At 29.7% G+C, this 57,177-nt stretch carries 61 protein-coding genes, 1 tRNA gene, 1 other RNA gene and 1 pseudogene (2 of these 64 running past the window's edge); 45 read left to right on the top strand and 19 right to left on the bottom strand.

Annotation, left to right across the window (positions count from 1 at the left end):
* The 10 genes from pglF to L8U41_RS02280 all read left to right on the top strand — a co-directional run.
* A protein-coding gene (pglF, locus tag L8U41_RS02325) for a UDP-N-acetylglucosamine 4,6-dehydratase (configuration-retaining) (protein WP_214100189.1) crosses the window boundary here: on the top strand, nt 1-1,500 show its 3' portion. Its footprint begins 264 nt before the window's first position; only the last 1,500 of its 1,764 coding nucleotides appear in the window; its start codon lies beyond the left edge, outside the window; its stop codon occupies nt 1,498-1,500.
* 113 nt (nt 1,501-1,613) lie between these two features.
* On the top strand, nt 1,614-1,991 hold the full coding sequence (locus tag L8U41_RS02320) for a chemotaxis response regulator CheY (RefSeq protein WP_039619063.1): 378 nt from the start codon (nt 1,614-1,616) through the stop codon (nt 1,989-1,991).
* Between the two features lie 12 nt (nt 1,992-2,003).
* The gene (locus L8U41_RS02315) at nt 2,004-2,840 is read left to right on the top strand and encodes a 50S ribosomal protein L11 methyltransferase (protein WP_263706830.1); all 837 of its coding nucleotides are present in this window, start codon (nt 2,004-2,006) and stop codon (nt 2,838-2,840) included.
* Nucleotides 2,840-4,762, top strand: coding sequence for an ATP-dependent zinc metalloprotease FtsH (gene ftsH, locus L8U41_RS02310; RefSeq protein ID WP_263727696.1), 1,923 nt, complete (start codon nt 2,840-2,842; stop codon nt 4,760-4,762). Before L8U41_RS02315 ends, ftsH begins: the two co-directional genes overlap by 1 nt.
* Nucleotides 4,762-5,379 (top strand): phosphatidylserine decarboxylase, encoded by a 618-nt coding sequence (locus L8U41_RS02305; protein WP_263702245.1) that lies wholly within the window; start codon nt 4,762-4,764, stop codon nt 5,377-5,379. Before ftsH ends, L8U41_RS02305 begins: the two co-directional genes overlap by 1 nt.
* On the top strand, nt 5,376-6,086 hold the full coding sequence (gene pssA, locus L8U41_RS02300; RefSeq protein ID WP_257399294.1) for a CDP-diacylglycerol--serine O-phosphatidyltransferase: 711 nt from the start codon (nt 5,376-5,378) through the stop codon (nt 6,084-6,086). Before L8U41_RS02305 ends, pssA begins: the two co-directional genes overlap by 4 nt.
* A gap of 63 nt (nt 6,087-6,149) precedes the next feature.
* On the top strand, nt 6,150-6,704 hold the full coding sequence (locus L8U41_RS02295) for a PepSY-associated TM helix domain-containing protein (protein ID WP_263682382.1): 555 nt from the start codon (nt 6,150-6,152) through the stop codon (nt 6,702-6,704).
* 49 nt (nt 6,705-6,753) lie between these two features.
* Nucleotides 6,754-6,843, top strand: a tRNA-Ser gene (locus L8U41_RS02290).
* 85 nt (nt 6,844-6,928) lie between these two features.
* The gene (locus L8U41_RS02285) at nt 6,929-8,398 is read left to right on the top strand and encodes a DNA methylase (RefSeq protein ID WP_263727695.1); all 1,470 of its coding nucleotides are present in this window, start codon (nt 6,929-6,931) and stop codon (nt 8,396-8,398) included.
* On the top strand, nt 8,391-8,585 hold the full coding sequence (locus L8U41_RS02280) for a hypothetical protein (RefSeq protein WP_263663422.1): 195 nt from the start codon (nt 8,391-8,393) through the stop codon (nt 8,583-8,585). Before L8U41_RS02285 ends, L8U41_RS02280 begins: the two co-directional genes overlap by 8 nt.
* A gap of 19 nt (nt 8,586-8,604) precedes the next feature.
* On the opposite strand, the gene ciaB is transcribed toward L8U41_RS02280, so the two are convergent.
* Nucleotides 8,605-10,440 carry an invasion protein CiaB gene (gene ciaB, locus L8U41_RS02275; protein ID WP_263727694.1) on the bottom strand — a complete coding sequence of 612 codons (1,836 nt, stop codon included), beginning with the start codon at nt 10,438-10,440 and terminating at the stop codon, nt 8,605-8,607.
* A 64-nt stretch (nt 10,441-10,504) separates the two neighbouring features.
* Between ciaB and L8U41_RS02270 the strand changes: the two genes are divergently transcribed.
* The 3 genes from L8U41_RS02270 (at nt 10,505) to L8U41_RS02260 (ending at nt 12,245) form a co-directional block, all read left to right on the top strand.
* Nucleotides 10,505-10,909, top strand: coding sequence for an acyl-CoA thioesterase (locus L8U41_RS02270; RefSeq protein ID WP_039619080.1), 405 nt, complete (start codon nt 10,505-10,507; stop codon nt 10,907-10,909).
* Between the two features lie 64 nt (nt 10,910-10,973).
* The gene (locus tag L8U41_RS02265; RefSeq protein ID WP_139470980.1) at nt 10,974-11,903 is read left to right on the top strand and encodes a ribose-phosphate pyrophosphokinase; all 930 of its coding nucleotides are present in this window, start codon (nt 10,974-10,976) and stop codon (nt 11,901-11,903) included.
* A 120-nt stretch (nt 11,904-12,023) separates the two neighbouring features.
* Nucleotides 12,024-12,245, top strand: coding sequence for a hypothetical protein (locus L8U41_RS02260; RefSeq protein ID WP_214135152.1), 222 nt, complete (start codon nt 12,024-12,026; stop codon nt 12,243-12,245).
* A 4-nt stretch (nt 12,246-12,249) separates the two neighbouring features.
* Here L8U41_RS02260 and ssrA read toward each other — a convergent pair.
* Both ssrA and L8U41_RS02250 read right to left on the bottom strand, forming a co-directional pair.
* Nucleotides 12,250-12,608, bottom strand: a transfer-messenger RNA (tmRNA) gene (ssrA, locus tag L8U41_RS02255).
* 1 nt (nt 12,609) lies between these two features.
* The gene (locus tag L8U41_RS02250; RefSeq protein WP_257399298.1) at nt 12,610-13,020 is read right to left on the bottom strand and encodes a histidine phosphotransferase; all 411 of its coding nucleotides are present in this window, start codon (nt 13,018-13,020) and stop codon (nt 12,610-12,612) included.
* An 87-nt stretch (nt 13,021-13,107) separates the two neighbouring features.
* Between L8U41_RS02250 and ruvB the strand changes: the two genes are divergently transcribed.
* Nucleotides 13,108-14,118, top strand: coding sequence for a Holliday junction branch migration DNA helicase RuvB (gene ruvB, locus L8U41_RS02245; protein ID WP_039619088.1), 1,011 nt, complete (start codon nt 13,108-13,110; stop codon nt 14,116-14,118).
* A complete protein-coding gene (locus L8U41_RS02240) occupies nt 14,108-15,151 on the top strand; it encodes an AI-2E family transporter (RefSeq protein ID WP_263702250.1) in 1,044 nt (347 codons plus the stop codon). Before ruvB ends, L8U41_RS02240 begins: the two co-directional genes overlap by 11 nt.
* A gap of 6 nt (nt 15,152-15,157) precedes the next feature.
* Here the strand turns inward: L8U41_RS02240 and L8U41_RS02235 are convergent, their stop codons facing one another.
* A complete protein-coding gene (locus L8U41_RS02235; RefSeq protein WP_263702251.1) occupies nt 15,158-16,459 on the bottom strand; it encodes an MFS transporter in 1,302 nt (433 codons plus the stop codon).
* A 76-nt stretch (nt 16,460-16,535) separates the two neighbouring features.
* Here L8U41_RS02235 and rdgB point away from each other — a divergent pair, with 76 nt between their 5' ends.
* Nucleotides 16,536-17,153 carry an RdgB/HAM1 family non-canonical purine NTP pyrophosphatase gene (gene rdgB, locus L8U41_RS02230; RefSeq protein ID WP_263727693.1) on the top strand — a complete coding sequence of 206 codons (618 nt, stop codon included), beginning with the start codon at nt 16,536-16,538 and terminating at the stop codon, nt 17,151-17,153.
* Nucleotides 17,154-17,177: 24 nt separating this feature from the next.
* On the opposite strand, the gene L8U41_RS02225 is transcribed toward rdgB, so the two are convergent.
* Genes L8U41_RS02225 through L8U41_RS02215 form a run of 3 tightly spaced genes read right to left on the bottom strand, consistent with a single transcriptional unit; the run spans nt 17,178 to nt 20,908 of the window.
* Complete coding sequence (locus L8U41_RS02225) at nt 17,178-19,643, bottom strand: efflux RND transporter permease subunit (RefSeq protein WP_263727692.1); 2,466 nt, start codon at nt 19,641-19,643, stop codon at nt 17,178-17,180.
* Nucleotides 19,643-20,212: an ABC transporter substrate-binding protein gene (locus L8U41_RS02220; RefSeq protein ID WP_263663417.1), complete on the bottom strand. Its 570-nt coding sequence runs from the start codon at nt 20,210-20,212 to the stop codon at nt 19,643-19,645. The genes L8U41_RS02225 and L8U41_RS02220 overlap by 1 nt, the downstream gene beginning before the upstream one ends.
* A 9-nt stretch (nt 20,213-20,221) precedes the next feature.
* Nucleotides 20,222-20,908, bottom strand: coding sequence for a VacJ family lipoprotein (locus L8U41_RS02215; protein WP_263663416.1), 687 nt, complete (start codon nt 20,906-20,908; stop codon nt 20,222-20,224).
* A gap of 219 nt (nt 20,909-21,127) precedes the next feature.
* On the opposite strand from L8U41_RS02215, the gene modA reads away from it, so the two are divergent.
* The 4 genes from modA to L8U41_RS02195 all read left to right on the top strand — a co-directional run bounded on the left by modA (nt 21,128) and on the right by L8U41_RS02195 (nt 23,614).
* Nucleotides 21,128-21,874, top strand: coding sequence for a molybdate ABC transporter substrate-binding protein (modA, locus tag L8U41_RS02210; protein WP_263727691.1), 747 nt, complete (start codon nt 21,128-21,130; stop codon nt 21,872-21,874).
* Nucleotides 21,871-22,260 carry a hypothetical protein gene (locus tag L8U41_RS02205; protein WP_263727690.1) on the top strand — a complete coding sequence of 130 codons (390 nt, stop codon included), beginning with the start codon at nt 21,871-21,873 and terminating at the stop codon, nt 22,258-22,260. Before modA ends, L8U41_RS02205 begins: the two co-directional genes overlap by 4 nt.
* Entirely contained in the window at nt 22,254-23,108 is an 855-nt protein-coding gene (locus tag L8U41_RS02200; protein ID WP_263727689.1) for an ABC transporter ATP-binding protein, read from the top strand. The genes L8U41_RS02205 and L8U41_RS02200 overlap by 7 nt, the downstream gene beginning before the upstream one ends.
* Nucleotides 23,109-23,299: 191 nt before the next feature.
* Complete coding sequence (locus L8U41_RS02195) at nt 23,300-23,614, top strand: DMT family transporter (RefSeq protein WP_147574684.1); 315 nt, start codon at nt 23,300-23,302, stop codon at nt 23,612-23,614.
* 10 nt (nt 23,615-23,624) lie between these two features.
* Here L8U41_RS02195 and L8U41_RS02190 read toward each other — a convergent pair whose 3' ends face one another.
* Nucleotides 23,625-25,277, bottom strand: coding sequence for a 4Fe-4S dicluster domain-containing protein (locus L8U41_RS02190; RefSeq protein WP_263727688.1), 1,653 nt, complete (start codon nt 25,275-25,277; stop codon nt 23,625-23,627).
* Between the two features lie 88 nt (nt 25,278-25,365).
* Here L8U41_RS02190 and selA point away from each other — a divergent pair, with 88 nt between their 5' ends.
* From selA to L8U41_RS02170, 4 genes are read left to right on the top strand one after another with little or no spacing between them, the layout of a single operon-like run.
* On the top strand, nt 25,366-26,697 hold the full coding sequence (gene selA / locus L8U41_RS02185; RefSeq protein ID WP_263727687.1) for an L-seryl-tRNA(Sec) selenium transferase: 1,332 nt from the start codon (nt 25,366-25,368) through the stop codon (nt 26,695-26,697).
* Nucleotides 26,690-28,495: a selenocysteine-specific translation elongation factor gene (gene selB, locus L8U41_RS02180; protein WP_263727686.1), complete on the top strand. Its 1,806-nt coding sequence runs from the start codon at nt 26,690-26,692 to the stop codon at nt 28,493-28,495. The genes selA and selB overlap by 8 nt, the downstream gene beginning before the upstream one ends.
* A 51-nt stretch (nt 28,496-28,546) precedes the next feature.
* The gene (locus L8U41_RS02175) at nt 28,547-29,260 is read left to right on the top strand and encodes a thioredoxin fold domain-containing protein (protein WP_263727685.1); all 714 of its coding nucleotides are present in this window, start codon (nt 28,547-28,549) and stop codon (nt 29,258-29,260) included.
* Complete coding sequence (locus L8U41_RS02170) at nt 29,247-29,774, top strand: hypothetical protein (protein ID WP_263727684.1); 528 nt, start codon at nt 29,247-29,249, stop codon at nt 29,772-29,774. Before L8U41_RS02175 ends, L8U41_RS02170 begins: the two co-directional genes overlap by 14 nt.
* Nucleotides 29,775-29,796: 22 nt before the next feature.
* Here L8U41_RS02170 and gdhA read toward each other — a convergent pair whose 3' ends face one another.
* The 4 genes from gdhA to gltX all read right to left on the bottom strand — a co-directional run bounded on the left by gdhA (nt 29,797) and on the right by gltX (nt 34,717).
* On the bottom strand, nt 29,797-31,164 hold the full coding sequence (gdhA, locus tag L8U41_RS02165; RefSeq protein WP_263727683.1) for an NADP-specific glutamate dehydrogenase: 1,368 nt from the start codon (nt 31,162-31,164) through the stop codon (nt 29,797-29,799).
* 12 nt (nt 31,165-31,176) lie between these two features.
* Nucleotides 31,177-31,842, bottom strand: a complete 666-nt coding sequence (locus tag L8U41_RS02160) for an MqnA/MqnD/SBP family protein (RefSeq protein ID WP_263679072.1) — start codon at nt 31,840-31,842, stop codon at nt 31,177-31,179.
* 248 nt (nt 31,843-32,090) lie between these two features.
* Complete coding sequence (locus L8U41_RS02155) at nt 32,091-33,326, bottom strand: malic enzyme-like NAD(P)-binding protein (protein WP_263727682.1); 1,236 nt, start codon at nt 33,324-33,326, stop codon at nt 32,091-32,093.
* A complete protein-coding gene (gltX, locus tag L8U41_RS02150; RefSeq protein ID WP_263727681.1) occupies nt 33,326-34,717 on the bottom strand; it encodes a glutamate--tRNA ligase in 1,392 nt (463 codons plus the stop codon). The genes L8U41_RS02155 and gltX overlap by 1 nt, the downstream gene beginning before the upstream one ends.
* 64 nt (nt 34,718-34,781) lie before the next feature.
* Between gltX and L8U41_RS02145 the strand changes: the two genes are divergently transcribed.
* Complete coding sequence (locus tag L8U41_RS02145) at nt 34,782-35,609, top strand: peptidylprolyl isomerase (RefSeq protein ID WP_263682399.1); 828 nt, start codon at nt 34,782-34,784, stop codon at nt 35,607-35,609.
* A gap of 17 nt (nt 35,610-35,626) precedes the next feature.
* Here the strand turns inward: L8U41_RS02145 and L8U41_RS02140 are convergent, their stop codons facing one another.
* A complete protein-coding gene (locus L8U41_RS02140; protein ID WP_087685488.1) occupies nt 35,627-36,958 on the bottom strand; it encodes an acetyl-CoA carboxylase biotin carboxylase subunit in 1,332 nt (443 codons plus the stop codon).
* A gap of 1 nt (nt 36,959) precedes the next feature.
* Nucleotides 36,960-37,409, bottom strand: a complete 450-nt coding sequence (gene accB, locus L8U41_RS02135) for an acetyl-CoA carboxylase biotin carboxyl carrier protein (RefSeq protein ID WP_173787016.1) — start codon at nt 37,407-37,409, stop codon at nt 36,960-36,962.
* Nucleotides 37,410-37,540: 131 nt separating this feature from the next.
* On the opposite strand from accB, the gene dcd reads away from it, so the two are divergent.
* Genes dcd through L8U41_RS02080 form a run of 11 tightly spaced genes read left to right on the top strand, consistent with a single transcriptional unit; the run spans nt 37,541 to nt 46,639 of the window.
* Complete coding sequence (dcd, locus tag L8U41_RS02130) at nt 37,541-38,101, top strand: dCTP deaminase (protein WP_012661997.1); 561 nt, start codon at nt 37,541-37,543, stop codon at nt 38,099-38,101.
* Nucleotides 38,102-38,151: 50 nt separating this feature from the next.
* On the top strand, nt 38,152-39,159 hold the full coding sequence (gene pseB / locus L8U41_RS02125; protein WP_263727680.1) for a UDP-N-acetylglucosamine 4,6-dehydratase (inverting): 1,008 nt from the start codon (nt 38,152-38,154) through the stop codon (nt 39,157-39,159).
* On the top strand, nt 39,156-40,286 hold the full coding sequence (gene pseC / locus L8U41_RS02120) for a UDP-4-amino-4,6-dideoxy-N-acetyl-beta-L-altrosamine transaminase (protein WP_263727679.1): 1,131 nt from the start codon (nt 39,156-39,158) through the stop codon (nt 40,284-40,286). The genes pseB and pseC overlap by 4 nt, the downstream gene beginning before the upstream one ends.
* A 4-nt stretch (nt 40,287-40,290) precedes the next feature.
* Complete coding sequence (locus L8U41_RS02115; protein WP_263727752.1) at nt 40,291-41,553, top strand: DUF4910 domain-containing protein; 1,263 nt, start codon at nt 40,291-40,293, stop codon at nt 41,551-41,553.
* Nucleotides 41,550-42,332, top strand: a complete 783-nt coding sequence (locus L8U41_RS02110; protein ID WP_263727678.1) for an AAC(3) family N-acetyltransferase — start codon at nt 41,550-41,552, stop codon at nt 42,330-42,332. Before L8U41_RS02115 ends, L8U41_RS02110 begins: the two co-directional genes overlap by 4 nt.
* Nucleotides 42,333-42,336: 4 nt before the next feature.
* On the top strand, nt 42,337-42,573 hold the full coding sequence (locus L8U41_RS02105; RefSeq protein WP_258108848.1) for an acyl carrier protein: 237 nt from the start codon (nt 42,337-42,339) through the stop codon (nt 42,571-42,573).
* On the top strand, nt 42,560-43,450 hold the full coding sequence (locus L8U41_RS02100) for a class I SAM-dependent methyltransferase (RefSeq protein WP_263727677.1): 891 nt from the start codon (nt 42,560-42,562) through the stop codon (nt 43,448-43,450). Before L8U41_RS02105 ends, L8U41_RS02100 begins: the two co-directional genes overlap by 14 nt.
* The gene (locus tag L8U41_RS02095; RefSeq protein WP_263682405.1) at nt 43,447-43,851 is read left to right on the top strand and encodes a VOC family protein; all 405 of its coding nucleotides are present in this window, start codon (nt 43,447-43,449) and stop codon (nt 43,849-43,851) included. The genes L8U41_RS02100 and L8U41_RS02095 overlap by 4 nt, the downstream gene beginning before the upstream one ends.
* Nucleotides 43,848-45,371, top strand: a complete 1,524-nt coding sequence (locus L8U41_RS02090) for an HAD-IIIC family phosphatase (protein ID WP_263727676.1) — start codon at nt 43,848-43,850, stop codon at nt 45,369-45,371. The genes L8U41_RS02095 and L8U41_RS02090 overlap by 4 nt, the downstream gene beginning before the upstream one ends.
* A complete protein-coding gene (locus L8U41_RS02085) occupies nt 45,361-46,428 on the top strand; it encodes a beta-ketoacyl-ACP synthase III (RefSeq protein WP_263727675.1) in 1,068 nt (355 codons plus the stop codon). The genes L8U41_RS02090 and L8U41_RS02085 overlap by 11 nt, the downstream gene beginning before the upstream one ends.
* Nucleotides 46,421-46,639 (top strand): acyl carrier protein, encoded by a 219-nt coding sequence (locus tag L8U41_RS02080; protein ID WP_214100219.1) that lies wholly within the window; start codon nt 46,421-46,423, stop codon nt 46,637-46,639. The genes L8U41_RS02085 and L8U41_RS02080 overlap by 8 nt, the downstream gene beginning before the upstream one ends.
* Nucleotides 46,640-46,651: 12 nt before the next feature.
* Here the strand turns inward: L8U41_RS02080 and L8U41_RS02075 are convergent.
* Nucleotides 46,652-47,889: pseudogene (locus tag L8U41_RS02075) on the bottom strand (DUF2920 family protein).
* Nucleotides 47,890-47,950: 61 nt separating this feature from the next.
* Between L8U41_RS02075 and pseF the strand changes: the two are divergent.
* From pseF to pseH, 8 genes are read left to right on the top strand one after another with little or no spacing between them, the layout of a single operon-like run.
* Nucleotides 47,951-48,652, top strand: a complete 702-nt coding sequence (gene pseF, locus L8U41_RS02070) for a pseudaminic acid cytidylyltransferase (protein ID WP_173787025.1) — start codon at nt 47,951-47,953, stop codon at nt 48,650-48,652.
* Nucleotides 48,643-49,329: a class I SAM-dependent methyltransferase gene (locus L8U41_RS02065; protein WP_263727674.1), complete on the top strand. Its 687-nt coding sequence runs from the start codon at nt 48,643-48,645 to the stop codon at nt 49,327-49,329. Before pseF ends, L8U41_RS02065 begins: the two co-directional genes overlap by 10 nt.
* A 2-nt stretch (nt 49,330-49,331) precedes the next feature.
* The gene (locus L8U41_RS02060; protein WP_173787026.1) at nt 49,332-50,006 is read left to right on the top strand and encodes a class I SAM-dependent methyltransferase; all 675 of its coding nucleotides are present in this window, start codon (nt 49,332-49,334) and stop codon (nt 50,004-50,006) included.
* On the top strand, nt 50,003-50,728 hold the full coding sequence (locus tag L8U41_RS02055; RefSeq protein ID WP_263727673.1) for a WbqC family protein: 726 nt from the start codon (nt 50,003-50,005) through the stop codon (nt 50,726-50,728). The genes L8U41_RS02060 and L8U41_RS02055 overlap by 4 nt, the downstream gene beginning before the upstream one ends.
* Nucleotides 50,712-51,536: a UDP-2,4-diacetamido-2,4,6-trideoxy-beta-L-altropyranose hydrolase gene (gene pseG / locus L8U41_RS02050; RefSeq protein WP_263727672.1), complete on the top strand. Its 825-nt coding sequence runs from the start codon at nt 50,712-50,714 to the stop codon at nt 51,534-51,536. Before L8U41_RS02055 ends, pseG begins: the two co-directional genes overlap by 17 nt.
* Nucleotides 51,533-52,219 (top strand): methionyl-tRNA formyltransferase, encoded by a 687-nt coding sequence (locus L8U41_RS02045; RefSeq protein ID WP_173787029.1) that lies wholly within the window; start codon nt 51,533-51,535, stop codon nt 52,217-52,219. Before pseG ends, L8U41_RS02045 begins: the two co-directional genes overlap by 4 nt.
* The gene (locus tag L8U41_RS02040; protein WP_173787030.1) at nt 52,209-52,877 is read left to right on the top strand and encodes a PIG-L deacetylase family protein; all 669 of its coding nucleotides are present in this window, start codon (nt 52,209-52,211) and stop codon (nt 52,875-52,877) included. The genes L8U41_RS02045 and L8U41_RS02040 overlap by 11 nt, the downstream gene beginning before the upstream one ends.
* Nucleotides 52,874-53,338, top strand: a complete 465-nt coding sequence (gene pseH, locus L8U41_RS02035; RefSeq protein WP_173787031.1) for a UDP-4-amino-4,6-dideoxy-N-acetyl-beta-L-altrosamine N-acetyltransferase — start codon at nt 52,874-52,876, stop codon at nt 53,336-53,338. The genes L8U41_RS02040 and pseH overlap by 4 nt, the downstream gene beginning before the upstream one ends.
* Here the strand turns inward: pseH and L8U41_RS02030 are convergent.
* From L8U41_RS02030 to L8U41_RS02020, 3 genes are read right to left on the bottom strand one after another with little or no spacing between them, the layout of a single operon-like run.
* Nucleotides 53,306-54,043: a HisA/HisF-related TIM barrel protein gene (locus tag L8U41_RS02030; RefSeq protein ID WP_263727671.1), complete on the bottom strand. Its 738-nt coding sequence runs from the start codon at nt 54,041-54,043 to the stop codon at nt 53,306-53,308. The two genes, pseH and L8U41_RS02030, sit on opposite strands and share 33 nt — an antisense overlap.
* Nucleotide 54,044: 1 nt before the next feature.
* Nucleotides 54,045-54,656, bottom strand: a complete 612-nt coding sequence (gene hisH, locus L8U41_RS02025) for an imidazole glycerol phosphate synthase subunit HisH (RefSeq protein WP_263727670.1) — start codon at nt 54,654-54,656, stop codon at nt 54,045-54,047.
* Complete coding sequence (locus L8U41_RS02020) at nt 54,653-55,789, bottom strand: N-acetyl sugar amidotransferase (protein WP_263727669.1); 1,137 nt, start codon at nt 55,787-55,789, stop codon at nt 54,653-54,655. Before L8U41_RS02020 ends, hisH begins: the two co-directional genes overlap by 4 nt.
* A 111-nt stretch (nt 55,790-55,900) precedes the next feature.
* Here L8U41_RS02020 and L8U41_RS02015 point away from each other — a divergent pair, with 111 nt between their 5' ends.
* Nucleotides 55,901-56,680, top strand: coding sequence for a sulfite exporter TauE/SafE family protein (locus tag L8U41_RS02015; RefSeq protein ID WP_263727668.1), 780 nt, complete (start codon nt 55,901-55,903; stop codon nt 56,678-56,680).
* Here the strand turns inward: L8U41_RS02015 and flhB are convergent.
* Nucleotides 56,672-57,177 carry the final stretch of a flagellar biosynthesis protein FlhB gene (flhB, locus tag L8U41_RS02010; RefSeq protein ID WP_263727667.1) on the bottom strand. It continues 571 nt past the right edge of the window, so only the last 506 of its 1,077 coding nucleotides appear in the window; the start codon falls outside the window, past its right edge; its stop codon occupies nt 56,672-56,674. The two genes, L8U41_RS02015 and flhB, sit on opposite strands and share 9 nt — an antisense overlap.

Below are 57,177 nucleotides of genomic sequence, written 5' to 3'. Positions count from 1 at the left end.
GTATTTTTAGCAATTTATTATTTTTATGATGATTTTTTTAACCCTTTTCCAAGAAGCGTTATAGGGATAGACTTTGTTTTATCCTGTATGTTAATTGGAAGTTTGCGTATAAGCAAAAGAATGATAGTTGATTTTAGAAAGCCAAAATACAATGAAGAACATCCTTGTATAGTAGTTGGTGCCACTTCAAAAGCTTTGCATTTATTAAAAGGAGCTAAAGAAGGAAGCTTAGGGCTTTTTCCTGTAGCTGTGGTAGATGAGCGTAAAAATTTAATAGGTACTTATTGTGATAAATTTATAGTTGAAGAAAAAGAAGCAATTAGAAAATATACCGCTGAAGGTATTCATACTGCTATCATTGCTTTAAAACTTGAGCAAGAAGAACTCAAAAAGCTTTTTGATGAGCTTATTGCTTATGGGATTAATGATATAAAGCTTTTTTCTTTTACACAAAATGAAGCAAGAGATATAAGCATCGAAGATTTATTAGCGCGTAAGCCAAAAGATTTAGATAATGCTTGCGTGATTGATTTTATCAAAGATAAGGTAGTTTTAGTTAGTGGGGCTGGTGGGACTATAGGAAGCGAGCTTTGTAAACAATGCATTAAATTTGGCGCAAAACACTTAATCATGCTTGATCATAGCGAGTATAATTTATATAAAATCAATGAAGAATTAAGCTTACATAAAGAAAAAATTGAACCTATTATGATGAGTATACTAGACAAAGAAGCGTTAGAAAAACTTTTACAAGAAAAAAATATAGATTTGATTTTACATGCAGCAGCTTATAAACACGTGCCTTTGTGTGAGCAAAATCCACATTCAGCTATTTTAAATAATATCATAGGTACTAAAAATTTAATCGATCTTGCAAAAACTTACAAGGTTGCTAAATTTGTTATGATAAGCACTGATAAAGCTGTAAGACCAACTAATATCATGGGTTGTACAAAAAGAATTTGTGAACTTTATGCGCTAAGTTCAAGTTGTGAAAATTTTGAAGTAGCTTGTGTGCGTTTTGGTAATGTTTTAGGCTCAAGTGGAAGTGTCATACCTAAATTTAAAGCTCAAATTGCAGCTAATGAACCACTTACTCTTACTCATCCTGATATAGTGCGATATTTTATGCTTGTGGATGAAGCTGTGCAACTTGTTTTACAAGCTGCGGCTATTGCCAAAGGTGGGGAGTTATTTGTACTTGATATGGGTGAGCCTGTTAAAATCATGGATTTAGCTAAAAAAATGCTTTTACTTTCTAATAAAAAGTTAGAAATCAAAATCACTGGACTTAGAAAAGGTGAAAAACTTTACGAAGAGCTTTTAATCCATGAAGATGATTTGAAAACTCAATATGAAAGTATATTTGTTACCACTAGTGAAATTAAAGATTTAAAAATTTTAAATCAAGAAATAGAAAGATTACTCCAAAGCACAGATCCTGCAAAAGTTTTAAAGGAAATTGTGCCTGAGTTTAATCATAACAAAAATGGAGAGTAATTAAATTCTAATTTTATTTTTAAATGGTATAATATAAACTTTTAATTGATTAATAAAAATAAAAACGATACAATTACACTTTTATGTAATTACATCAAGACAAAGGAAAAAAAGTGAAGTTATTAGTAGTTGATGATAGTTCTACCATGAGAAGAATAATCAAAAACACTCTTGTAAGATTAGGTCACAAAGATGTTTTAGAAGCTGAACATGGAGTTGAAGCTTGGGATTTGCTTTCACAAAATGATGATATTAAAATTTTAATTACTGACTGGAATATGCCTGAAATGAACGGCTTAGAACTAGTAAAAAAAGTAAGAGCAGAAGAAAAATATGCTGATATGCCTATTATCATGGTAACTACAGAAGGTGGTAAGGCAGAAGTTATCACAGCTTTAAAAGCAGGTGTAAATAACTATATTGTAAAACCTTTTACACCTCAAGTATTAAAAGAAAAACTTGAAGATGTTTTAGGAACAAACGAAGGCTGATTATAAGTTTTTATGCAAACACATTATTACGAACTTTTTTTTCAAACAGACAAGGAATATTTAGATTTATTCCTTGATCTTGTTTTTTCTCTAGATATAGATGCCATAGAAGAAAAGAATGATGGCGTTTATATACGATCAGAAGAAGATATAAAACTCATTCAAATAGCCTTGCAAAGCTTTCATCAAAAATTATGTGAAAAATTTAACACTAAGATTTATTTTCATTCTACTTTAGAAAAAAAAGAAAATAAAAACTGGATAGAAGAGTATAAAAAAGGCATACAAGCTTTAACCATTGACAATATCCACATTCATACCACTTGGCAAGAAGCTATACAAGATAAAATCAATATCATTATAGACCCTGCCCTAGCTTTTGGCTCAGGACATCATGAAAGCACTTACACTTGTATAGAATTTTTACAAAAATACACAGATGATTCTAAATTTTGCTTAGATGTAGGCTGTGGAAGTGGGATTTTAAGTATCATCATGGCAAAGCTTGGAGCTAAAGTTCAAGCTTGTGATACAGACGAGCTAGCCGTCGTTGCAAGCAAGGAAAATGCAAAATTAAATCAAGTTAGCTTTGATGATATTTGGGTAGGTTCTATTAATAAAAGCTTACATAAATATGATATAGTTGTGGCAAATATCATTGCTGATATTTTAATCATACTAGAAAAAGATCTTAAAGAAAAAACCAAAGAAGGTGGAATTTTAATCTTATCTGGTATTTTAAACAAATATGAAGAAAGAATTAAAGATAAATTCAAAGATTTGACTTTGTTAGAATGTAAACACAAAGGAGAGTGGTTGAGTTTAGCTTACAAAAAGGAAACAAAATAATGAATAAAAAACCAAACGAACCAAAAGATAATCCAAACAATAATAGCTTTTTTAATAAAAACCCTATTTTTATTTTCGCTATTTTTGCCATTGTGATGATTTTTTTATTTAAAGGATTTTCAGATGATGGTAGTATGGGTATTATGGGCGGAGAAAATACCAAAAAAGTTACTTATTCTGAATTAAAAACTTTAATCGAAAATAATCAAATTGCCCAAGTTAACATAGGTCAAACTACCATAAAAGCAGTATCTAAAGCAGGAAATATGGTATATATTACTAAAAAAGTTCCAAATGATGCTACTTTTGTGCCTTTGCTTGATTCAAAAGGCGTTTCTTATGGAGCTTTTAACGAGAGTAATTGGTTTATAGATATCTTACTTTCTTGGGTTTTACCGGTGTTTATTTTCTTTGGTATATGGATGTTTTTAGCTTCTCGTATGCAAAAAAATATGGGCGGATCTATACTTGGTATAGGAAGCTCTAAAAAGCTTGTAAATTCAGAAAAACCAAAAGTTAAATTCAATGATGTTGCAGGTGTTGAGGAAGCAAAAGAAGAAGTTAAAGAAATAGTTGATTTTCTAAAATATCCTGAAAGATATATCAATCTTGGAGCAAAAATTCCAAAAGGACTTTTGCTTGTAGGCCCTCCAGGTACAGGTAAAACTTTACTTGCAAAAGCAGTGGCAGGCGAAGCTGATGTACCATTTTTTAGCGTCTCAGGTTCATCTTTCATAGAAATGTTTGTGGGTGTTGGAGCTAGTAGGGTTAGAGATTTATTTGAAAATGCTAAAAAAGAAGCTCCAGCTATTGTATTTATAGATGAAATTGATGCTATAGGTAAATCACGTGCTGCAAGTGGCATGATGGGTGGAAACGATGAAAGAGAGCAGACTTTAAATCAACTTCTAGCAGAAATGGATGGCTTTGGTACTGAAAGCTCGCCAGTAATCGTACTAGCAGCGACAAACCGTCCTGAAGTCTTAGATGCAGCATTACTTAGACCGGGACGTTTTGATAGACAAGTTTTAGTAGATAAGCCTGATTTTAAAGGCAGATGTGATATTTTAAAAGTTCATATGAAAGATGTTAAAATTTCACCTGAAGTAAAAGTAGAAGATATCGCAAGATTAACAGCAGGTCTTGCGGGTGCTGATTTAGCAAATATCATTAACGAAGCAGCTTTACTTGCAGGTAGGGATTCTAAAAAACATGTAGAACAAAAAGACTTAGTTGAAGCAGTAGAAAGAGCTATAGCAGGACTTGAGAAAAAATCACGTAGAATTAATGATAAAGAGAAAAAAATCGTAACTTATCATGAATGTGGCCATGCTTTAATCGCTGAAACCACAAAAGGTGCTAAAAAAGTAAGTAAAGTTTCTGTTATACCGCGTGGTTTAGCAGCTTTAGGATATACGCTCAATACTCCTGAAGAAAATAAATTTTTAATGCAAAAACATGAGCTTTTGGCTGAAGTTGATGTACTTTTAGGTGGACGTGCAGCTGAAGAAATTTTCATTAAAGAAATTTCAACTGGTGCAAGCAATGACCTTGAACGTGCAACTGACATCATAAAAGCTATGATTTCTATGTATGGTATGAGTGAAATTGCAGGTTTAATGGTGCTTGAAAAACAAAGAAATACTTTCTTAAGTGGTGGACAAACTATCAAAGATTATTCTGATAAAATGGCTCAAGATTTAGATGAGTATGTGAAGAAAACCTTAGATGAACGCTATGCGGGTGTAAAAGAAATTTTAAAAACTTATAGCGGTGCTATAGAAGTAATGGTACAAGCACTTTATGAAGAAGAAACTATTGATGGTGCTAAAGTAAGAGAGATTATTAAAAACTATGAAGAAGAAAACAATCTTCCAACGCGCTTAGAAGAAAAAGAGCAAGAAGTTACTAAGGATAACTAATGAAAACAAATTTTATTGCAAAGGCTGGCTGGAATTTACTTATAATTCTAGCTATAGTTTTTGCAATAGCTCAATTTATATGGGGATTTTCTTGGCTTTTATGGTGTATTTTTATACTTTTTGCTTGCCTTTTTAGAGCTAGTAAAATCGATTATATAGCAGATCCAAATACTATCATAGCTCCCATAGAAGGAAAAATAAAATGCATTAAAACAAGCTCATATAAAGAGCTTGGCGAATGCATAGAAGTGCAAATTATAAACAATATCATCCATCAAGGCAGCATCATAGCTCCACTTAATATGGATATAGAAGAAACTAGACCAAGACACGGACTTTTTTTATGTCCATTTATGAAAAATACAAATTTAATGGGCGAAAGAATGCTATTTTTAGCACGCTCTAAAGGCAAACAATGGGCATTACGCATCATTTTTGGCGCCTTAAATAGAAAAGTTCATATTGATGATTTTGGTCATCATTTAAACCATGGACAAAATATAGGTTTTATGTTTGATGGCAGTGTGAGTTTATTGCTTCCAAAAGATACTAGAATTTGCGTAAATGAAAACGATAAAGTACGCATTGGTGCATTGATAGGGTATTTAAATCCATGAATTTTAAACTAATTTATATTTTACCTAATCTTTTTACAGCTGCTTCCATATTTTTAGGCATTATTTCAGTGATTGCTTCTATTAATCAAAATTTTGATAAAGCATTAATTTATATCATTTTATCATTAATTTGTGATGGCTTGGATGGACGCGTTGCAAGAGCTACTAATTCTACTTCTAAATTTGGAGTTGAGTTTGACTCACTAGCAGATTTAATAGCCTTTGGTGTTGCACCTGCTATGCTTTTTTATATGAGTATAGGTTATGAATATGATCGTTTTGGCTCCTTAATAGCTGGTTTATTTGTAGTTTTTGGCGCTATACGCTTAGCAAGATTTAATGTCACCACAGGCACTTATGAACCTTCAGTTTTTATAGGACTTCCTATACCAACAGCTGCAGTTGTAAGTGCTTTATGGGTAAGCGCTTATTTATATTATGATTTTTTACGTGATTTTTCTTTGATGATAGTATGTATTCAAATGCTTTTAGCTTTTTTAATGGTAAGCAATATAAGATATCCAAGTTTTAAAAAAATTGATTTAAAACGGGCAAATGTTTTAAAAGTATTAATCCTTTTAGTAATCTTATTTTCCATGCTTTATTTGTATTTTTTAGAAAGTGCGTTAATCGTCGCAAGCTTATATGTACTTTATGGAATCATTCGAAGCTTTTTTACTCTAGCTCGTAAATTTAAAAAAGATTAAAATTTTATTTTCACTTCACTTTTTAATAATATACTTTTCATTATTTTTCAAAAAGGAGTAAAAATGAATAAAAACAAATTATTCAGACAAATTCACATTTACATTAGCTTATTTTTCTTACCACTAGCATTTTTATATGCTGTTACTGGTTTTGCTTATATAGCTGGTTTTGATGGGGAAAGTGGAGCTAAAATTCAAACTCAAAAAGTTCAAGCTATTATCCAAGAAGGCGCTGAAGCTGAATTTTTAATTGATTTTTTAAAGAAAAATAACTTAAAACTTCCTTCATCTTTGGAACCAAAACTTAACAAAAAAGGCGATGGCATAGAGCTTGGCACTATAAACTATACTGCAAGTATTGTCAAAATAGATGAAAATAATTATGAAATTATCACAAAAGAAAGAAGTTTACTTGGAAATATGATTTTACTTCACAAAGATAAAGGTATGTGGTATTTTTCTGTTCTTGGGCTAGCTTTTGCACTTGCTATGATAATCCTTTATATTTCAGGACTTTTAATCACTATCATAGCTATACGCAAAGACAGAGGCAAACAAATCGCAGTTTTAGGTGCCGGTTTTGTTATAACTTTAATTATAGCTTATCTTAGTGTATAAATTTAAGGTATATCTTATAATCAATAAGATATACTTTCCCTTTTAATACGGACAGATGGGTGAGTGGCTGAAACCACACCCCTGCTAAGGGTGCAGATCTTAACGGGTCTCGAGGGTTCAAATCCCTCTCTGTCCGCCACCTTATAAAATTCATTTCCTTTCATCTATTTTAATAATTTTTACTGTTATAATTATAATAAATTTAAAGGCAAGCTTCACATACTATGCAAATTTATGCTTCTATTGATTTGAAATCTTTTTACGCTTCAGCTGAATGTGTTTTAAGAAATTTAGATCCTTTAACAACTAATCTCATTGTAGCAGATGAATCAAGAACAGACAAAACTATCATACTGGCAGTTTCACATGCACTAAAAACTTACAATATACCTGGTAGATTAAGACTTTTTGAGTTTAAACAAAAAATCCACTCAATCAACCAAGAAAGATTAAAACAAACTCAAAAACACTGCTTTAAAGCTAAAAGTTTTGATACATTAGAACTTAAAAATGATTTAAATTTAGAACTAGATTACATCATCGCCAAGCCCAGAATGGCTACTTATATAGAATTTAGCACAAAAATATACAGCATTTATTTGAAGTATTTTGATGCTAAAGATATTCATATATACTCTATTGATGAAGTTTTTATTGATCTTAGTTCTTATCTTGAAAAATACAAACTATCAGCTTATGAGTTACTTACTAAGGTTTTACTTGATATTTTACATACAAGTAAAATCACCGCAACAGCAGGTATAGGCACAAATTTATACTTAGCTAAAATTGCTATGGATATACTTGCTAAAAGACAACAAGTAGATGAAAATGGCTTGCTTATAGCCTTTTTAGATGAAAAATTATACAGATATAAATTATGGCAGCATAAACCTTTAAAAGATTTTTGGCGTATAGGTAAAGGCATTGCCTTAAAACTTGCGAATTTAAACATTCATACTATGGGAGATCTTGCAAGATTTTCTTTAAAACACGAAGCTTTGCTTTATAAACACTTTGGTGTTAATGCTGAATTATTAATCGATCATGCATGGGGCGTTGAAACTTGCACAATGAAAGATATTAAAAATTACAAATCACAAAATCACTCTAAAGTCATGGCTAAGGTTTTACCTTTTGCATATGATAATAATCAAACAATAAAAGTTTTAAAAGAACTTGTAGATCATTTAGTACTTGAACTTATACAAAATAACCTTAAAACAAACCATATTACGCTAGATATACAATATGATAAAAGCAATTTAGAAAATTCAAGCTTTTTGGGTTCTTACAAAGGAGCTATTGCTAAAGATAATTATGGAAGAACTATACCTAAAAATGCTCATGGAAGTATAAATCTAGAAAATTTTACCCATTCTTTAAAAATCATCAATAAAAAAGCCTTGGAACTTTTTTGCAAAATCAGCGATAAAAACTTAAGTATTAGAAAAATCAGCCTAAGTTTAAATAATATCACAGATAAAGCTCAAGAAAATTTCCAAGAATTAAATTTATTTAGTGATTTTAATGCAATTTCACAAGAGAAAAATCAACTTGAAAAAGAAGAAAAGCTCCAAAAAGCAAGACTTCAAATCATGCAAAAATTTGGTAAAAAAGCTATTTTAAAAGCTTCAAGCTTGGATGATGAGACTAAAGAAATTACTTCTTTAATAGGAGGTCATAATGCATGATGATTATAAAGATATAATAAATATAAAATATCAAAAATCAAAACATTTTCCACCAATGCCAAGAGAAAAAAGAGCGGCGCAATTTGCTCCATTTTCAGTGCTAAATGGTTTTAGCAAAGCGATTTTAAAAACACAAAAAGATATGGAAAAAGCATTAGAAAATAGCAAATATCAAGAAGAAAGCTAAGTTCTTCTTGATAAAAATTTTATTTTGCGTTAGAGTATTTTTCAAACTCTCCACTTTCATCGATTTCATTACCATAAAGTTTGTGTAATTCATAGTAGTATCTTACAAATTCCTTACACTCTTCATCAAGTGGTAAAAACACCTCATCTTCTAAAACACAAAACTCATCTAAATAATTTTTAGCATCTTCTTTTAACATATAATGTCTTGCTAATTTATAGTAATTTTGCATAAACACAGCCTTAAAACTCTCGTAAGCTTCTTCATCAAATTTAATGTTTAATTTCTCATTTGCAAAAGATAACACCCCTGATTTAAACAACAATGATAAATGAATCAAACCTTCAGTATAATAAGGCTTAACCTCCTCTACTCTTTGCCAAGCAATCAATCCTATAGCCCTTTTAATAAGCTCATAAAACACTGGAAGCTTTAAATCATCTTCTTCATGTAAAAAGAAATTCACAAGCCCGCCCGCAGTAGCTTTAAACTCTTCTATATTTTTAAATACACCACTTTCATTCATTTTCTTTTCGCTATCATTTGCCACAAAGAAAATATGTCCAAACTCATGACCTATGGTAGAAACTTCATAAATTCTTTTCCATAATTTTTCATTATAAAATAAAATTTCTCTCCCATAATCTAAAAATTCTTTTTCAAATACCATAGATGAAAGCTTCATAAAAGGCTTGGTTTTAGCATTTTCATAAACATAATTTAAAAAAGCAAAAATCTTTTTGCCTGCTATATTGCTTACATACTCATCGTTTGGCACTACTTGAGCAGAAAAAAGTCCCTTAAGCTCTGCCCCATAAAAGATCATAGGCATACAAATATAAAGCTGAGTTTTTTCAAGATTAAAATTCACTTCATCAAACAAAGCTTCATCTTCTTCATCTAAATTTGCATACACCATTGCAAAACTTTCTTTGATTTTATCTTTAAACTCACTCCCATTAAAATCACTCACATCTTCTAAGCGTATATCCCACTCAAGTGCTACTGCATGTGTGTAAGAGTCTTCATAGTATTCTAAAGGATGGCCAATTTGTAATGGACATTTTACTTCCATCCACGCAAGCTCTGCTTCTTGCCATTTTTTAACCACTTCATTATTATCTTTTTCACAAAATGCAAATTTTAATTTTTCTATATAGTCAATATAAGCATTTTTTTCATCATCTAACGCACAATTTCTTAGTTTTTCTAAAAGTTTATCAAACTCATATTCAAGCTTTAAAACCTCATTTTCAAAAGCCTTTGCATAAGGTAAAAATCTCCAAAGTGTTCCTATTTTAACTAAAGCTCCATAACTTCTTTCACAAATTTCGCCATCTTGAGTAAGCTGATAAAGCTCATTTTGTTTTAAAAACTCCAAAGCATCACTTAAATTTGGAAATTGTTCTTTTAAGATTTTATTATTTGTATCTAGAATTTGCTTGCTCCAAACAAGCTCAAAAGAATTCATAACTACACCTATATTATGCACACCTTGAACTAAAGCCAAATAAAACTCATCAAGTAAATTTTTACTCTTAATCTCATCGATTAAATCTTGATGTTCTACTTCATAAAAGGCTCTTACTAAAGAAAAAACTTTATATTTTATTTGAGAAATTTCTTCTTCATTTAAACCTTTTTTCTCAAGTTCTTGGACTAAATTTTCCTCTTTTAAATCCACCAAACGACGCAACATTGCCAAAACATTGCTTTTTTCATTTTCAAGATTAGCTAGTTCTAAGGCTCTATCTATCAAAGGATGACTTTGATTCGTTTGAAGTATATTATAAAGACTATTGATATTTTGTTTCCTATTTTTCACAATTTTTGCTATTTGCTTAAAATCATTCATTTTTTACCTTTCTTTATTTTTAAAACTTAATTATAATGTTTTTTTTAAAACACAAGGAGAATGTATGAAAGATATGGGAGAACCTAAGCTAAGAGTTATAGCTATGCCAAGCAATACAAACCCCGCTGGTAATATCTTTGGTGGTTGGATCATGTCACAAATTGATCTAGCCGGAGCCATTGCTGCAAGAGAACTTTCCCCACAAAGAGTTGTCACAGTTGCGGTAGATAAAATCATTTTTAAAGAGCCAATTTTCGTAGGTGATTTAGTATCTTGCTATGCAAAAATCATCAAAGCAGGTAATACATCCATCACCGTAGAAGTAGAAGTAGTTACTCAAAGAGCTAATGAATATGGCCGTGTGTATTGTATGCATGTAACTTCAGCTGTAGTAACTTATGTGAGCGTAGATAAAGATGGAAATAAATTTCCTATTGATGCGGATTTAAAAAGATTACACGGCTTTTAATATGTTTTATTGTATTTTTAAAAAACTTTTTATATCATCACAAAAAATTTTCTAAGGCTTATATATGCGTGGATATAAAATATTTTCTGGTTCAGCAAATGAAGAATTTGCTAAAAAAATCTCAAAATACCTTTCATTGCCTCTAAGCAATGCAGGTGTGAAGCGTTTTAGCGATGGTGAAATTAGCATTCAAATAGATGAAAGCGTGCGTGGTAAAGATGTATTTATCATTCAAAGCACTTGCGCTCCAACAAATGATAATCTAATGGAACTTTTAATCATGACAGATGCATTGCGTCGCTCAAGTGCAAGCTCTATCACAGCTATCATCCCTTATTTTGGTTACGCTAGACAAGATAGAAAAGCAAGCCCTAGAGTGCCTATTACTGCAAAATTAGTAGCAAATCTTATAGAATCAGCAGGAGTAGATAGAGTAGCTACCATAGATTTACATGCTGGACAAATTCAAGGCTTTTTTGATATACCTGTGGATAATCTTTATGGAAGTATTATTTTTAATGATTATATTAAAAATAAAAACTATAAAAACCCTATCATTGCAAGTCCTGATATAGGCGGTATAGCAAGAGCTAGAAGCGTAGCAAAAGCTTTAGGACTTGATATAGTTATAGTAGATAAAAGACGCGAAAAAGCTAATGAAAGCGAAGTGATGAATGTCATCGGCGATGTAAAAGATAAAGAAGTGATTTTAGTAGATGATATTATCGATACAGCAGGAACCATAGTAAAAGCTGCTGAAGTATTTAAAAACAAAGGTGCAAAGTCAGTTATAGCTTGCTGTACCCACCCTGTACTTAGCGGCGTAGCTTATGAAAGAATAGCCAAAGATGCGCTTGATGAGCTAGTAGTAACTGACACTATACCTTTAAAACAACAAATGGATAAAATCAAAGTCCTAAGCGTAGCACCTATTTTTGGCGAGGTAATACGCAGAGTTTATCACAATGAAAGTGTGAATTCTTTATTTGTATAAATTCTTTGCAAGGACCATCCTTGCAAAGAAAATCTAAACTTCAAATAATTCTACAATTTTATATTAATTAAAACTATATTTTGCTATAATTAATAAATTATTATTAATTAAGGAGTTATTATGATTAAAAATTTAATCTTAAATTTTGGTAGAACTATACTTGATATAGCGGCTGCATTAAGCTTTATTATAGCGATTATTTATTCTATTGCGCTGATGTTTACTCTAGGATTTATAGTAGGTCTAGTAACACTTATTGGATCTTTGGTTGCGATATTTTTAAGCTTTTTTGTAATTTATCTTGTCATAGATATAAGAGATGCACTAGTTAATAAAAACTAATTACTGGTGGAGACGAGGGGAATTGAACCCCTGTCCAAAAATAAAACAACCACGGCATCTACATGCTTAGCAAAGGTGAAAATTTCATCTAGCCAAACTCACCTTCCAAAATTTCAAGCTAGACTAAGACTTTAACTTCAATCAAAACTTGTCAAATTTCAATCTACACTATCAAAAATGACCAAATTCTAAGCTAGATAGTATCACTTAAAATTCAGGCTCAACTGAACTTACGCAGCTTTAGCGTAAGCAGGAGCAAATTTAACGTTGTTTGCGTTTAATTTTAATTTGAGCTTTATACGCTTTGCTCAAAGCGACATGCCACCAAGGCCACTCTACTCCTGTCGAAGCCAAGTCGTCCCCATTATTTAGAAATTTTATCTGGAACATTTGCAATTTGAGGGTTAAATACGCTTAAAAAAGAAGCATTTTTTTCATAATCACTGCAATATCTATCAAGCTGCTCACCCACTAAAAACATCCAATCCACAAATTCATCGCTAGCAGGCCCATCAAATTTAGCTGCTTCTTGCATAATTTCCTCACAAAATGTGCAAAAATTTGCAATCTCATCTAAATTTAATCTTTTAGCAGCCCAAACCACGTTGTGGATATTTTGCTCTAAGTCTTTTAAAGCTTCTTTGTATTTTAAGCTATCACTGCTTAGCTTTACTATCAAAGGCTCTAAAACATCGCAAAGACTTCTAAAAAAATACAAAAAACGCTCGATTTCTTCAAGCTCGTAATCTAACTCTAATTGCTCTAAAATTCCCATAAAAACTTCTATAATCTAAGTTTAAATGTTTATTTTAGCAAATTTTAGATAAAATTAAAATTTCTTACAAAATAAAATGGAAAAAATATGGATAGAATCGTAGAGATTGAAAAATTCTCCCCTGATGAAACTTATGAAACGAGCCTTAGACCTTCAAATTTTGATGGCTACATAGGACAAGAAAACATTAAAAAAAATTTAGAAATTTTCATCAAAGCTGCTAAAAAAAGAAATGAATGTCTAGATCATATCCTTTTTAGTGGGCCTGCAGGACTTGGTAAGACAACTTTAGCAAACATTATCTCATATGAAATGAATGCAAATATTAAAACTACCGCTGCACCCATGATAGAAAAAAGCGGGGATTTAGCTGCGATTTTAACTAACCTTAGTGAAGGAGATATTTTATTTATCGATGAAATTCATCGCTTAAGCCCTGCCATAGAAGAAGTGCTTTACCCTGCTATGGAAGATTTTCGTCTTGATATTATCATCGGTAGTGGCCCTGCTGCGCAAACAATCAAAATCGATTTACCTAAATTTACTTTAATAGGTGCTACTACAAGAGCAGGTATGCTAAGCAATCCTTTGCGCGATCGCTTTGGCATGCAATTTCGCTTGGAATTTTATAAAAATGAAGAACTTGCTATCATTTTAGAAAAAGCAGCTCTAAAGCTTAATAAAACTTGTGAAAAAAAAGCTTCTTTAGAAATAGCCAAACGCAGTCGCTCAACCCCAAGGATTGCTTTAAGATTGCTTAAGCGTGTAAGAGACTTTGCTGATGTAAATGATGAGGAAATCATTAGCGAAAAAAGAGCTAAAGAAGCGCTTGATTCTTTAGGGGTAAATGAGCTTGGTTTTGACGCGATGGATTTGCGGTATTTAGAGCTTTTAACTGAAGCTAAAAGAAAACCTATAGGACTTTCTAGTATAGCTGCAGCATTAAGTGAAGACGAAAATACCATAGAAGATGTGATAGAGCCATATTTACTAGCAAATGGTTATATAGAAAGAACAGCCAAAGGTCGTATTGCAAGCTTAAAAAGTTTTGATGTTTTAAAATTAAAATACAACAAGGGTTTATTTGATGAAAAGTAGTAATTTTTTCTTAATTAGTTTTATTTTATTTATTTTATTTTGGGTGCTTTTTTTATTTAAACCTTTTTTGATGAATATAGCCATAGCAAGTTTAATGGCTGTTTCTACTTCTAATGTTAATGTTAAATTCTTAAATATATTCAAAGGTAAAAAAGTCATAGCAGCAGCAGCTACCACTGCTTTTATGTTAGCTTTATTTTTTATACCTTTTGTATATGCTATTATAGAACTTGCAAAAGCAGCTAGCGGTTTTAATATAAGTTATATTCATAATACCATAGAATATTTTAAAAATTATTCTTTGCATCTACCTGAATCTTTAAACTTTATAGAGCCAAAAATCAAAGAGGCATTAGCAAGTATTGATTTAAATTCCATCTCTAAAGATGTTTTAACCTATCTTTCAAGCGCAACTAAATTTGGGACTAAATTTCTAACTGATATGGTGTTAATTTGTGTGTTTTATTTCTTTGCTAATCTTTATGGAGCCCAACTCATTGGCTATATAAAAAGCATAGTACCTATGAAAAAAGAAGAAACTCAAGGCATTTTAAGTGAAGTGAGCAATGTAATGTCTGTTGTGTTTTATTCTATGGTGCTAAATGCCATTTTGCAAGGAGTGCTTTTTGCTATCATTACTAAATTTTATGGTTATGATGCGATTTTAATGGGAATATTATTTTGCTTTAGCTCTTTAATCCCTGTTGTAGGCGGGGCATTAGTTTATGTGCCTGTTTCTTTATATGAATTTGCAAACAACAATCTAAGCGGTGCTTTAGTGATTTTCATTTATAGTGTGGTAATGATATCTTTTATCGCAGATACTTTAGTAAAACCTTATATCATTAAATGGATCAATGAAAAACTTGTTCAAATTCCAACGCAAATTAACGAACTTTTAATTTTCTTTGCGATGATAGCAGGAATTTCAAGTTTTGGCTTTTGGGGTATTATCCTTGGACCTGCTATTTTGACTTTCTTTATTTCTACTTTAAAATTATATGTGATTTTAAAAGAAAAACATTTTGTATAAAGGCGATTATTTTTCAATAATCGCTAAAATTTCTTCTTCGCTTGTGAATTTTTTATTATATTTTATCACTAAAAATTTAGAGTTTTTATATACATCTAAAACTCCATTTATGCCTTTAATTATATTTAAATCATGTTTTGTTTCTAAAGACAAATAGACATTTTTAAAATCTGCTGGACTTTGTAAAAACAAAAGCAACACAAACCAAATTACAGACAAAGCTATCAAAATAAAAGCAAGAGAAACTAAACTAAAATGGTGTAAAAAATACCCTCCAACAACACCACCTAAAAAGCTTCCAAGATAGCCAAAAGCATTAAACACACCCAAAGCTGCACCTTTTTCATTTACCTTGGCAAATTTACTCGCACAACTTTGCATAATAGGCTCATGTAAATTAAATCCTATAAAAAACACTACAACACCCACCATAAACACTAAAGCATTATGCGAAAAAGCAAATATAACATAAGCGATGATGAAAAATGCCACACCTAAAAGCAATATCTCTTTACTTAAGCCTCTTTTTTCTCCCAAAGATCCTGATAAACCCATAGCCAAAAACCCAAGCACCATAGAGCTAACATAAACATGCCATAAATTCTCACTTGGGTAATTAAACTCATGTACTAAAACCAAAGGAATACTTAAAAACGCAATACTCATAAGCATTTTTTGCATACAATTAGTAAGATTCATCAAAGCTAAGTTTTTTTCTTTTAAAAGTTTTTTTAATGGAGTTTTAGTATTTTCATGCACTATTGTATGCTCTTTTGGCACAACGCTAAATAAAAGCACGATACAAATTAAACTCAAAATAGCACTTAAATCAAACAAACTTGAAAGTCCAAATTTAGCACTCATTAAAGGAGAAAGCACCAAAGAAGCTGCAAAAGAAAGTCCTATAAATGAACCCATAATAGCCATAGCCTTACCACGATTTTCTTCATTGATAAAATCACTTATCATAGCAGTAGCTACTGCTCCTATGGCTCCTGCTCCTTGTAAAAGCCTTCCAAACATCATCGTATAAATATCATCAGCATATGAACATACCAAAGAACCTATGATAAACACCACAAGTCCTATTAGCATAGTTTTTTTACGCCCTATTTTATCTGAAATGATTCCAAAAGGAACTTGCAATGCCATTTGAGTTAGAGCATACACACCTACTAAAAGCCCTACTAAAAACTCATTGGCTCCTTTTAAATTTAAAGCATATAAACTTAAAACCGGCAAAACTATAAACAATCCAAAAAATCTAGTTCCTACAATAAAAGACAAAGGTAAAACAGTTTTTAACATCTTTTCTCCTTATAAAGGATAATTTTACTATGATTTTGATAAACTTTTTTTAAAGTCAAAACAAAAAGAGTAATTTATGAAGAAAAAATTAAAAATCATTTTAGCAACTTCTAACGCACACAAAGTAGAAGAAATCAAAAAATTTTTAACTACTTATGAAATTTATGCCTTAAATGAAATCATCACCCCTTTTGAAATCATCGAAGATGGCACGAGCTTTAAAGAAAATGCTTTGATAAAATCTAAAGCCATTTTTAATGCTTTAGGCAAAAAACAAGACGAATTTATCACCTTAAGTGATGATAGCGGTATAAGCGTAGAGGCTTTAGACAATGCACCAGGGATTTTTTCTGCAAGATACTCTCAAGAAGGCACTGATGAGGCCAATAGAAACAAACTCATCCAAGCCTTACATGAAAAAAACTTACATCAAAGCAAAGCTTTTTACACTGCAGCCATAGCTATAAGTTCAAAATATGGACATTTTAGTACGCATGGATATATGCATGGCCTTGCTATTGATACTCCAAGGGGTAATAATGGCTTTGGATATGATCCTTTATTTATCCCAAAAGGTTTTGATAAAACCTTAGGTGAATTAGATGAGCAAGTAAAATTAAAAATTTCACACCGCTCGCAAGCACTAATGTTTGCTACTTATATCTTAAGAGCATTAGAAAAAATGGAGCATTAATGAAACAATTTATAAAATATATGCTTATTGCTTTTGGGCTTTATGTGATTTGGATGTTGCTTTATTATAATTTTGCTTAAGATAATGATAGCTTAAAATAAAACTTGGTAATAAAAAAAGTGAACCAAACAAAAGCAAACTCATAGCTAAAACTGTAAGCAAGCCAAAATAAATCGTCGGGATAAAATTACTACTAATCATTACTAAAAAGCCTAAGATAATCGTAACACTAGTATAATAAATCGCACTTCCTATACCCATATGCGAAGCTTTTATAGCCTCTTCTAAGCTTTTATGTTTTAATTCTTCTTTAAAACGATGAATATAATGAATCATATCATCAACCCCTATTCCTATACAAATAGCAGCTATGGTAATGCTCATAATATCAAGTGGTATATTGAAAACACCCATTAAGCCAAATACTAAAGCCAAAGGTATGAGATTGGCCAAAATTGCCACAAAAGCATAAACAAAACTTCTAAAAATCACCACAAACAAAGCAAAAATCACAAGCACCACAAAGGCTAAAGTGTCAAATTGTGATGAAAAAAGACTTTGAAGCATATTATTATACAAAGGCATAATACCACTGATTTTAACCTCTACATTATCTTTTTGTAAAAGTTCTTTTAAATCTTTTTCAAGCTGTTTTAAAAAAGCATCGCGTCTTAAATTTGGATCACTATCTAGCATACGCACGCTAAATCGCAACTCATTATTTTCTACACTTACAAAAGGGGTTAAAACTTGCTTTTTAAAATTCTCATCTAAATTTTCATATAAAAACGCTAAGGCAAAATCATCTAAAGCCTTACCATCATTAATGCTTTTTCCAAGCTCTAGCAAACTTTGCAAGCTAAGCACAGAACCTACATATTTTTGCTTACTTAAAAACTCATGAATCTTAGCAGCTATTCTTGTTTTTTCACTACTAAAAAAATATCTATCATCTTTAGCTAAATCATCAAATTCTTGCTCAAACTCATCTAAGCTTTCATTTTGTTTTGGATCTTGCTTGAACTTGACAATCACATCTAAAGGCATAGTTCCGCCTAGCTCTTTATCTATAATCAACAAACCTTGTTTAATCCTAGAACTATCTTTAAAATAACTCACAAAGCTATTTTCTACTTTAATTTGTAAAATTCCATACAAAGCAAAAGCCACACAAAATAAACTTATGCCATAGATCACTTTTCTATGTTTTAAACTTACATTTGCACAAAAACTTAAAAATTTCAATGAATTTTGATTAAGCTCTTTAAAATTTAAACGTGGCATTAGTACCAAAATACTTGCAAAATAAATATAAGCTAAAACCAAACTCACACTAATACCAAGACTCATCATAATACCAAGTTTGATAATAGGCTCAATATCTGAAAAGACAAAACTTAAAAACCCAACAACTGTGGTTAAAATAGCAAAAAAACTAGGACTTGCTTTATCAAGTAAGGTTGAGAGCAAAAGCTTATAAACACTAGCTTTTGGGTGTTTGTGCAAATTTTCTATAAAATGTACGATTAAGTGTATCACAACAGAAACGGTGATAATAAGCACTAAAGCTACATAGTTTGAAGACACCACAGTAATATCAAAGCCCAAAAGTGCGAAAATCCCACTTGAAGTAAAAAGCGAAATCACACAAATTCCCAAAGCCAAAAACACCAAACGCAAAGAGCCAAAAAACCACCAAAGCGCTATAAATAAAAGTCCTACTAAGCTAAAACCATAAATTTTTAAATCACTTTTTACATAATTAATCATATCATTAGCGATCATTTCTACACCGCCAAGGTGCAAAAAGTCTCCATTTTGACTATACTTAGATACTATTTTAGTAATTTCCTCTAATCTTTTTGCGCTAAATTCTCTTGAGTTTTCTTGGTGTTCTTTAATCAAAGTTCTAAAATGCTCTTTTTCATTTTCACTTTTTGCATTATCCCTTGAATTAATCAAGTTATTATAAACAAGATCAGGCGCTAGATAAATCAAAATTCCTGTTGTTTTTCCATCTTTTGAGATGATATTATTTTTATAAAAGGGTTGGTTTAAAATTTCATTTTTAGCTAGATTAATATCCACATCTTGACTAAAAATATTAGGTATATTTTGGATAAGTTCTTTTAACTCTTTACCTTTAGAACTTGTAAGTAAAGGTGCATTAGCGATAGAAAATACCTTTTGCACGCCATTGATTTTTTCTAAATCAAGAGTTAAATTTTTTATAGTTTCTAAATTTTCTTTAGTAAAAATATCTTTATCTTTAGGAGCAAAAGCAAGCATTAAAAAATTATCATTACCATAACGTGCTGAAACTTCTCTATATAGTTTCAAACCCTCATCATGCTCTAAAAGCAAGCTTTCAGCACTTGCATCAACACTTAAATTTTTAGCAAAAAAACTAAAAAATATACAAAAGATTAAAGCAATCCCCAAAGTTAGCTTTGGGAAATTAAGAAAGATTTTTAAAATTTTACTTAGCATTATTTAGAAAAATCAACACTAGAAAGCTTTTCAAGCAAGGTTTTAAAATCGCCATTTTGCAAGACATCTTTAAATTGTGAGCGATAAGTTTGTATGATACTTATACCAAAAATATCCACATCATAAATTTGCCAATCATTATTTTTATCATAAAATTTAAAGATTACAAAATTTTCTTTGCCATCTACTATCATAGAAGTTTTCAAAAAAGCTCTTTTATTTTTTTCTTCTAAATTAATCACTTTTAATTTTTGAGAATCATACAAAGCAAGCTTATCTGTGAAACTTTTTTTAAGATTTTTTTCAAAGGCTTTATTAAATTCATTTTTTTCATTTTCACTTAATTTTTCATATCTTGTAGAAAGACTAAGTTTAGCCATAAGCTCATAATCAAAAACACCATCAAATAAAACAAAGATTTTTTCCGCCGCTTTAGCTTTATCATTTTTATTTTGATCTAGAATTTTTAAGCTCTCATCAATTTTTTCTTGCATAGTTTTAGAAATATCTTGCAAATTTAAAGCAAAAGCAAATGCTACACTAAAAAACAAAACTATGATTTTTTTCATTTATTCTCCTTATTTGATGAGTTCTTGGCGTCTTTGTTCATACGCATCGCGTATAAAAGTATAATAATCTACACTATTTTGGTAAATATCATCTATTTTTTCATACTCAAAACTTAATTCATTTAATTTTAATGCAGCATTTACGCCTGCTCCAACCCAAAGATTCTCAATATATCCCTCAGGCACCATAAACCAATTTACAGGTAAAGCTAAAGCATCTCTTACATTATAAGGACCTAAAAGTGGAAGCACTAAGTGTGGTCCACTACTTACTCCCCATTTGCCCAAAGTCGTTCCAAAATCAGCCTCATAACTTTTTAAAGGAGTTTTGCTCGCACTATCTAACAAACCAAATCCAAAAATCACATTCACACAAAATCTTCCAAATTCCTCGCCAGCTTTTCTAAATTCTAAACTTAAAAGGTGATTGATAAATCTAAAAGGCGATCTTGTGGTATCAAAAGCATTTTTTACCCCTGTTCTTATAAAACTTGGAGTAATACTTTTATAAGAAAGTGCAGCCGGTCTTAAAAAATAAGTATAAAGATCATAATTAAATTTACTCATAGCTTTATTATAGCTATAAAAGCTATCTTTGACTTCTTTTTTTTGATATTCTTGTTCAAAATCTTCAAAGTCATTTGCCAAAATCAAAGTATTAAAAAATAAACACAAACTTAGTATGTATTTTAACAAGTTTTTCCTTTTAAAATTTCACAAATTGAAACCTTAAATTATACAAAAATTAAAATAAATTTTTACATTAAAATACTTTTAAAATATTCTTTAAAAAGATTAAAAATTTTTATTTACCTATAAAATAAGTCTTAGAAAATATGCAAAAAATACAAATTTATTTTTGCTTTTAAAAATAAGCTATAATTTTTTCAAAATTTACTACTAAAAGGACAAAAAATGAAAAAAATTTTCACCCTGCTTTTTTTGTGTATTTTCGGCTATGGTGCTGATGTAAATATCGCTGCAGCTGCAAATGTAGCTTATGCTTTTAAAGCCTTGCAAAAAGAATTTCAAAAAGAAAACCCTGATATTAGTATCAATGTAAGCTTAGGCGCTAGTGGAAATTTAGTTTCACAAATCAAAAATGGAGCGCCATTTGATATATTTATGGCTGCAAATATGAAATTTGCACAAAGCTTGTATGATGATAATTTTGCTAGTACAAAACCTGTTATTTATGCTCAAGGAGCTTTAGCTTTACTCAGTGTTAGAATGGATTTAAACAAAGGATTACAAACGCTTAAAGAAGAAAAAGTAAAAATCATTACCATAGCTAATCCCAAAGCTGCTCCTTATGGTCAAGCTAGTATAGAAACTTTACAAAATGCTAAAATTTATGAGCAAACAAAAGCTAAAATCATCGAAGCAAAATCCATAGGAGAAGCACTTACTCAAACATTAAAAGCAGCCGATGTGGGTTTTATAGCAGCAAGTGCTTTATATGAAGATACGCTAAAATCTTATAAACTCCAAGAAGGAAAAAATTATATTTTAATCGATCCAAAGCTTTATGAGCCAATCAATCAAGGCATTGTTATCACTTCTTATGGTAAAGATAATGCCAAAGCTAAGAAATTTTATGATTTTATTTTAAGCAAAAAGGCTAAGGAAATTTTCAAAGCTTATGGCTATAATATCCCATGATTAAAGCTAAAATAAATACTATAAAAAATCATGAAAATATAAACTGGGTAGAATTTCTTATAAAAAAACATAAATTATATATGCTTGCTTTAGAACTTGATGAAAAAGCAAGCATTGATCAAGAAGTTTTACTTGCTTTTAAAAGTAGCGAATGCTTACTTAGTAAAAAAAATTTAGAAAACTCATTTTTAAATACCTTTTATGCAAAAATCATTGATATTTTTCAAGGACAAATCATCACTATCGTAAGATTAGAAAATGAAATTTGCACTTTCGAAGCTCAAATTAGCACTCATGAGTTTTTAGAGCAAGACTATCAAAAAAATGATTTTGTATTTGCTTATGTACATCCTAGCGCTTTATTTATCAAAGAGTATTTATGCTAAAACTTGATTTTGAAAAAATCTTTAAAAATAAAGAAAAAGAATTTAAACTTAAGGTTAAATTTGAAGTTAAAGAAGGAGAATTTTGTGCTATTTTTGGAAAAAGCGGTAGTGGTAAAACTACGCTTTTAAGAATTTTAGCAGGTTTTGAAAAAGCGCAAGGAATTTGCATTTTTAATAATACGATATTTTTTGATGATAAAAACTTTCTAAGCCCACAAAAAAGAAAACTTGGCTTTGTTTTTCAAGATTATGCTTTATTTGAAAATATGAATGTAGAGCAAAACTTACTTTTTGCCAAAAAAGATCTAAAATTTGCTAATGAACTTTTAGAACTTTTAGATTTAAGCAAACACAAAAAAAGTCATATTTTAGAACTAAGTGGAGGACAAAAACAACGCGTAGCTTTAGCAAGAGCCATTATGCAAAAACCCAAACTTTTACTTTTAGATGAACCATTTAGTGCCCTAGATAATGAGATAAAACTACACTTACATGATTATCTTTTAAATATACATAAAATTTATAAAATCACTACTATTTTAATCAGTCACGATGTAAGTGAAGTTTATAAACTAGCCAATAAAGTCATCATTTTAGAAAATGGAGCCATCATCAAAGAAGGTTCACCTAATGAAGTTTTTTTAAAAACACAAGGCTCACAAAAATTTGCTATAAAAGCACGCATTTTAAAACTACAAAAGCAAGATAGCATATTTATAGCCATACTTGCCATAGGTAATCAAATCAGCCAAGTAGCACTAAGCCCTTTAGAAGCTAAAGATTTTAAAGAAAATGATGAAGTGCTTTTGAGCCAAAAAGCTTTTGCGCTAAATTTAACTAAGATATAAAAAACAATGTTAAAATAAGATAAATTATTACAAGGTTATAAATGACTTATGGATTTTTTATCTTAAAATTTTATACAAGCTTATGGACAAAATGGAAGATAAGATTATCTTGTGGTTATTTTATAGCCCCTACTGCACCACCTTTTATCCTTTTGTAGTTTCATTTTTAAATTAATTTAAAAGGATATAAAATGCATTGGTTAGTATTAGCAATTAGTATAATTTTTGAAGTAATTGCAACAAGCTCGATGAAGTATGCAAGCATAAGTAAAAATAATCTTTATTTAATCGTTTTTGCGGTGTTTTTTTCATTTTCTTTAGCAGGTTTATTTTATGCTTTGAAAAAAATTGATTTAAGTATAGCTTATGCAACTTGGGCAGGTTGTGGTTTGGCACTTGTTAGCGTGGTGGGATTTTTAATCTTTAAAGAAGCAATAACCATTAATAAAATCATTTTTATTATTTTAATCATCACTGGAGTAGTGGGATTAAAACTTAGTGCTTAAGCCTTTTGGCTTAAAGCACATTCATACTTTGTATCATTACTTTTGCTTTACATTCAGCACAGCAATATAGTGTTTTTATCTTAGCTTCATCACCCATAAATCTTGGCTTCATAATGCTAGCGATTTTTTCAATGGCCTTTTTAGTAGCAAATTCTTTCCCACATTCTACACAGGCAAAAAGTTCATCTTGAGCTAAAACCATAAAAGAAAAATACTCTTTTTCTAAATCTATCCCGCTTCTTTGAAGCATTAAAGTATCTTTTTCAGCACAACTTGCCTCACAATATCCACAGGTAGTACATAAGCTTGCATTAAATTTCAAAGAATTATCCTTAGCATCAGCTACCAAAGCTCCTACATTACAAGCTCCCACACAAGAAAGACATAAGGTACAGGTATCTGTATTGATAGTGATTTTTCCATAGCGTATCCATTCTTTACTTGGGATATTGCCTAAATTTTCTTCCTTTATAAGCTCTCTTAATCTTATAGCAAAATCTTCTCTTTTTAAAAGCGCAGGATTATAAGAAATAAATTTGAGATTTTCTATAAAATGTGCTTGATTTATAGCCTCCAAAAGTTCTTTTTCATCTTTAGCTAGAAAAATTGCATTTTGTTTAAATTTTCTTTGAAAAATTTCATTCATCAAAGCTATCACTTCTAAAGCACCTTGCGATAAGCCATCGCTATAAAAAACCACACTCGCACCAGTTGTTTGAAGCATAGCTAAAAAATGTGCTTGATCAAGATAGTTTTCACCTTTAATCATAAAAGGCATTACATCTTCTTTTAAAGTGATATTTAAATTTTCTATAGACATTTTTTCAGGGATGATTAAAATGATTTTATCTTCATAAAATTTTAAAATTTCATAAAAGCTATTGCGTGGCATAGGTGCATAATCAAGTGCCCCACTAGGACAAATTCCTACACAATCACCACAGCTTAAACAATCCACATGAGAAAATTCTAATTTTCTTTGCTCATCATCTTTTAAAATAGCCACACTAGGACAAATTTCAGCACATTTTCCACAATGAATACTTCTTCTTTCATGGTATTGACAAATGCTATCATCATAACTAATATAATTTCTAAATTTATATTTTGGAAAATTAGAATTTAAAAGTTTTATAATTTCTTCTTGACTTAAAGTAGTTAAATCATAGCAACCACTTTGTTGATCAAAACTTTCTTTTTTTACATCATATAAGAAAAAATCACAATCAATTTCTACTTGCTCATTGTCTTTTAAGGCTATCACACAAAGCTCGCCCACGCAACCTAAAACACCCAAACATTGCTCATTGTTTAGTTTTAAAACCTTGTATTCTTGTTTTTTTAAACTTTCTATAAGCTCATTTTGATCCTCATTGCTTACAATAATTACATTTTTACCCACTTCTTTGGTGTATTCTAAATCAAGTCCCAAATCATAAACTTTAGATCTAATCTTATATAAGGACTCAATAGTTTTGGCTTTTTTAAGCACATCATCTTGTGAATTTTTAAGATAAAAATTAATCTCAGGCGCATAAACTTCAGGGTTTAAAAGCTTTGAATTTCCTATAAAAACTTCCTCATTACAGGCTTTTTGAACTATGCTAATATTATCACTTAGGGGAATTAAATCTTCATTTTCTAAAAATACAAAATCTTTCATAACGCTCTCTTTTAAATTTTTTAATCTTATTATATAAATTTCATTATAAAAAAGTTATAATTTTACTAATTTATTCTTAAGGTTTAAGATGAACAAATTTAGAAATTTTCCTCCCATAAACGCACTTATAAACGATGAAAACTTGGCTAATTACCCTTTATATTTAAGATCTCATTTTGCAAAAATAGTTGTTTCAAATTGTAAAAAAGAACTAAGTAAAGATGAAAATTTAAATTTTAGCTTGCAAGATTTGCTAAGTAAAATTGCTCAAAGTATTGATAAGTTTTTAAATATGCAAAGTCAAAGTTTGATCAATGCTACTGGAGTTATCATACATACTAATCTTGGTCGTAGCATTATTGATGAGAGTATTTTTGAAAGAACTAAAGAAATCATCTGCTCTTATTCAAATTTAGAGTTTAACATGCAAAGTGGCAAAAGAGGTTCAAGGTATGACGCACTTAGTGCGAATTTAAAAATATTATTTGATTGTGAAGATTGCTTGGTTGTTAATAATAATGCTTCAGCTGTATTTTTGATCTTAAACACCTTAGCAAAAAATGAAGAAGTTATTACTTCAAGAAGTGAGCTGGTTGAGATTGGAGGAAATTTTAGAATTCCTGAAGTTATGCTAGCAGCTGGTGTTAAGCTAAAAGAAATAGGCACGACTAATAAAACTCATCTGTACGATTATGAAAAAGCTATCAATGAAAATACTAAGATGATTTTAAAAACTCATCGTTCTAATTTTGCTTTTAAAGGATTTTTCGAAGAGGTAAGCTTAAGTGAAATTCACGCTTTAACAAAAAAGAAAAAACTCATATCTTATTATGATTTAGGTGCTGGCTGGTGTGAAAAGATTAATAAGCAACTTAGTAAAAACGAGCCAAGCGTGAAAGAGCTTTTAAAACATTGTGATATTTTAAGTTTTAGCGGTGATAAGCTTTTTGGCTCTACTCAAGCAGGCATCATACTTGGAAAGAAAAAATACATTCAACAATTAAAGAAAAATCAACTTCTAAGAATGTTAAGGGTTGATAAAATCACTCTAGCTTTTTTAAATGAAACTACCAAAGCTTACTTGGAAAAAGAATATGAAAAAATTCCTACACTAAAACTTTTAAATGATGATTTAAAAACCATAGAAAAAAAGGCTCTTTTTGTCAAAGAAAAAATTCCTACAAAATGTGAGTTAAAAACTTCTAAAAGTTTAGTAGGCGGTGGCTCTATGCCTGATAAAAGCTTAGATACTTTTGTGCTAAGTTTTGATGAAAAAGCTTTGCTTTTACAAGAAAAATTTAGAAAAAAAGGTGTGATTGGCCGTGTTGAAAATGGGCATTTTGTGCTAGATTTTAGAAGTATTTTAGAAAAAGATTTAAATAAAATAATAAGCATTATCAAAGAGGTATTTCATGCATAGTATCATCATAGGCACTGCTGGGCATATTGACCATGGTAAAACCTCACTTATTAAAGCTTTAAATGGTTTTGAAGGTGATAATTTAAAAGAAGAGCAAGAAAAAGGCATTACGATTAATCTTAGCTTTTCAAATTTAAAAAGTGAAAATTTAAATATTGCTTTTATCGATGTGCCTGGACATGAAAGTTTGATTAAAACTATGATAAGTGGTGCTTTTGGCTTTAGAGTATGTATGTTTGTCATAGATATAAACGAGGGTTTAAAGGCTCAAAGTATAGAGCATTTAAGGGTTTTGGAATTTTTAGGCGTAAAAGATGTAGTGCTTATTTTGAGTAAGGTTGATTTATGCAAGGATTTGTCGCAAAAGCAAGCAGAGCTTTTAAAAGAATTAAAAGCCTTTAAAATCAATATCTTAAAAGTTTTTCCAACAAGCATTTATGATGAGCAAAGTATATTAAATTTAAAAAACTATCTGCTTAGTTTAAAGCCTAAAGAAAATGAAGAAAATTTGATTTTTAGATACTACATTGATAGGGTTTTTTCTTTAAAAGGTATAGGAACGGTAGTAACAGGAAGCTTAAATGAAGGAAAAATCAGCAAAAATGAAAAAATCTTTTGCCTTGAAAATCAAAAAGATATCATTGTAAAAAATATACAAATTCATGAAGAAAATGTTTTAGAAGCAAAAGCTTATAATAGAGTTGCTTTGAGTTTAAATTGTGATTATCATGAATTAAAAAAAGGCTATGTATTAAGCAAAAAAGGTGTCTTTAAAAGCTTTAAAAGTATCGATGGGGTTGTTTTTAATACAGAGATTAAACACGGAAGCATTTTAGAATTTTGCAGTGGCTCAAAAAAGCTTAATGCAAAAATTAGTGTAATCAAAGAATTTGAAGATAAAACTTATATTAGTTTAGAGTTTGATAAAAGCTTACCTTTGTGTTTTGATGATAAATTTATCTTGCTTGAAAATGGGCGTATTAAAAGTGGTGGCGTGGTATTAAATGCAGTGAGTGAGCCTTTAAAAAAAGATATAAAAGCCAAGTATTTAGCACTTTTAGAACAAAAAGATTTTAAAAAAGTATTTGAGTTTTTAAAACAAACTCACAAACTTGGCTTTGGCTTACTTTCAAGCTATCAACGCTTTAAACTCACTCATGAACAAGCTTTAAACTTAGCAAAAAGTTTAGATCATGTTTTTGTCGATGAGCAAGCTTTAAATGTATATGATTTAAATGCTATGCAAACTTTGAAAGAATTTATTGATTTTATTTTCTCTAAAAATCCTTATGCTTTAATCTCACCTCATTCTATCGCCTTAAGGCTTAGCTGGGCGAGTGAGAGTTTTTGTGCTTATGTACTCAAGCAAATGCAAGAAAAATTAGATTTTAAAGATGGTATATGGTTTTTAAAAGGACAAAATTTTGAAAAATTGCAAGAAAAGGCTCATTGTGAGCTTTATGAAATTTTAAAAAAAGAAGGTATAAAACCTACCGCACCTTACAATCTTTATGAATATTTAGAGCTTGATAGGAAAAATGGAGATCTTATCTTAAAAAAACTTACCAAAGAAAACAAAGTCAAAAGATTAGCGCATAATCTTTTTATAGAAAAAAATGCCCTTGAAAATCTCATGCAAGAGTTTTTAAAGCTTTTACAAAATCATCATTTAGATGTCGCTTTTGTAAAAAATCATTTTCAAATTTCAAGAAAATACACCATAGCTTATTTAGAATACCTTGATAAAAACTATCCTCAAGTGATAAAAATCGAGGAAAAAAGAATGCTAAAAGTCTAAGTGTTAAAATTTACATTTTATAATGATAAAAATTTAAATTAAAGGAAAAAAATGAAAAAATCTCTAGCTCTTTTAACTCTTGCTAGCTCTTTATTTGCTGCAAGTAATGAAGAAATTATTAATTTTTTTAAGAAAAATCCAAATTTATCAAATGCAAATATTAGTGTTTCTAGTAGAGAAAAAATTCCTGATACTAACTTTGAAGCCGTGATAGTTAATTTTGAAATTAGTGGTAAAAATTTCCAAGAAATCGTTTTCACTCAAGATAATATCATCACAACCGAAGTAATTGATGTAAAAAAAGGTGAATTTTATTCTCAAGTTTATCAAGCAAAACTCATGGAAAAACAACAAGCTGAATTTTCAAAAAAAGCTCTAGTGGAACTTAAAAAAGAAAAAATGTTTATTTCTTTAGGCGATAAAAACAAACCTTTGCTTTATGTTTTTAGCGATCCTGAATGTCCATACTGTAGAATGCATTTAGATAAAATAGAAGAAACACTAAAAACTCATCAAGTTAAATTTATCTTAACCCCTATCCATGATACAAGCGCATTTGAAAAATCTGCATTAATCTATAAAGAAAGCAAAAATGCTAAAGATGATGCACAAAAAATTGCTATCATGAAAAAATACTATGATAAAGATATAAAAGATTATAAAAAACCTAGTGAAGCTGAAGTTAAAGCAGTAAGAGAAACTTTTGCAAAATACTCTAAACTTGGTCTTCGCGCCGTACCAACCATAATCGATGCTCAAAAATAATCTTTTCTTGCTTGTGCTTGCACTATTTTTAAGTGCTTGCACAGGCCCTATGCAAACTTTTATCCAAACAAATAATGAGGGTATTTTCCTGCATGCTAACAAAAATCAAAGTTTTTCTTTATACATCAATAATCCTTCAAAATTAAACACAAATTTAGAAGCCAAACTCACTCAAAAATTACAAAATTTGGGATTAGTTTTAGATAATACTCAAAGTGATTATAAAATTTATATCAATATAGTAGATTTTAAGAAATTTTCTTATGCACAAAGACTAATTGCTTCTAATGCAAGATTTTTTTATAATGACTTTGATAAAATAGATAATGTTTTTGAAATGGAAGTAGAAAATTACTATCTTTTGCAAGTTAATTTACAAATTAGTTCCAAAAACTCCACTCAAAGCACCTCACTTTTAGCAAGAACTGCTTATCTTAGCAGTATAGATAGAGCCAAAGAATCTTTAGAAGAAAAAATTGCTAATCAAATAACAAGCTTTTTTTATATGCATTAAAGATGGCATTTAAGCCATCTTTTTAAATATAACCATGATCAATCATCGCATCAGCTACTTTTTTAAAGCCTGCTATGTTTGAACCTACTACTAAATTTCCTTCATGATTATAAGCTTTTGCACACTCGTATGAATTTTCAAAAATATTTTTCATAATCTTATGCAATTTTGCGTCAACTTCATCAAAACTCCATTGACACATACTTGCATTTTGTTGCATTTCAAGTTGAGAAGTCGCTACACCACCTGCATTTGCAGCCTTAGCTGGAGCAAATAAAAAGTCTTTTTGATTTAACATAAAATCAATCGCTTCAAGTGTGCTTGGCATATTAGCTCCCTCTGCTACCATACGACAACCATTATGATATAAGGTTTTAATATCTTCTAAATTTAACTCATTTTGCGTAGCACTTGGAAAAGCTATATCACAAGGTATACTCCATACTCCATTACAACCTTGTTTATATGCACTTTTTGGAGTAAAAATAGCACCTTTTTTAAGCGCTGCATAATCACTCACCCTAGCTCTTTTTACTTCTTTAATTTCTTTTAATAAATCTAAATCTATTCCATCTTTATCATAAACAAATCCATCGCTATCACTTATTGTGATTGCTTTTGCACCAAGTTGGTGTAATTTTTCTATGGTATAAATTGCCACATTTCCACTACCTGAGACTGCACATTCTTTTCCTTCTAATGCATTGCTATATTTTGCTAGCATTTCTTGAGTAAAATACACGCAGCCATATCCTGTTGCTTCTGTTCTTGCTAAACTTCCACCCCATGGAATTTTCTTTCCCGTTAAGGTTCCATCAAAATTAGAGCTAATTTTCTTATAAGCTCCAAACATATATCCAATTTCCCTAGCACCAACCCCTATATCACCAGCTGGAACATCAGTGCTTGCACCTATGATTTTTGAAAGTTCAGCCATAAAAGCTTGACAAAAACGCATAATTTCTGCTTCACTTTTACCCTTAGGGTCAAAATTTGCTCCACCTTTAGCACCGCCTATCATCAACCCTGTTAAAGAATTTTTAAAAATTTGCTCAAAACCTAAAAATTTTAAAATATCCAAATTTACACTAGGATGAAATCTAAGTCCACCTTTATAAGGACCTAAACTAGAATTAAACTGCACTCTATAGCCAAAATGTGTTTGAGCTTTACCTGCATCATTGATATATACAACTCTAAATATAGTTGTTTTTTCAGGCATTACAATACGCTCTAATATTGCATGATCTTGATAAGTTTTGTTAGATTCAAGTAAAGGTTCTAAAGAATTTAATACCTCAGTTGCTGCTTGAAAAAAGATAGGTTGTCTTGGGGAAATTGTTTGAATTTTTTCTAAAGTTTCGTTGATATATTGTTTAGCCGTACTCATAAATTGTCCTTTTTATAGTATCTTGCTGTTTGTTTTAGCTAAAAATTTTTTTAGCGCCATTTGCTCCTTTGTTCCTATTTTGTAATAAATTAGCTTTAAGTATGCGCTAATTTCCTTTTGAGAAAGATTTCTTGATTTAGAATAATCTAGCAAAATATATTGTGGAATGAAAATTTTACTTTTTGTGAAATTTTTCATCATTCTTTTATAAATAGAAAAATTTTTAACACAAGAAAAGCGCGCAAAAACAAAAGGTAGTTTTGTCTTTTCATACCATAATTCACACAAATCAATATAATCTTTTGGATTTTGCAAATAAAGTTTTAAAGCCTTATCACCGATGATAACCTCCCCTTTTTGCTTTAAAACTTTTGCAAGAGCATTAGAAGTTGCAGAACTTGCATCTTCTTTGCTTTGAGAATGTTTTTTTACTAAAACGCTTTTTACCTTTTTGCTTGCGCAAATTCCCACATTTAAGGTTTTGTATTTTTTTCTACGACTTTCAATGCTTGAAATAATCGCTGCATCAATACGTCTAAAATACAAATGGCGATTTAGCTTACTAGGAACCCCTTTTTTGTATTCTGTAGTTTGCTTAACATAGCTAGGAAAAGCTGCTTTTTTAAGATAGATATGCAAAGGGAGTAAATTAAGATAATCTATCTTTCCAAAAACCATCTTAGCCTTTCTATGATTAAGTATTAGTATCCTATAAAAAAATATCTTAAATATAAATTAATTTAATTAAAAATATAATCAATACTAAAATTTATATCAAAATTTAACATTTATTGTAAAAAATTATTTTGTAATCTTAGATTATTAAGTAAAAAATTAAAATAATAGAAAAGTCAAATTGAAAGATTGAAAATAAAAATTAAGTTTTATTCAAAAAAATATTTTAAATAAAACTTAATCTATAAAAACTATTGTAAGCTTGCTAGATATTTTTGATAGTCAAATTCTTTTACCAAAGCCACTCCATCTTCAACTGCAGCTTTTGCCACAGCAGCACTAACTACAGCTTTTACCCTGCTATCAAATGGTTTTGGTATAACATAGTCTCTACCAAAGCTAAGCTCTTCTACTCCATAAGCTTGTTTTACCTCATCAGTTACTTCAAGCTTAGCTAAATCAGCCAAAGCTTTAGCAGCAGCTACTTTCATATTTTCAGTGATTTTAGTCGCTTTTACATCTAAGGCTCCTCTAAAAATAAAAGGAAAACCTAAAACATTGTTAATTTGATTTGGATAATCACTTCTACCTGTTCCAACTATAGCATCATTTCTAACCCTTTTAACATCTTCAGGCATTACTTCAGGCACAGGATTAGCTAGTGCAAAAATCACAGGATCCTTAGCCATACTTAAAATCATCTCATCATCTAAAATCTTAGGTGCACTTAAACCCAAAAACACATCAGCACCTTTTAAAGCCTCTCTTAAAGTACTATCTTTGGTATCGCTCACAAATTCTAGTTTGTATTTATTTAAATCATCTCTTTGAGTATTAATCACACCCTTACTATCTACTAAAACGATATTTTTAACCCCTAAATTTCTATACATTCTAGCGCTTGCAATACCCGCTGCACCCGCACCACTTACTACTACTTTAATATCTTCAAATTTTTTACCACTAATTTCCATAGCATTCATTAATCCTGCTGTAGAAATGATCGCTGTACCGTGTTGATCATCATGCATTACTGGAATTCCAAGATCTTGCAAAGCAGCTTCTATTTCAAAGCATTTTGGTGCTGAAATATCTTCTAAATTAATTCCTCCAAAGGTAGGTGCTATAGCTTTACAAAAGGTAACAATCTCATCTACACTATGAGTATTAATTTCTAAATCATAGGCATTAACATTAGCAAATTTTTTAAATAAACAAGCCTTTCCTTCCATCACGGGCTTACTTGCGCTTGCTCCTATATTGCCAAGCCCCAAAACCGCACTACCATCACTTACTATGGCAACTAAATTAGCTTTATTAGTGTATTTATAAGCCAAAGTTTCATCTTTTGCTATCTCAACACAAGGTTCAGCAACCCCCGGAGAATAAGCTAAAGATAAATCATGCGCACTATCCATAGGCTTTCTAGCAACAATATCTACTTTACCCCCTAAGTGGTATTCTAAAGCCTCTTCTTTTAAATTCATTATTTCCCCTTCATGTAAGTTAGTAAATTTTCTATTCTAAGCTTAGCTTTTTGCACTCCTAAAAATTCTAATACTTCAAATATACTAGGACTTACCGAGCTTCCAGTGAGTGCAATGCGTATGGCTTGAGCTAGATCTTTTAACTTAAGATTATTTTCTTCTAAGAATCGATTAGTTAATTCTTCAAATTCACAAGCATTTTTTTGCTCATTTAAAACCATAGCGTATTTTTCCAAATAAGTTAAATTTGTTACATTAAGAAATTTATCTACAGCCTTTTGATCGTATTCTTTTGGGTCATTTAGTAACACTTTAGCCCCGCTAATAACATCATGCAAGGTTTTAGCTCTCTCTCTTAACATATCTAGTAAAAATCCTGCTTTTTCATACTGACTTAAATCAAAACCTAAATCTTTTAATTGTCTATTGATTTCTTCAAAAGGTAAAGTTTTAATATAATGAGCATTAAGCCATTCTAGCTTTTTAAAATTATAGCAAGAAGCACTTTTATTAATATGATTTGGATCAAAAAGCTCTTGCATACTTTCTAAAGAAAAAATTTCATCATCACCATGACTCCAACCAAGACGCACTAAAAAATTTAACAAGGCTTGAGGTAGAATTCCCATATTTTTATATTCCATCACATCAGTTGCCCCATGACGCTTAGAAAGTTTTTTACCATCTTCACCATGTATCATAGCCACATGATAAAATTTAGGAATTTTAAAACCTAGTGCCTCATAAAGAACGATTTGTTTTGGGGTATTTGATAAATGATCATCCCCTCTTATAACATCACTCACACCCATTAGCGCATCATCAATTACAACAGTTAGATTATAAATTGGGCTACCATCGCTTCTTGCAATTACAAAATCATCTAAAATATCTTCAGCCTTAAAACTAACCTCGCCTTTAATACCATCTATAAATTTAATCTCTCCACTTTGTGGTGCTTTTATACGCACCACAGGCTCAATACCACTTGGGGGAGTTCCTTTAAAATCTCTATATCTACCATCGTATTTTGGGCGCTCTTTGGCTGCTTCTTGCTTAGCTCTTAACTCATCAAGCTCTTCTTTGCTCATATAACAATAATAAGCCTTACCCTCATCTAATAATTTTTGAATGTATTTTTTATAAATTTCAAATCTTTGAGATTGATACTCAATCGTCCCATCATAATCAAGCCCACACCATTTAAATGCTTCTATAATAGCTTGTGTAGCTTCTTGTGAATTTCTTTTTAAATCCGTATCTTCAATACGCAATAAAAATTTACCCTTATTTTTTCTTGCATAAAGATAATTATATAAAGCCGTTCTAAGCCCTCCTATGTGCAAATATCCTGTTGGAGAAGGAGCAAAACGCGTTGTGATTTCTTGCATATTTTTACCTTTTTTAAATTTTTATTGTTATAATGCTATATTTACACTTAAATAAAGGTTTTATATGAGAAAATTTTTAATATCTTGTTGTTTTGCTGCAAATATTTTATATGCTCAAACCCTTGGTGGCGTAGCAATGGTAGTAGAAAATCAACCTATTACTCTTTATGACATAGAACAAACCATGAAAGAATTAAAAACTAATGATAAACAAAAGGCTATAGCATTTTTAGTAGATGATAAAGTTCAACAAAGTGAAGCTAAAAAGTTGGGAATTTATGTTAGTACTTTTGAACTTAATGAAAAATTAGCCCAAATAGCAAAAGGCAATAAAACCGACATTAATGGTTTGCAATCAAAGATAGAAAAAGATGGTTTAAGTTTTGAAGTTTTTAAAAATAAGGTTAGAAAAGATCTTGAAAGAGAAAAGCTTTATAGAAGCATAATGCAAAATGCAAAAATCAATATCGATGATGAAACACTAAAACATTTTTACGAAAGCAATCTTGATAAATTTAGCACTTTTTCAAATATAGACTTAGTTGTTTATAATTCTACTAATCCTGAACTTTTACAACAGCTTGCACAAAATCCTATGTATAAAAATTCTCAAATTAAATCAAAAGCCATTAGTTTAAACGCAGCTAGTTTAGATCCAAGATTACTTGCTTTATTAAACAATACAAAAATAGGAGAATTTACTCCGGTATTAAATGGTGAAAATGCTTATATAGTATATTTTGTTAAAGAAAAATATGGTAAAAATCCTATCGAATTTGACTTAATCAAAGATCAAGTTAGCAATGTCTATACCCTAACTCAAAAAGAACAAGCCTTAAAAAATCATCTTGATAAAATCAGAGCAAATGCTCATATAGAAGAATTAAGATAGGTTAAACCTATCTTAAATTAATGTCTTGAAAGATAATTTGTATCATAATTATTATTGATAAAATCTGCATTATCCATCATTGCTAAATGAAAATCTTTAGTTGTTTTAATCCCACCTACAATAAGCTCTTGCAAGGCTATTTTCATTTTAGAAATAGCTGTGTTCCTATCTTCTCCCCAAACAACTAATTTTCCAATCATAGAATCATAATAAGGAGGCACGCTATAATCTTGATAACAATGACTTTCCATTCTTACATTGCGTCCTGCTGGAGCTACGTATTTTGTGATTTTACCTGGGCAAGGTAAGAAAGTTTTGGAATCTTCAGCAGTGATTCTACATTCTATAGAATGACCTTTAAGTTTAATTTCTTCTTGCTTTGGTAAAGGATACCCTTCTGCTACTTTAATCATAAGCTCAATAATATCTACCCCACTTACCATCTCACTCACACAATGCTCAACCTGCAAACGCGTATTCATTTCAATAAAATAAAAATCTAAATTTTTATCCACTAAAAACTCAAAAGTTCCCGCACCCTCATAATCAATAGCTTTAGCAGCTTTTACTGCTGTTTCATGAAGTCTTGCTCTTGTTTTTTCATCTAGTAAAATTGCAGGAGATTCTTCTATAAGCTTTTGATGGCGTCTTTGCATAGAGCAATCTCTCTCACCCAAATGTATCACATTACCAAAGCTATCTCCTATGATTTGCACTTCTATATGGCGTGGGTTTTGGATATATTTTTCCATATACATAGTTCCATCGCCAAAAGCACTCATAGCTTCACTTTCTGCTGACCAATAAGCTTTTTCCAAATCTTTTTCATCTTCAACTACACGCATACCACGGCCACCGCCGCCTGCTGCTGCTTTTAAAATCACAGGATAGCCTATTTCTTTAGCAAGTTTTTTTGCTGCTTCAACCCCACCTAAAGCCCCATCGCTTCCTGGGATTACAGGCACACCTGCTCTTTGCATTACTTGTTTAGCTTTGCTTTTATCACTCATTAGTGCCATAGCAGCTACTGAAGGGCCTATGAATTTGATATTATGTTTTGCACAAATTTCAACAAAATTTTGATTTTCACTTAAAAATCCATACCCTGGAAAAATCGCATCCGCTTCACTTATTTCAGCCGCACTAATAATAGCTGGGATATTTAAATAACTTTCTGAACTTCTAGCATTTCCTATACAAATACTCGCATCAGCGTATTTTAAGTACAAAGCATCTTTATCTGCAGTAGAATACACACAAATTGCTTTTTTTCCCATTTCTTTTACAGTTCTTAAAGCTCTTAATGCAATTTCTCCACGATTTGCTATTAAAACTTTTTTAATTTCCATTTTATAATTTCTCCACCACAAATAAAGGCATGCCAAATTCTACAGGCTGACCATCTGCAACTAAAACTTCTACTATCCTACAGTCATATTCAGCTTCGATTTCATTCATGATTTTCATCGCTTCAATAATTGCTATAGTACTTCCTTTTTTAATAGTTTGTCCTGCTTTAGCAAAAGGTGCTGCACCTGGGCTTGGAGCTTGATAAAAAGTACCTACCATAGGGCTATTGATAGTTGGTTTATTAGAAGAGTTTGAGCTTGCTTTGGTCTCATTAACTACATTTACATTAATTGGCTGTGGAGCTGGAGCAACAGGAGCTGGAGCTGGTAATTCACAACATAAATCTTTTTCTAGTTCTATTTCAAATCCATCTTGTTCTTTTATTTTAATCTTGCTTATACTTGCTTCTGCAAAAAGTTGCATTAGTTCTTTGATTTCTTCTTTTGTCATATATTCTCCTTAATTTATAAGACTTAATTTATAATTATATATAAAAATACTAAAAATAACTTCAATTATTTATTTTTTACTTTTATTTTAAGATATAATTTAAAAATTCACTTTAATTATAAAGGACAAAAATGGGCTTAAAAGCAGATAATTGGATCAAAAAAATGGCATTAGAACACAATATGATAGAGCCATTTTGCGAAGCAAATATAGGTAAAGGTATAGTTAGTTATGGGCTTTCAAGCTATGGATATGATATAAGAGTTGGAAGAGAATTTAAAATTTTTACTAATGTAAATTCCACTGTTGTAGATCCTAAAAATTTTGTAGAAGAAAATGTAGTAGATTTTGTAGGAGATGTATGTATAGTACCTGCAAATTCTTTCGCGCTTGCTAGAACGGTTGAGTATTTTAAAATGCCAAATGATGTTTTAGCTATTTGCCTTGGTAAAAGTACTTATGCAAGATGTGGTATTATAGTGAATGTAACTCCTTTTGAGCCAGGTTTTGAAGGACATATCACTATAGAAATTTCAAACACAACTCCACTACCTGCTAAAATTTATGCCAATGAAGGTATAGCTCAAGTTTTGTTTTTACAAGGAGATGAGCCTTGTGATGTAACATATGCTGATAAAAAAGGCAAATACCAAGCCCAAACAGGTATAACTTTACCAAGAATTTTAAAATAATTTTATTTTCAGCCGATATAAAAACTTAGTCAAGTAATAGGAAAATATATATGTTTAATGGAAAAAGCATTTTAATCACCGGTGGTACAGGAAGTTTTGGAAAAACTTATACTAAAACTTTACTTCAAAAATACAAACCTAAAAAAATCATCATTTATTCACGCGATGAACTCAAGCAATTTGAAATGGCAAGAGAATTTAATAATAATTGCATGCGTTATTTTATAGGTGATGTAAGAGATAAAGAAAGATTAAATATAGCAATGAAGGATGTTGATTTTGTCATCCATGCAGCTGCTATGAAACATGTGCCAATTGCAGAATATAATCCAATGGAATGTATAAAAACCAATATCCACGGAGCGCAAAATGTAATCGATGCGTGTTTAGAAAATAATGTAGAAAAATGCATTGCACTTTCAACTGATAAAGCATGTAATCCTATTAATTTATATGGAGCTACAAAGCTTGCAAGCGATAAGCTTTTTGTAGCAGCAAATAACATAGCAGGAAATTCTCATACTAAATTTAGCGTTACAAGATATGGCAATGTAGTAGGCTCAAGAGGCTCTGTTATACCATTTTTTAAAAAACTCATCAATGAAGGCGCTAAAGAACTTCCTATCACAGATGAGAGAATGACAAGATTTTGGATATCTTTAGAAGATGGGGTTAATTTCGTGTTGAATAACTTTACATATATGCATGGAGGAGAAATTTTCGTGCCAAAAATTCCTTCTATGAAAATTGTAGATTTAGCTAAAACCATGGCTCCTAATTTAGCTCATAAAATCATAGGCATAAGAGCAGGTGAAAAACTACATGAAATTATGATTTCAAGTGATGATAGTCACTTAACTTATGAATTTGAAAATTATTATGCCATTAGTCCAAGTATTAAATTTACTAATATGGAAATTGATTTTAGCATAAATGCAAAAGGACAAAAAGGAAAAAAAGTTTCCAATGGCTTTTCTTATAGCTCAGATAATAATAAAGAATGGATTAGCCAAGAAGAGCTTTTAAATATAATAAATCATACAGAGCTTGAAAAATGATAACTTATTCTCATCAAAATATTGACGAACAAGACATACAAGCAGTTTGTAAAGCTTTAAAAGATGATTTTTTAACCGGAGGAAAAAAGGTTGAAGAATTTGAACAAGCCCTTTGTGAATATGTGGGTGTAAAATATGCTTGCGTACTAAATTCAGCTACTTCTGCCTTACACCTTGCGTATTTATCTTTAAATGTAAAAGAAAAAATTGTCTTAACAACTCCCATTACCTTTGCTGCAACTGCAAATGCAGCTTTAATGGCAGGTGCTAGGGTTGAGTTTATAGATGTAAAAAGCGATGGAAATATTGATGAGAAAAAACTTGCTTTAAGATTAAGCCAAGATAGCTCTAATATAGGAGCAATTTGCGTGGTTGATTTTGCGGGAAATAGTGTAGAAATGGATGAAATCTTAGCCTTAGCTAAACAATATAATATCCCACTAATTGATGATGCAAGTCATGCACTAGGTGCTACTTATAAAGATCAAAAAGTAGGCTCTATGGCAGATTTAAGCATATTTTCTTTTCATCCGGTTAAACCTATCACAACCTTTGAGGGTGGTGCGGTTGTTAGCAATGATGAGGAATTAATCTCAAAAATCAAGCTTTTAAGAAGTCATGGCATAGTCAAAAAAAGACTTTGGGATAGTGATATGATTGAACTAGGCTATAATTATCGTTTAAGTGATGTAGCTTGTGCTTTGGGTATAAATCAACTTAAAAAACTTGACAATATGCTAGAAAAAAGAGAAATCATCACAAGTTTTTATGATAAAGAATTTGAAAAAAATCCTTATTTTAGCACTATAAAAATCAAAGATTATAAAAAAAGCTCAAGACATTTATACCCTATTTTGCTTTTTCCTGAATTTTATTGCCAAAAAGAGATTATTTTTGAAAAATTATTAAATTTAGGCATAGGTGTACAAGTGCATTATAAGCCTACTTATGAGTTTAGTTATTATAAAAATTTATATGGAAATTTATTTTTAGAAAATGCGGATAATTTTTATAAAGCCGAGCTTAGCATACCTGCTCATCAAGAAATGAGTCTAAAAGAAGCACAATTTATTAAAGATAGTTTATTTAGGATTTTAGAAGAAACTAAAAAGGCTTGTTGTGAGTAAAAGTATGTATGAGCTAGCTTGTGAGCTTTTTCCTATATGTAGAAGTATTACAGGAGCTGGCTTTAGACAAAGCTTAAAAATACTTGATGAGGCTATGGGAGGGGATATATTAAAAATTCACTCTATGACAAGTGGAAGTAAAGTATTTGACTGGGAAGTACCTGCTGAATGGGAGATAAACGATGCTTATATCATCACTCCAGACGGAGAAAAAATTTGTGATTTTAGGCAAAATAATCTTCATGTGTTAAACTATAGCACAGGCATAGACACAGAGCTTGATCTAGCAAGCCTACAAGAGCATCTTTACTCTATAGAGGATATGCCTGATGCCATACCTTATGTGACAAGCTATTATAAAAGGCGTTGGGGGTTTTGTATAAAACATGAAGATAGAGTTAAACTAAAAGAAGGAAAATATAAAGTTTTCATAGATGCAAAGCACCATGAAAATGGAGTTTTAAACTATGCTGATTTACTCATACCTAGCACGCAAGAAACAAAAGATGAAATTTTAATTTCCACTTATCTTTGTCATCCATCTATGGCAAATAACGAGTTAAGCGGTCCTGTGGTAGCTACATTTTTAGCTAAATGGCTTTTAGAACTTAAAGAGAGAAAATATAATTATCGTTTTGTTTTTATTCCTGAAACCATAGGAAGTATTGTTTATCTTAGTAAACATTTAAAACATTTACAAAAACACACTAAAGCAGGTTTTGTACTCTCTTGTATAGGTGATGATAATGCTTACTCACTCATTCACACTCCAAGTGAAAACACCCTAGCAGATAAAGTAGCTTTGCATACCTTAAAAGAAAAAAATAATTTTAAAGAATTTAGCTTTTTAGATAGAGGAAGCGATGAGAGACAATACTGCTCTACTTTGGTAAATTTACCCGTAGTTGGAATTTGTAGAAGCAAGTATCTAGAGTATAAAGAATATCATACTAGCAAGGATGACTTAAATTTCATCAGTAAAGAGGGATTGCAAGGTGGCTTAAAAGCTATGCAAGAAATTATCATGAATTTAGAAGTGAATGAAATTTATCAAAATACCGTATTTTGCGAACCCAATTTAGGCAAAAGAGACTTATATCATACTATCAATACTTCTTCAACCAATGATATACCAATATCATGTAACTTTTTAGCATATTGTGATGGTAAAAACGATGTTTTAGATATAGCCTCAAAGCTAAACATGCAAGCTTATGAATTAAAAGATTTAATAGAAAAATTAAAATTTCACGGATTGATAAAATGAAATATTTCTTAGAACATAATGATAAAAAATACTCTAATATTGACTTAATAGAAGCTTTCAAAAAACTTGGCATCAAAAAAGGCGATATTTTGTGTGTGCATACTGAACTTTTTAATTTTGGCACACCCTTGCTTCCTAGAAATGAATTTTTACAAACTATATTAGATTGTTTTTTTGAAGTTATAGGTAAAGAAGGTACTTTAATCATGCCTACATTTACCTATAGTTTTTGCAAAAATGAAGTTTATGATAAATTAAATTCTCCTACAAAAATGGGTGCTTTAAATGAATATTTTCGCAAACAAGCAGGGGTAAAACGCACTAATGATCCTATATTTTCCTTTGCTATAAAAGGAGCCAAAGAAGAATTGTTTTTAAAAGACACTACAAGTTGTTTTGGAGAAAATTGTGTATATGATGTTTTAATAAAAGAAAATGGAAAATTTATTACTTTTGGGGGTATTGGACACACCATAACCCACCATATTGAAGAAAAATATCAAGTAGATTATAGATATTTTAAAAAATTTCAGGGTTTTATTCTTGATGAAAATGGAGAAAAACAAAAAAAAGAAATATTATATTTTGTTAGAGATTTAAACAAACATTCTCTTCCTAATATTAAAAATATTATTAAAATAGCTTTATCATCTTTTAAAAGCGATATGATAAAATTTGCCAATGATAACATAAGTATTTTTATTGCTCAAGAATATGAAAATGCCATAATAAGAGCCTTAAACATGAATAAAAATGCACTTATTTTAAAGGATGATTAAAAAAATGAAAAACAAATTTTATGAAATTTTAGAGAATATACTAGAAGTAAAAGTTAATGAAAATTCAAATTTAAGCATGCAAAATTGCAAAAATTGGACTTCTTTAAATCATATTGATATAATCATGAGCTTAGAAGAAGAATTTGAAATCAAATTTAGCAAAGATGAATTAAGTCAACTAAAATCACAAAATGAACTTTTGCAAGCTATCAAATCAAAGGTAAAAAATGAAAAATATTAAAAACTTATTTGAGTTAATAGCTATAAAAAATCCAATTCACGCAAAATATTTAAATAAAATCAGTCTAACAAATGAAGATGAAATAGAATTTGAAAATCTCATTTCATATTATCTTCAAAACAATATTTCTTTACAAGAGCAGTGCGAATGCTATTTAACTATACTTAATGACACTTTAGAAGAAACAAAATATTTCATAGAAAATAACTCATATAGATATAAAAGTTTTGAAGAAGTAAAAGATAAAGTCTATTTCAATGAAACTTATATGAAAAAATACATGATAGGGCTTGCGCTTTCATCTTATATTTGGATTGCTCATATAAAAGTTAGAAAGTATTTTGAAAATTATCTTCAATCAAAAGGCAAACATGAAAATTATTTTGAAATAGGCCCAGGACATGGAGAATTTTTTACTAAAGCTGTTAAAAGTTTGAAATTTGATTATTATTTAGGTTTAGATTTATCCCCTACTAGTTGCGAATTGACAAAAAATATGGTGGAAAATCAAGTTAAAAATTTAATTAATAATTGTGAATTTTTATGTAAAGATTTTTTTCAATTTCAATTTCACAAAAAGGCTGATTTAATAGTAATTGGAGAAGTTTTAGAACATGTTGAGCAACCTTTAGAATTTTTAAAAAGAGCAAAAGACTTATTAAGTGATGAAGGTGAAATTTTCGCAACCATACCTATCAACGCACCTGCAATTGATCATATATACTTATTTACACATCCAAATGAAATTTTTAAAATGGCAAAAGAAGCAAATTTAAAAATAAAACAATATGAATGTTTTATGGCAAATGACTATTCTTTGGAAAAAGCTTTAAAATTTAAAAATGCTATAACTATGGCTGTGGTATTTGAAAAATGAATTTAAATTTACCAATCCACCATATAGGTGTAGCATGTAAATCTTTAGAAAAAGAAAGAAAAATATTTGAAAAGCTAGGTTTTATTAAAGAAGCTGAATTTATAGACGAACAACAGGGAGTAAAAGGGGAATTTATTATTCCAAAAAACAACTTACTTCCTCAATATCGCTTTGAACTTTTGTCAAATCTAAATGAAAAAGGTGTATTAGATAGCTATTTGAAAAATAAAACTAAAATGTATCATATAGCTTATGAAAGCAAAAATATAGAGCAAGATTTATCTTTACTTTTAAATGATGGTTTGATAGTTGTTGATATAATGAAAGCAAGTTATTTTGCAAAACTTTGCTTTGTGATGATGAGTAATAATTTATTGATAGAATTGGTAGAGCTAAAATGAATCTTTTTTCACCGAATTTAAAAAGAAATGATCTCATAAAATTTAGCAAAGAAAATCATCATAAAAAAATTACTATCAATGTTTTTAGAAATAACTCTTTTGAAGTGATTTCAAGCATACTAAATGCATTTTTAGCCTTTAGTAAATTAAAGGCTGAATTTAACATAAGCTCTTATGATGATAGTTTAAGTTATGATAATTTTCAAAAAGCAGATTTAAACATCATATTTATAGATTTAAACAATTATAAAAAAAATGTAGATGATTTTATCAAAGAAAAAATACAAGAACTATCAAGCATTAGCAACGCTCCTATCATCACACTTTTACTTGGCAATACAAACTTAAAAGAATATAGTATTTGTGAAATACTAAAGCCCTTTTTAGATGAAAATCTCATCATAGATGATAGTAATTTTGAAATAAATGCAAGCAGACTTAGCAATAAAGCTTGTGTAAAATTAGCCCAAATTCTAGGACTAAAAATCCTACCTAGCTTTTTACAACCAACTTTAAAAGCAATCATCATAGATCTTGATAATACCTTATACCAAGGAATTTTAGGTGAAGATGGCATTGAAAATCTTACTTTATCTAATAATCATAAAGCCTTGCAAAGCGAGCTTTTAAATTTAAAAAATCAAGGTTTTTTACTCGCCATTGCTTCAAAAAATGAAGAAGAAGATGTAAAAAAACTTTTTTCACAAAGAAAAGACTTTTCATTACAACTTGATGATTTTAGTATGATCAAGGCTAATTGGAAAAGTAAAGACGAAAATATCAAAGAAATTGTAAATTTTTTTAATATAGCTTTTGATAGTGTGCTGTTTATTGATGATAATATAGCCGAAATTGAAAATGTATCACACCTTCATATTAACACCTTACTAGCTGATGAAAATAGTGCTTATAGTTTAAAGCTCTATCCTAGACTTTTAAAAACAAGCTTTAGCAAGGAAGATGAGTTAAGAAGTGCTGATATTAAAGCAAATTTACAAAGACAAGAGCTTAGCAAGCTTAACCCTAAAGAGTATTTTGAAAAATTACAAATTTGTTTGAAATTTCATATCAACCACGCAGATGAACTTGAAAGAATTTCGCAACTACTTAATAAAACTAATCAATTTATATCAAATTACTCAAGATTAAGCTTAAAAGAGTGCAAAGAATTTATGCAAAAACATGCTATTTTGACTATAAGTATGAGTGATAAATTAAGCGATAGTGGTATTATAGCAATTTTTGTAGCTTATGAAGATGAAACAAATTTAATCATAAAAGATCTTTGCATAAGTTGTAGAGCCTTAGGAAGAAGGCTTGAAAAAATTATGCTATATAAGGCTATAGAGTTATTACACCTGCATTTTAATACAAAAGAATGTATTTTATACTTTCAAAAAGGCGAAAGAAATATGCCATTTTTGGAATTTTTATATAGTTTAAATGCAAATATAAAAGAAAATTTTGCTCTAATCCAAAAAGAAATGATAAATTACGAAGGACTTATAATTGAAAGCTAGTTTTAATAAAGCCAAAATAGCAGGCATAAGCGTTTGCGTGCCTAATAAATGCATAAATATAGATGATTGTTTAGAAGATGTTTTTCAAAATGATGTCAAAATGCTAAAAAGAATGAAAAAAATTTCAGGCATACAAAAAAGATTTATCGCTGATGAAAATATTAGCACAACAGATTTAGCCTATGAAGCAAGTATAAATTTATTTAAAATACTTGATTTTGATAAAAATGAGCTTGATATGGTGATTTTTGTTACACAAACTCCTGATTTTTTTATGCCATCATGTGCAAACTATCTTCACAAACGATTAAATTTAAAGCCTCAAACCATAGCTTTTGATGTAAATCAAGCGTGTTCGGGGTATTTATATGGCTTATTTATAGCTTTTTCTTTTTTAGAAAATCAAAATGCAAAAAATATTTTATTAATTTGTGGTGATACTTTAAGCAAAACCATAAACCCTTTGAATGCAAATTTAGCTCCAATCTTTGGTGATGGAGTAAGCGCAACACTCATAAGTTGTGCAAATGAAAAATCGTTTTTTAAGCTTTATTCTAATGGAGAAGGTTTTGATAAACTCATCATACCTAATAGAGCTTTTGCTAAACTTGATGAGAGTAAAAGCTCTAATAAAGAGATATTTCAAACTAATGGATATAGAAGCTTAGATGATCTTTACATGGATGGGGCTGAAATTTTTAACCAAGCACTTAATCTTGAAAGTCAAAGTATAAAAGCAATGCTTGATTTCTGTGAAAAAAATAAAGATGAAGTGGATTATTTTTTATTGCATCAATCCAATCAATTTTTAGTTGATTCTATTATAAATGATTTGGGTATTGATAGCTCTAAAGCACCAAATTTTTTGATGTCAAAATATGCTAATTTGAGTGCTTGCTCTTTACCTGCTTTACTTTGTGAAATACAAAAAAATGATTTTAATGCCATTTTAAGTGCTTTTGGCGCTGGATATGCCTGGGGGAGTGCTTATATAAATTTTGATAAAAACTTTAAAACTGATACAATTTCAATTTATAAAGGAGAAAAAAATGACTAAAGAAGAATTACTAGAAGCTATTAGCGAAGCTATGCATATGGATGAAACATTAAAAGAAGATATGATTTTAGATGATATTGATGAATGGGATAGCTTAGCTTTTGTATCTATCATGGTATTATTTAAAAACTCACTTGGCAAGCAAATTAGCGGTGATGATCTTAAAAAATGTGAAAAAGTAAGCGATCTTTTAGCTTTAGCTGGTGTTTAAACAAATATTTGTTTAAACCCTTTCCGCACTTAAAACAATCTGTTCATTTTCCTCTTTAAAAGTATATATTAAATCATCACACTTGTATGAGATTTCTTTTTTACAAGTTTTATCTTTTAAAGGTTCTTGTAAAATTTGTGGTAAGTGTTTTTTAATAAGTAGTTTCATAGGTATACCCATACCATGAGTTAGATTTTTAATAAACTTACCATCTATTTGTTTTTCATCTATAACTTTTATAAATTCAACATCAAATCCATGTTTTTTAAAGTATCAACGTATTCTTCTTTTTCTTCTAAAGACACCCATTCATCAAATTTAGAATGATAAGCAATGTATTTTGGATTTGGATATTTTGCTTGTATATTTAGATGATCTTTATTTAATGTTTCTCTAATTAGTTTTCTAGCAAGTGAAAAATAATAACGTGATTGTTTATTTGTAGTCCAAAATGTTTTATCACAACAACATAGTCTTATATTTTGAAAGAAATTAAAAGTCGCAACCGAATAATACTCGGTAAAATCAACTTCTTTGCCAAAACCTATAACCCTCCATAAATCAGTAAGGCTAACATGGGAAGAATTATCCACCACAACATCAACAAGCCAAGGAGCTAATTTTGCACATAAATTTGCCAAATATCCTCCATGAGATGCTCCAACTAAAATATGCTTTATATCCCTCCTCATAGCTTTAAAAGCGAAATTTTTTCTAATATATAAAAGAGCATTTAGTATATCTGTTGCTTGCATGATACCAAAATTTTGATATTCATTCTTTGTAGGCTGTAAACTTGCACTTAAATCTAAATGATAACTCCTATCAATCTCCCAATCATTTTTATTTTTTTGAATTTCTTTATTAAGATAATCCATAGCAGGATGAAATTCTTCAAAAGAATTAAGTTTTGATATATCATAAGGAATTTCTATACCAATAGCCTTTACACTTGTGTCAAATATAAGTCTATCAATATCATCAAGATAAATCTTAGCTCCAGTTTGAGGACGATTTCCTATGCAATGATAATTTACATTTAAAACTGCTACATTATAATTTCTAGCACAATAATCACTTATATATAAATCATCTTTTATATCCCCACCAATGCCACTTATAATACAAACAATAGCCTCTATTTCTTTACTATCATCATAAGTTAATTTAAATTCTAATTTACTTTCTCTTTTTATATTTAATTCTACATCGTCACAAGAGTCTATGAAATAGGTTTGATTTATGAGCATGTTAAGCCTTTTAAAATTAAAATTTAATTATACTTATTTTTTATAAAATTAAAGAGAGTTTATGAAAAATCTTTGTATTATCCCTGCGCGTGGTGGTTCTAAACGTATTCCTAGAAAAAATATCATTGATTTTTTAGGAAAACCCTTGATTGCTTATAGCATAGAAAGTGCTTTAAATTCGAGTATTTTTGATGATGTGATTATCTCAAGCGATGATGAAGAAATCATCAAAGTAGCTTTAAAATATGGTGCAAAAGCTCCTTTTGTGCGCAAAAAAGAATTAAGTGATGATTATGCAAGCTCAACCGCTGTAATCCAAAATGCCATCATCACTCTAGAAAAACAAGGTAAAATCTATGAAAATGTGTGTTGCTTATACGCAACAGCTCCGCTTATAGATGAGTTTATCTTGCAAAAAGCTTTTGAGCAATTTAGCCAAAATGAGTGTAAATTTTTATTTTCAGCTTGTGAATTTGAATACCCTATACAAAGAGGTTTTTACCTTGATGAACAAAACAAAGTTTATATGTTTGATGAGTCAAATTATCACAAACGCTCACAAGATCTTACTAAAGCTTATCACGATGGTGGCGCATTTTACTTTGGCAAAAAAGAAGCATGGCTAGAAGAAGATTTTATGTTTAAACCTTATTCTAAAGCCTTTTTACTTCCAAGGAATAAAATTTGCGATATTGATACTTTCGAAGACTTGGAATTTGCTAAAATACTATATCAGTTTCACAAAGGTAATAAATGTTTATAAATAAAATCAAAGGTTTTAAGTATCCTGATATGGAGCTTGTAAGATGGTTTTTTAAAAACAAGCTCGATACCTTAAAAAATGCAAAAGTCTTAGAATTTGCCTCTCATAATGGCAATAATCTTTCTTTATTTGCAAATTATGATTATGAGTGTATTGGAGTAGAACTTAGTAAACAAAATCATGAAAACGCTATTTATAATTTTAAAGAAATTATGCATTATCAAAAGGCAAGTTTTTTTAATGAAAATATGCTTGATTTTGCTAAAAATCATCAAAATATAAATGCGGATGTATTGTTAATACCTAATGTAATTAATTATATTAGCAAAGATGAATTTAAAATTTTACTGCAAGATACAAAACAAAACAACCTATATCAAACAAATAAATTAGGATATGCTCATTTTTTCTTAAGAGCAAGAAGTGTTAAAGATCATCGCTACGGACTTGGAGAAAAATTAAAAAACGGTAGTTTTATTTTAAACTATGATGAATTTAGTGGCGAGAAAAATTGTCTTTGCACAGCATATCAAGAACATGAACTTGTGGGAATTTTAAAAGAAAATTTAAATTTATATGATTTTGAAGTTATTACAAGTGAAAATATCAATATAAAAAATAAAGTTTATATCAAAGATAGCGATATAATCATCTATGGTAAAATCACTAAGGAGTAAAAATGTACTTAAGAGATTTAAAAGGTTTAAAATTTCCAGATTTAGCTGTAATTAAATTCTTTTTTAAACAAGGATTGCACCAACAAAACAATCAAAAAGTTTTAGAATTTGCTTGTTCTAATGGTAATAATCTTTCTTTATTTGCAAATTATGATTATGAATGTATCGGAGTTGATTTAAATCAAGAAAATATTAACAATGCTAATTACAATTTCAAAGAAGTAATTCAATGCAAAAACTATCAGTTTTTTCATGATGATATCTTAGAATTTCCCTTAAAAAATCCAAATATTAACGCAGATATTTTTATGATTCCTAATGTGATTAACTATCTTTTGAAAGAAGATTTTTTAAAATTATTAAAAATTTCCAAAGAAAATTCTATGTATAAAGAAAATGCTTTGTTTTTTTTAAGAACAAGAAGCATAAAAGATTATAGATATGGCTATGGAGAAAAAATAGCTCATAATTGTTTTAAAATCACAAACGATAACACCACAGGAGAGCTTGGATGTATAAACACTCTCTACCAAGAATATGAACTTGTAGAAATTTTAAAAGAATATTTAAATTTATATGATTTTAAAGTACTTACTTATGAAAATACCAATATCATGGGAGAAGATGAAAGATTAGTTAATGATAGTGATATTGTAATTTATGGAAAAATTAAGTGAAAATAGCCATTATGCAGCCAACCTTCAATCCATGGCTTGGCTACATGTATATGATACAAAGTGTTGATACTTTTGTCTTTTTGGATAATGTTCAATTTGAACGCAGATCATGGCAAAATAGAAACAAAATTAAACTACAAGATAAAACTTTTTTACTAGGACTAAATTTACAAAAAGCACCACAAAAAACATCACTTCAAGATATATTATTTGAAAAAGATGATAAATGGAAAATTAAATTTTTAAAAACTATTCATCATGCTTACTCTAAAAGTATTAATTTTAATAAATACTACAATATCTTAGAAAAAGCTTTATTTGAACATACACATTTAGCACAATTTAACATGGAGTTAATCAAAATATATTGTGAACACTTAAACATTAAAACTCCTATTTTACAAGCTTCTTCTTTAAATTTAAAAAATGAAAAAAAAGAAAAATTACTACTTGAAATTTGTCAAACATTAAAAGCTGATCATTACCTCTCTCCAGAAGGCTCAAAAAATTACCTTGAAAAAGAAGCGGCAAAAGAAATTTTTAAAAATGCAAATATAAAAATTGAATATTTTGATTTTATCCATCCAACCTATACTCAATTGGGTGTAAATTTTATAGCTTATTTGGGAATTTTAGATTTTTTATTTAACGAAAAAGAGCCTTGTATCAAATTTCAAGAATGTGTCAAAATAAACGAGTGTAATAATGAGAGTTCTTTTTAGAAGCGATAGTTCTAGCGCTATAGGACACGGACATATCAAAAGAGATCTTTTGTTAGCCAAACAATACCAAGATGTATCTTTTGCTTGTTTACCACTAAAAGGCTCTTTAATAGATGAAATTCCTTATCCTGTATATGAGCTAACAAGTGCTAGTATATATGAACTCATCAATCTCATCAAAAAGGAAAATTTTGATCTTTTAATCATTGATCATTATGAGATCACTGCAGATGATGAAAAACTCATTAAATTAGAAACAAGAATTAAAATTCTTAGCTTTGATGATGAGATAAAAGAACATTTTTGCGATATTTTACTTAATGTCAATGCTTATGCTAAAGAAAGTGATTATGAAAATTTAGTGCCAAAGTATTGTGAATTAAGATGTGGCTTTTCCTATGCTCTAATACGCGATGAGTTTTACCAAGAAAGCAAGATAAAAAGAGAGAAAATTTATGATTATTTTATCTGTATAGGGGGAAGTGATCCAAAAAACATTTCCTTTGATATAGCAAATAAACTAAACAAAAATAAAACTATCATCATAGCTACCACAAAAGCAAATTCTCATCTAAATTTGCTTCAAAAATTAAGCCAAAAAAACCCTAATATACAAATTCTAATAGACCAACCTAACCTTGCTAGATTGATGAATGAAAGTAAAAAACTCATCATTAGCGCAAGCTCATTAGTTAACGAAGCTTTGATTTTAAAAGCAAATTTTAAAGCCATAGCTTATGCTAAAAATCAAGAAAAAATTGCAACTTGGCTTGCTAAAAAAGGCTATGAAGTGGAGAATTTTATATGAAAATAATTATTGCTACTCTTAGACAACATAATATCAACAATTTCTACAAAATAAAAGAATTATATAAAACATATACTTTTTACCTCATAACAAAAAAAGACGATCTTACTTTAGAAAAAATAACAAAAATAAATCCAGATTACATATTCTTCCCGCATTGGTCTTTCTATATACCTCAAGAAATTTACAATAACTATCAATGTATTATTTTCCACCTTGGAAATTTACCATTTGGAAGAGGAGGTTCACCTTTACAAAATTTAATCATAAGAGGGGTATATAAAAGCAAAATTTGTGCTTTAAAAGCTTGTGATACATTAGATGGTGGAGAAATATATCTAAAACACAATATTAGTTTTAAAATTTCAAATGCACAACGAATTTATGAAAAAATCTCAAAAATCATATTCTTTAAACTAATACCAAGAATTTTACATACAAAAATCAACCCTCGCATACAAAAAGGGAAAGTAGTAATTTTCAAAAGAAGAACAAAAGAACAAAGTAATATCAATACACTCGAAAATCCAAATTTGATAAAAATATATGATTTTATACGCATGCTTGATGCCATTGATTATCCAAAAGCTTTTTTGGAATTTGAAAATATAAAAATGGTTTTTCAAAACGCAAAAAAACACAATAATAAAATAAAAGCAGAGGTAATATTTTATGAAAAATAACAAAATTTTAATTATAGCAGCTCACCCAGATGATGAAGTTTTAGGATGCTTTGGAACTATAGCAAAATATATTCAACAAGGATATGAAGCTTATACTTTAATACTTGGAGAAGGTAAAACAAGCAGAGAGATAAATAGCAAAAATGAACAAGAAATTTTAGAAGATGAGTTATTTAAAGCAAATAATCTTTTAGGCATTAAAAAAGTTTTTAGAAAGTTTTTTCCTGATAATGCTTTTGATAAAATACCATTATTAGAAATAGTCAAGAGTATAGAAGAAGTTAAAAATGAAATTAAACCAAATATAATTTTTACACATTATGAAAAAGATCTCAATATAGACCATCAAATTACATACAAAGCAACAATTACTGCTACAAGATCTCTACAAGAAGAAAGTGTTAAAGAAATTTATAGTTTTGAAATTCTTTCGAGTACAGAATGGAACTATCCATTAAGCTTTCAACCTGATGTATTTTTTGATATTAGCGCGACACTTGATTTGAAACTAAAAGCTATGTCTTTTTATCAATCAGAACTAAGAAATTATCCTCACCCAAGAAGCTTAGAGGGGATAAAAATCAATGCGCAATACCAAGGAATGAGAGTTGGTCTTCAATATGCTGAAGTGTTTAAAAGTGTAAAGGTTATAAAGTGATTTTTTATAAAAATTTTACTAATCTTACAAAAGAAGAAAAAAAAGAAATTTTTTATATAAGAAATTCTCCAAATATCTCTAAATTTATGAAAACAAAAAATATAAATTATAAAAACCACTTAATATTTTTAAAAGAACTAAACAAAAGCAAAAACAAAAAATATTTTTTATTGATAAAAAATAACGAGAAGCTAGGAGTAATATATTTTAACAATATCATAAATTTATCCTGTGAATTTGGGCTTTATGGTATAAAAAAAGGTATAGGCGAGCTTTTAATGCAAGAAGTTAAAAACTATGCTTTTAATATTTTAAAAGTTCAAACTTTAAACGCTTGTGTTTTCAAAGAAAACACAAAAGCTTTAAATTTATATTTAAAACATGGTTTTAAAATTATTAAAGAAGATAATAATTTTTATTTTGTAAATTTAAACAATCCTCACAGGGATATTATTTTTTAAAAGCTCATTTTTAACATCATTTGGAGTATATTGACTAAAATGAAATATAAAAGCACCTGCTAATGCATTCGCACCAAGTTGTATAGCTTTTACTCCATCTTGAGGATTAGAAAGTCCTCCATTGATAATAAGTGGAATTTTTAATTTACCTTTGAAATACTCTAGTAATTCCCAATCATACCCTAAAGAACTTCCTTCTTTATCAACACTTGTTAAAAGTATCTCCCCTGCTCCTAAAGATTCATATTTTAATGCAAGTTCTAGCGGATCAATATCTAAAATTTCATTATTAAAAACTTTAAATTTATTTTTATCTTTTTTTACATCAATCGAGCATACTACACAAGAACTTCCAAAAGTATTTGCCACCTTTTTGACAAAATCTGGATCTTGCAAAGCCATAGAATTAATACTAATTTTATCTGCACCTATATCTAGCAATTTTCTAATATCTTCTAAAGTTCTAATCCCACCTCCAATGGTTAAAGGCATAAAACACTCATTAGCTATATCTTCTAAGCTTTCAAAATCTATAACGCCATTTTTATTAATATCCAAAACTATAAGCTCATCAACATTTCTAGCATTATATATCCTAGCTGTGCTTACCACATGTCCTATAGTCCTAAAAGAAGAAAAATTGATACTTTTTACAAGCTGATGATCTTTTAATAACACACAAGGTATGATTCTTGTTTTAAGCATATTAGACCTTTAAATTTGCAAAATTTTCCAAAAGTTTCAAACCTACATTTTGGCTTTTTTCAGGGTGAAATTGCACAGCAAAAATATTATCTTTTTCAAAACTTGCACAAAAAGGTTTTTCATACTCACAAAAAGAAGTCTCCACTCTCTCTAAACACTCTACATAATAAGAATGCACAAAATAAAAATCACTTTTTTCTAAAATTCCATCAAAAAGCTTGCTTTTTTTATCACTAAACTGTAAATCATCCCAGCCACTGTGCAATAATTTTTCTTTACTTAAATCAAATTTCAAAACCCTTGCTTTTATAAAATCAAGCCCTTCGCACTCTCCGCCCTCATATCCTTTACTGGCAAAAAGTTGCATACCAAGACAAATCCCCAAAATAGGCTTTTTATCTTTTAAAACACATTCTTTTAAAAGCTCATCTAGTGCAAGTTTTTTTAAATTGTCTATACCTTGCTTAAAAGATCCAACACCTGGTAAAACTAATTTAGAAGCATTTTTTATATCTTCTTTTTTAGAACTTATAATCACTTCTTGATTAAGTTTTTCAAAAGCTTTCAAAACAGATTTAAAATTTCCAAGATGATAATCAACAATACAAATCATTTCAAAATAAACTCATCTTTTTTTATCAATGATCCATCGCTATCTCTTAAGAATTTACCATTTTCATCGCGTTTAAATATCTTTTTATTAGTAAAAGAATCTACAATTTTTTCAAATTCTTTTTCACTAAAACCACTAAATTCTAAATATTTCTTAATAGCCTTTTTAGGTGGCTTTCCATCATATTTATTTACAAGTCTCACACCCTCTTCACGGCTAATATAGCCAAGTCTTATATCCAAACATGCATTATCCGTAGCTCTTCCAAAACCATATTTGCAGTATTTTAAATAATCATGCACATGATTTGAATAACAATCTAAATTTTCAAAATTCTCATAAGTAGTTTCAACTGGTTTTGTACTAGTTTTAAAGCCATTTTCTTTAGATATTTTTAAATTATACTTATAATCCCATTTAAAATAATATCCCAAAAATAACCCTGTAACTCCTACTCTTTGAAGCTCTTCATCACTTGAATAAGTGTAAAAATATAAATCCTTTTCTCTAATACCATCAACTCCAATCATATCAGAAATTCTATTACCCAAAAGCCCACCAAATTCTTCAAGCCACTCTCTACCTAAAGTGTTTTTTTCTTTAGAACTAGCTGGCCCACCATATTCAATCTGCGGACTTTCCCCCCAAATAATCAAAGGAATTTCAAAAGCAACAGCTACTTTTGGAACACATGTAAAAATCCCCAAATGGTTTTGCCATTCATTATCGCCCGTTCTTACAAAAGCTTCACGGGATAATTTTTTATACACTAAAGGGTTTCTTTTGATATGGATCAAATCAACACCAAGATTATTTAAATTTTTTAAATTCTTTTTACCTATTTTAGTAGGGATACTTGGTTCAAAACAAACACACAAAGGATTAAGCCCAAGCTCAAGACATTTTAAAACTTGAAAAGTAGAATCCTTACCGCCACTTACTCCTATGACACAATCATACACGGGGTGTTTTTTATATTTTTTCACAAGTTCTAGAAATTCTTTTTCACGCTCTTGCCAATTTATCTCATGATTTTTCGCTTCTTGCGAGCAACATGCATCACAAATTCCCTCATCATTAAAATGCAAATCAGGCTTAGTATCTGGCATAACGCATTTTTTGCAAAATTTCATATTAACTCCAAAAAATATTTATAATCATCATAAATCGACTATGATTATATTTTCTAAAGCTAAATAAATTTTTATTTTGTTACAATATTTTTATTTAAAGGTTTATAGATTATGGATTTAACTTTACTTCCTTATATGATTATAGGGATTTTTTCAGGTATGGCTTCAGGGGTTTTTGGTATAGGTGGTGGTATGATCATCGTTCCTTTCATGCTTACTTTAGGACTCAGCTCTCACCACGCTGTTGCAATTTCTGTTGTACAAATGATTTTTGCTTCTATTTTTGGCTCCTATTTAAACTATAAAAAGAAAAATTTGATCTTAAAAGATGGACTCATCATAGGCTTTGGAGGCTTTTTAGGTGCGATGTTTAGTGGGATTTTGCTCTCATATTTTTCAGATATAACCTTAACAAGTATTTTTCTATGCGTGAGTATTGTATTCTTTTTAAAATTTGCTTTTAATCAAAAAAGTACCATTGGAAATATCAACCACTCTAATATCTTGAAAAATTCTATTTTGCTAATTTGTGGCGTATTTACAGGAATTTTTGCTATATCTTTAGGGATTGGCGGTGGGCTTTTAATCACCCCTATTTTAGCTTATTTTTTAGGCTATGATACTAAAAAAGTAGTGCCGCTTAGCTTATTTTTTGTGATTTTTGCTTCCATTTCAGGGATTAGTTCTTTTGTATATAATGACATCATTGATAAAGAAGTCTTGCAAAATGGAAGCTTAGTAGGACTTAGCTCTATGCTAGGGGTTTATCTTGGAATTAAAATCATGGAAAAAATCAACCTCAAATCTCACCGTATAGCGCTTTTGGGTATTTACACTCTTTCTATAACTATGACTATTATAAGCTTAATTAAAAAGCTAAATTTATTTTAATCTATCGGCAAATTTTTGTCTATTGGAAGTATAGACAAAGCTTAAAACCTCTGCTACTGCTTTAAAAAGCTCTGGTGGAATAAGATCATTTACCTCGCAAGCTTTATAAAGTTCTCTAGCTAAAGGAGGATTTTCATAAATCATAACATTGTATTCATATGCCATATCTTTAATACGCAAAGCTAAAAAGTCCACTCCTTTAGCTAAAACTTTTGGTGCAGCTTCTTTAGAGCTATCATAACGCAAAGCAACCGCATAGTGAGTAGGGTTAGTAATCACCACATCAGCACTAGCGACATCTTGCACCATTCTGCGTCTTGCTGCTTCCATTTGCAAACGACGAATTCTTCCTTTTACCAAAGGATCTCCTTCGCTTTGTTTGTATTCATCTTTGATTTCTTGTTTGCTCATACGCAAATTTTTAAAGTACTGATACCTTACCAAAAGCACATCTAAAAGTCCAATAACCAAAAAAGCTATAATCACAATAGCCGCAA

Origin of the sequence: Campylobacter sp. RKI_CA19_01116 (assembly GCF_025771405.1) — a bacterium.
Taxonomy (GTDB): Bacteria; Campylobacterota; Campylobacteria; order Campylobacterales; family Campylobacteraceae; genus Campylobacter_D.
The sequence above is the reverse complement of the archived record's forward strand: the minus strand, read 5'-3'. Positions and strand labels throughout refer to the sequence as shown.

Excerpts from the sequence above, each read along its gene's own strand:
- L8U41_RS02315 (WP_263706830.1), top strand. The coding sequence starts at position 2,004 with ATGCAAACACATTATTACGAACTTTTTTTTCAAACAGACAAGGAATAT.
- ftsH (WP_263727696.1), top strand. The coding sequence starts at position 2,840 with ATGAATAAAAAACCAAACGAACCAAAAGATAATCCAAACAATAATAGC.
- L8U41_RS02305 (WP_263702245.1), top strand. The coding sequence starts at position 4,762 with ATGAAAACAAATTTTATTGCAAAGGCTGGCTGGAATTTACTTATAATT.
- pssA (WP_257399294.1), top strand. The coding sequence starts at position 5,376 with ATGAATTTTAAACTAATTTATATTTTACCTAATCTTTTTACAGCTGCT.
- L8U41_RS02295 (WP_263682382.1), top strand. The coding sequence starts at position 6,150 with ATGAATAAAAACAAATTATTCAGACAAATTCACATTTACATTAGCTTA.
- L8U41_RS02285 (WP_263727695.1), top strand. The coding sequence starts at position 6,929 with ATGCAAATTTATGCTTCTATTGATTTGAAATCTTTTTACGCTTCAGCT.
- L8U41_RS02280 (WP_263663422.1), top strand. The coding sequence starts at position 8,391 with ATGCATGATGATTATAAAGATATAATAAATATAAAATATCAAAAATCA.
- ciaB (WP_263727694.1), bottom strand. The coding sequence starts at position 10,440 with ATGAATGATTTTAAGCAAATAGCAAAAATTGTGAAAAATAGGAAACAA.
- L8U41_RS02270 (WP_039619080.1), top strand. The coding sequence starts at position 10,505 with ATGAAAGATATGGGAGAACCTAAGCTAAGAGTTATAGCTATGCCAAGC.
- L8U41_RS02265 (WP_139470980.1), top strand. The coding sequence starts at position 10,974 with ATGCGTGGATATAAAATATTTTCTGGTTCAGCAAATGAAGAATTTGCT.
- L8U41_RS02260 (WP_214135152.1), top strand. The coding sequence starts at position 12,024 with ATGATTAAAAATTTAATCTTAAATTTTGGTAGAACTATACTTGATATA.
- L8U41_RS02250 (WP_257399298.1), bottom strand. The coding sequence starts at position 13,020 with ATGGGAATTTTAGAGCAATTAGAGTTAGATTACGAGCTTGAAGAAATC.
- ruvB (WP_039619088.1), top strand. The coding sequence starts at position 13,108 with ATGGATAGAATCGTAGAGATTGAAAAATTCTCCCCTGATGAAACTTAT.
- L8U41_RS02240 (WP_263702250.1), top strand. The coding sequence starts at position 14,108 with ATGAAAAGTAGTAATTTTTTCTTAATTAGTTTTATTTTATTTATTTTA.
- L8U41_RS02235 (WP_263702251.1), bottom strand. The coding sequence starts at position 16,459 with ATGTTAAAAACTGTTTTACCTTTGTCTTTTATTGTAGGAACTAGATTT.
- rdgB (WP_263727693.1), top strand. The coding sequence starts at position 16,536 with ATGAAGAAAAAATTAAAAATCATTTTAGCAACTTCTAACGCACACAAA.
- L8U41_RS02225 (WP_263727692.1), bottom strand. The coding sequence starts at position 19,643 with ATGCTAAGTAAAATTTTAAAAATCTTTCTTAATTTCCCAAAGCTAACT.
- L8U41_RS02220 (WP_263663417.1), bottom strand. The coding sequence starts at position 20,212 with ATGAAAAAAATCATAGTTTTGTTTTTTAGTGTAGCATTTGCTTTTGCT.
- modA (WP_263727691.1), top strand. The coding sequence starts at position 21,128 with ATGAAAAAAATTTTCACCCTGCTTTTTTTGTGTATTTTCGGCTATGGT.
- L8U41_RS02205 (WP_263727690.1), top strand. The coding sequence starts at position 21,871 with ATGATTAAAGCTAAAATAAATACTATAAAAAATCATGAAAATATAAAC.
- L8U41_RS02200 (WP_263727689.1), top strand. The coding sequence starts at position 22,254 with ATGCTAAAACTTGATTTTGAAAAAATCTTTAAAAATAAAGAAAAAGAA.
- L8U41_RS02195 (WP_147574684.1), top strand. The coding sequence starts at position 23,300 with ATGCATTGGTTAGTATTAGCAATTAGTATAATTTTTGAAGTAATTGCA.
- L8U41_RS02190 (WP_263727688.1), bottom strand. The coding sequence starts at position 25,277 with ATGAAAGATTTTGTATTTTTAGAAAATGAAGATTTAATTCCCCTAAGT.
- selA (WP_263727687.1), top strand. The coding sequence starts at position 25,366 with ATGAACAAATTTAGAAATTTTCCTCCCATAAACGCACTTATAAACGAT.
- selB (WP_263727686.1), top strand. The coding sequence starts at position 26,690 with ATGCATAGTATCATCATAGGCACTGCTGGGCATATTGACCATGGTAAA.
- L8U41_RS02175 (WP_263727685.1), top strand. The coding sequence starts at position 28,547 with ATGAAAAAATCTCTAGCTCTTTTAACTCTTGCTAGCTCTTTATTTGCT.
- L8U41_RS02170 (WP_263727684.1), top strand. The coding sequence starts at position 29,247 with ATGCTCAAAAATAATCTTTTCTTGCTTGTGCTTGCACTATTTTTAAGT.
- gdhA (WP_263727683.1), bottom strand. The coding sequence starts at position 31,164 with ATGAGTACGGCTAAACAATATATCAACGAAACTTTAGAAAAAATTCAA.
- L8U41_RS02160 (WP_263679072.1), bottom strand. The coding sequence starts at position 31,842 with ATGGTTTTTGGAAAGATAGATTATCTTAATTTACTCCCTTTGCATATC.
- L8U41_RS02155 (WP_263727682.1), bottom strand. The coding sequence starts at position 33,326 with ATGAATTTAAAAGAAGAGGCTTTAGAATACCACTTAGGGGGTAAAGTA.
- gltX (WP_263727681.1), bottom strand. The coding sequence starts at position 34,717 with ATGCAAGAAATCACAACGCGTTTTGCTCCTTCTCCAACAGGATATTTG.
- L8U41_RS02145 (WP_263682399.1), top strand. The coding sequence starts at position 34,782 with ATGAGAAAATTTTTAATATCTTGTTGTTTTGCTGCAAATATTTTATAT.
- L8U41_RS02140 (WP_087685488.1), bottom strand. The coding sequence starts at position 36,958 with ATGGAAATTAAAAAAGTTTTAATAGCAAATCGTGGAGAAATTGCATTA.
- accB (WP_173787016.1), bottom strand. The coding sequence starts at position 37,409 with ATGACAAAAGAAGAAATCAAAGAACTAATGCAACTTTTTGCAGAAGCA.
- dcd (WP_012661997.1), top strand. The coding sequence starts at position 37,541 with ATGGGCTTAAAAGCAGATAATTGGATCAAAAAAATGGCATTAGAACAC.
- pseB (WP_263727680.1), top strand. The coding sequence starts at position 38,152 with ATGTTTAATGGAAAAAGCATTTTAATCACCGGTGGTACAGGAAGTTTT.
- pseC (WP_263727679.1), top strand. The coding sequence starts at position 39,156 with ATGATAACTTATTCTCATCAAAATATTGACGAACAAGACATACAAGCA.
- L8U41_RS02115 (WP_263727752.1), top strand. The coding sequence starts at position 40,291 with ATGTATGAGCTAGCTTGTGAGCTTTTTCCTATATGTAGAAGTATTACA.
- L8U41_RS02110 (WP_263727678.1), top strand. The coding sequence starts at position 41,550 with ATGAAATATTTCTTAGAACATAATGATAAAAAATACTCTAATATTGAC.
- L8U41_RS02105 (WP_258108848.1), top strand. The coding sequence starts at position 42,337 with ATGAAAAACAAATTTTATGAAATTTTAGAGAATATACTAGAAGTAAAA.
- L8U41_RS02100 (WP_263727677.1), top strand. The coding sequence starts at position 42,560 with ATGAAAAATATTAAAAACTTATTTGAGTTAATAGCTATAAAAAATCCA.
- L8U41_RS02095 (WP_263682405.1), top strand. The coding sequence starts at position 43,447 with ATGAATTTAAATTTACCAATCCACCATATAGGTGTAGCATGTAAATCT.
- L8U41_RS02090 (WP_263727676.1), top strand. The coding sequence starts at position 43,848 with ATGAATCTTTTTTCACCGAATTTAAAAAGAAATGATCTCATAAAATTT.
- L8U41_RS02080 (WP_214100219.1), top strand. The coding sequence starts at position 46,421 with ATGACTAAAGAAGAATTACTAGAAGCTATTAGCGAAGCTATGCATATG.
- pseF (WP_173787025.1), top strand. The coding sequence starts at position 47,951 with ATGAAAAATCTTTGTATTATCCCTGCGCGTGGTGGTTCTAAACGTATT.
- L8U41_RS02065 (WP_263727674.1), top strand. The coding sequence starts at position 48,643 with ATGTTTATAAATAAAATCAAAGGTTTTAAGTATCCTGATATGGAGCTT.
- L8U41_RS02060 (WP_173787026.1), top strand. The coding sequence starts at position 49,332 with ATGTACTTAAGAGATTTAAAAGGTTTAAAATTTCCAGATTTAGCTGTA.
- pseG (WP_263727672.1), top strand. The coding sequence starts at position 50,712 with ATGAGAGTTCTTTTTAGAAGCGATAGTTCTAGCGCTATAGGACACGGA.
- L8U41_RS02045 (WP_173787029.1), top strand. The coding sequence starts at position 51,533 with ATGAAAATAATTATTGCTACTCTTAGACAACATAATATCAACAATTTC.
- L8U41_RS02040 (WP_173787030.1), top strand. The coding sequence starts at position 52,209 with ATGAAAAATAACAAAATTTTAATTATAGCAGCTCACCCAGATGATGAA.
- L8U41_RS02030 (WP_263727671.1), bottom strand. The coding sequence starts at position 54,043 with ATGCTTAAAACAAGAATCATACCTTGTGTGTTATTAAAAGATCATCAG.
- hisH (WP_263727670.1), bottom strand. The coding sequence starts at position 54,656 with ATGATTTGTATTGTTGATTATCATCTTGGAAATTTTAAATCTGTTTTG.
- L8U41_RS02020 (WP_263727669.1), bottom strand. The coding sequence starts at position 55,789 with ATGAAATTTTGCAAAAAATGCGTTATGCCAGATACTAAGCCTGATTTG.
- L8U41_RS02015 (WP_263727668.1), top strand. The coding sequence starts at position 55,901 with ATGGATTTAACTTTACTTCCTTATATGATTATAGGGATTTTTTCAGGT.